We start from the raw sequence: 57,144 nt of genomic DNA on the forward strand, positions 1-57,144 counted from the left end.
ATAATTATCCAGGAATGCAATGGATGGTGGATAATGTAGGCGTAAATATTGCAAATCTATTAGGAATGTTAGCCTTGTTTATTAAACTTTGCTTCTTTATCTTTTTCTACATGTGGGTGCGTTGGACGTTGCCAAGATTTAGATACGATCAACTGATGAATTTAGGTTGGAAAATTTTAATTCCATTATCAATTATCAATATTATTGTTACTGGAATAGTAATTTTAAGAGCAGATATTATTGCATATTTAGGGTTTTAATACAAGAATTAGCCCTAGCCCTGATAGCAGCGAAATCCTTTTTGGCCGCCCTAGCGGATAAAAAGATTGGAGTGAATAGCAGGAATAGCTTCAAATAAATATAATTAAAGTTAGTTTTGGATTGGAATCTGAAATTGAAAATCATACATTAAAATGAGTATAGATACGATATCATTATCGGGTAGAAAAAAGGTAGTCTCTAATAAAGAGATGACTTTTTGGGAAAGCCTTTATTTGGTTGCCATTTTTAAAGGGTTGTGGATTACGATCCAACACCTTTTTACGCGCAAAGTTACCATACATTATCCGGAGCAAATTCGTGAGCGTAGTCCTGTTTATCGTGGACAACACATGTTGAAACGTGACGAATTGGGTCGTGAAAACTGTACGGCTTGTGGACTTTGTGCCTTGTCGTGTCCTGCAGAAGCGATTACGATGAAAGCTGAAGAGCGCAAACCAGATGAAAAACATTTGTACCGCGAAGAAAAATATGCGTCAATCTATGAGATTAATATGTTGCGTTGTATTTTCTGTGGTTTGTGTGAAGAAGCTTGTCCAAAAGATGCCATTTATATGACTATTTCTAAAGAATTGGTTCCTTCGAGTTATGACCGTGAAGATTTTATTTTCGGTAAAGACCGTTTGGTTATGCCTCTAGAAATGGCGATAAAAAATGCTCAACTTAAAAAAGAATAATTAATGTCAACAGAACTTATTATATTTTGTGTTTTAGCGTTCATTACCGTATTGACCGCTTTTTTGACTGTATTTAGTCGAAATCCAATTCACAGTGCCATTTATCTTGTGATCAGTTTCTTTTCGATTGCAGGACATTACTTTTTGCTGAATTCCCAATTTTTGGCTGTGGTTCACATCATCGTATACTCGGGAGCCATTATGATTTTGTTTTTGTTTACCATCATGTTGATGAACTTAAATGAAAGACATGAAGTGCACCGCCCTAGAATTACGCGTTTGGGAGCAATTGTTTCCTTCATTTTGGTATGTGCTGTCTTAATCGCACTCTTCATCAATTCAAAACCAATTGAAGGGGGATATGATTCTACAGGAGAAGATTTTCAATCAATAAAAGTGTTGGGTAAAATATTATTGAACGAATACATGGTTCCGTTTGAGTTTGTTTCTATCTTATTGTTAGTGGCAATGATTGGTACAGTATTATTGTCTAAAAAAGAAAAATTGAAAAAATAATGGAGAATGTTTTAAATCATATTGGTATTGAAAACTACATTTTTTTAAGTGTCGTGCTTTTTTGCGTGGGTATCTTTGGAGTGTTGTACCGTCGTAATGCCATCATCGTTTTTATGTCAATCGAAATTATGTTGAATGCAGTCAACTTATTATTTGTAGCGTTTTCGACCTATCATCAAGATGCGCAAGGACAAGTTTTTGTATTCTTTTCAATGGCAGTAGCTGCCGCGGAAGTAGCAGTTGGATTGGCAATTTTAGTTTCGATCTTTAGAAACTTAGGTTCAATTAGTATCGATAATTTAAAAAATTTAAAAGGATAAATGGAAATGGATACCAACTTAGCTTTAGTCTTAGTTTTAGCTCCCCTTTTGGGATTTTTAATTAATGTTTTCTTCGGAAAAGCATTGGGTAAAACCGTTTCAGGAATTGTAGGAACGCTAGCAGTAGTGGTTTCTTTTGCTGCAACATTAATGTTTTTTTCTCAGATTAGTCAAAATCAACAAGCCATTCAAATTTCATTATTTGACTGGATTCAAATTAGTACTATAAAAATCGACTTAGGATTTTTATTGGATCAACTTTCTATTTTGTGGTTATTATTTGTAACCGGAATTGGCGCACTGATTCACATATACTCGATCAGCTACATGCATGACGATGATAATATGCACAAGTATTTCGCATACTTAAACCTATTTATCTTCTTTATGATTATGTTGGTTGTGGGTAGCAACTTATTAGTGTTATTTATTGGTTGGGAAGGTGTTGGACTTTGTTCGTACTTGTTAATCGGATTTTGGTATAAAAACCAAGAGTTTAATGATGCGGCTAAGAAAGCTTTTATCATGAACCGTATTGGAGATTTAGGCTTGTTAGTCGGAATTTTTATTATTGGTTCGATGTTCTCTACTTTAGATTATGGGACTTTAAAAACGGCAATAGCTACTGCAACAGATTTGGACCTTCCGATGTTGTCGATTGCTGCATTATGTTTGTTTATTGGTGCTTGTGGTAAATCGGCCCAAATTCCGTTATATACGTGGTTGCCAGATGCAATGGCAGGACCAACGCCAGTGTCGGCTTTGATTCACGCTGCTACGATGGTAACAGCGGGTATCTTTATGATCACGCGTTTAAATTTTGTTTTTGACTTAACACCAGAAATTCAAAATATAATTGCCATTGTTGGTGGTGCAACAGCAATTTTTGCTGCAACTATTGGTTTGGTTCAAAATGACATTAAAAAAGTGTTGGCTTATTCAACCGTTTCGCAATTAGGATTTATGTTTATTGCTTTGGGTCTTGGTGCTTATGAAGTTGCAGTTTTTCACGTAATTACACATGCTTTCTTTAAAGCTTGTTTGTTCTTAGGATCAGGTTCTGTAATTCATGCATTGAATGGAGAACAAGACATGCGTAAAATGGGTGGGTTACGTAAAGTGATGCCCATTACATTTTATACGTTCTTAGCTTCTTCATTAGCAATTTCTGGAATGCCATTGTTTTCTGGTTTTTTCTCTAAAGATGAAATTTTATTAACTGCTTTCGAGCACAATAAAGTGCTTTGGGTTGTTGCATCGGTAGCGTCTGTTTTAACTGCGTTTTATATGTTTAGATTGTTATTCTTGACTTTCTTCAATGACTTTAGAGGAACAACAGAGCAAAAAAATCATTTGCACGAAAGTCCGGCTTTAATTACTATTCCACTAGTTGTTTTAGGTTTGTTAGCCACTTTTGGAGGATTAATTAGCTTGCCAGGAAATAGCTGGTTGAATCATTATTTAGCACCGTTGTTTTCAAAGGCAGAACATGCAGCGCACCAATTGGGTTATATTGAATATTCGCTAATGGCTTTAGCAGTAGCAGGTGGATTATTAGGAATTATGATAGCCTTTGTAAAATATATCAAACGCCAAGAAGTACCTGTCGCTGATGAACATCAAGAAGGGGTTGGTAAGGTGTTGTACAATAAATATTATATTGATGAATTGTATGATACGTTGTTTGTTACTTCAACTAATTCTATCTCTAAGTTTTTCAAAAATAAAGTAGAAACTAATTTGTCTGAAGCTTTCTTCGGATTTGGAAGTATAATTGAAGAAATCGCTTTTCAAGGTAAAAAGATACAAAACGGAAGTATTGGTTTGTATTTGTTTGCTTTTGTACTTGGACTTTGTGCCATCGTTTCTTATTTATTTTTAGCTCAATAATTTACTAACTATGAACGTTTCCCTTATATTAATTATTCTTTTAATCGGCGCTTTTGCTACTTTTTTAGTAGGTAACAAACTCGCATCAAAAGTGGCGTTGTTATTCAGTTTAGCTGCTTTATGTGGTTCAATTGTTTTATTAAATCAGTTCAACTTAGGCGAAAATATTAACTACATCAGCCAATGGATTGCGCAACCTCAAATTAGCTTTGCTTTGCAAGGTGACGGTTTAGGTTTGGCGATGGTTTTATTGACGACTGCTTTAACGCCAATTATTGTTTTTTCTTCCTTTGGAAATAATGTAGAAAATGCCAAAAGTTTTTACGCTTTAGTTCTTTTTATGTCTTTTGCAATGGTTGGAACCTTTTTGGCTGCGGATGGTTTATTATACTACATTTTTTGGGAATTGGCATTAATTCCAATTTACTTCATCGCTCTAATTTGGGGTAATGGTGATACCGAAGAACGCAAGCGAGCAGTAGTAAAATTCTTTATTGTTACCTTGGCAGGATCTTTATTTATGTTGGTAGCATTTATCTACTTGTATTCAAAAGCTGGATCATTTATGATCACTGATTTGTATCAATTAGAACTTACAAGCAAAGAGCAAATGTGGATCTTTGGTGCTTTCTTCTTGGCTTACGCAATTAAGATTCCATTAATTCCTTTTCACTCTTGGCAAGCAAGTGTATACCAAAAAGCACCAACTGTTGGAACCATGCTTTTGTCTGGTATTATGTTAAAAATGGGATTGTACAGCATCATTCGTTGGCAATTGCCAATTGCTCCACAAGCAGCTCAAGAGTACATGCCAATTGTTATTGGTTTAGGTATTGCTGGTGTAATTTACGGTTCTATTGTAGCGATGAATCAAAAAGATTTAAAAAGATTATTAGCATACTCTTCATTGGCACACGTTGGATTAATTGCCGCGGGAACGTATAGTTTAACTTTAGATGGTTTTAGAGGAGCTGTAATGCAAATGATTGCTCATGGATTTGTGGTAGTTGGATTGTTCTTGGCTTCTGAAGTTATCTTCAGACGTTACGAAACAAGAACCATTGCAGATTTAGGAGGAATTCGCACACAATCTCCCAAGTTCTCTTCTATGTTTTTAATTTTGGTAATGGCTTCAATTTCACTACCGTCAACTTTTAACTTTGTTGGTGAGTTTACAGTGTTATATAGCTTAGCACAAATCAATATATGGTACGCAGCTTTAGGTGGTACAACAATCATTTTAGGTGCATACTACATGTTAAAAATGTACCAAGGAGTTATGTTGGGTGAAACGAATTCTAAAATGTTTAGAGACGTAACCTTAAATGAAGGAATATCCTTTGGAGTTATAATTGCTGTGTTGTTGTTCTTTGGTTTTTATCCAAAGCCAATTATTGAGTTGATAACGCCCAGTTTAGAAATCATCTTAAAAACGATTCACAATTCATAATTGAACGGTCAATAAGAATTTAAATAAAAATATAGAATAGCAATTAGAAGATACGAATAAACGTAGAGTCTAAATCTCAAGAAAAAAAATGAATACATTAATAGCTATAGTAGGATTAGGGGTTTTATGCCTTGTATTTGAAATTTTCAATTTAAGAAAAGGCATTGTTCCAGTTACAATAATTGGATTGTTGGCAGTCTTAGCTTTAACCATTTCAGAGTTTGGTACTTCTGAAAGTTATTATAATAATATGATTGCGACCTCTCAGTTTTCGTTGGGATTCTCCGCTTTATTTATTGTTTTGACTATCTTTTTAGTAGCCTTAAGTTTTAATTTTTACGAAGATCATCCGACTAAGATCTCCGACTTCGTTGCAATCAAAGTATTTTTATTAGCAGGTGCGGTTGCAATGGTTTCCTTTGGAAATTTAGCTATGTTCTTTCTAGGTATCGAAGTGTTGTCGATCGCGCTTTATATTTTAGCTGCTAGTGACCGTTTGAGTCTTAAAAGTAACGAAGCAGGTATGAAGTATTTCTTGATGGGCTCATTCGCCTCAGGAATTATCCTTTTTGGTATTTGTTTGATCTACGGAGCAATGGGAAGCTTTGATGTTGTTGAAATTAGCGAATTGTCACAATCAGCAGAATTACCTATTTGGTTTCCAATCGGAATTGTGTTGTTGACTGTTGGTATGTTTTTTAAAATTGCGGCTGTACCCTTTCACTTTTGGGCTCCAGATGTATATGAAGGCTCTCCAGCTTTAACAACCACATTAATGTCAACTTTGGCTAAAGTAGTTGCTATTGCGTCTTTATTCAAATTACTAGAAGTATTAAATGCTGATTTATCAGATAATTTTAAAATAGTTATTGTTGTCATTTCAATGGCTTCTATGACTGTAGGTAACGTAATGGCATTGCGTCAAGTAAACGTAAAACGTATGTTGGCTTACTCTGGTATTTCACACGCAGGTTTTATGTTGATGACTTTATTAACGATTCCAGAATCTGCAGGAACATTGTTGTATTATACTGCTGCTTACAGCTTAGCGGGAATTGCTGCTTTTACAGTGCTTTTGTATGTATGTAAAAACACACCGTACAACGAAGACATGACCAACTTTCATGGTTTAGGAAAATCGAATCCTTTACTGGCAGCGATCTTAACAGCAGCAATGTTGTCTATGGCTGGTATACCGATTTTCTCTGGATTCTTTGCTAAGTTGTTTTTGTTCAACCAAACTATTCAAGCAGGTTATATTGCTTTAGTGATCGTAGCGGTAATCAACTCTATTATTAGTGTGGGGTATTACTTTAAATTACTATTGGTTATGTATACAAAAGAACCTAATGAGAAAAGAACAGCCACTCCAATTTTAATTTACGGTGTAGCAATAGTTTCTATTCTTTTAAATATTATTATCGGATTAAATCCATCTTTAGTTTTGGATATTATTAAATAGTAAACAAAGTCAAATTATAAAAAAGCCATCACTTGTTGATGGCTTTTTTTATGCGATGAAAGGCAAAGTGAATGAAGATGTTAAATATAATATAGCAGTTTGAGGACATCAGAGAAATAATATTATATTTGATGAAAAATTAATTAAACTACAATGGAATTTAAATCTAATAACCCTTTTTTAAGTAATAAGCGTTTTTCAAATACAGCGGTACAAGAAAAAGTACACCACGCTGAAATTATTGATTACGGACAAGAAATGTCATTGTCTGGAACAATTAATAAAACAGCATTATTATTTATGATTTTGGTTGCTTCTGCTATGGTAACGTGGTGGATGTCATTTAACGGAATGAATGTAATGTTGCCCGCTATTGGAGGTGCAGTAGTTGGATTGATTTTAGTAGTGATCGCGGCTTTTAAACCACAATATTCGGGTTATTTAGCACCTGGTTACGCTTTATTTGAAGGATTATTTATTGGTGGAATTTCTGCCATCTTCGAAGCAATATATCCTGGAATTGTAATGCAAGCAGTTGGATGTACGTTAGTGACATTTATGGTTTGTTTGGGGTTGTATAAATTTAAGATAGTAAAAGTAACAGAGCGTTTTAAATCGGTGGTAATTGCGGCAACTTTAGCAATTGCGACATATTATTTAATTTCGTGGTTGTTCTCGATGTTTACGAGTTTCGTTCCCGTTCATTACGGAAATTCAATGATGAGTATCGGAATAAGTGTGTTCGTAATTATAATAGCTGCTTTAAACTTATTTTTAGATTTTGATCAAATAGAAAAAGGAGTGCAACAACGCATGCCTAAATTCATGGAATGGTTTGGTGCTATGGGCTTAATGATTACCTTGGTTTGGTTGTATATAGAATTCTTGCGTTTGCTATCTAAATTGGCTAGTAAAGACTAAGTAAAATATAGATATATATAAAAAAAAGCTTTCTGAATTTCAGAAAGCTTTTTTTTATACTGTTTTTTCAAAGGCTACAAAATGAGTTAAATTACCTTTATTGTTAAAGATAGGAACTCCCATAATTTCACATTTATAAGTTGATCCATCTTTTTTGTAGTTCACAACTGTCTGCTCAAAAGGTTCTTGTGCGTTTATAGAAGCTCTAATTTGCTTAGAAATTAAAGGAGAGGTTTCTTTTCCTTGAAACATTTTGGGCGTTTGACCTAAAACCTCAACCTCCGTATAACCATTCATTTGATGCATTCTATTCGAAGCAAAAATTATTTCGAGTTTCGGAGTAGTCACAATGATGACTACTTGTTGTAATTTGTCTAATAAATTATAATTGAAATTTTGCCAAGAGTTTTTTAAAGCTAAATTCTTCAATCGAATGTTATCGATGCAAGAGCGCTTAACACTTACAAATGCATCCGAATAATACTCTACCGAAACGATCGGAAAAGACGAATTTTGTCTGGATTGATGGTGAGCTACAATGGCATCTTCGTAAGCATTCATTAGATTATAACTTTAAGATTTGATCAAAGATAATTCTAAATGACGAAACAACTTACGTTTTAAGATGTTTTAACGCTTGTTTAATAGCTTTAGAAATCAAACTTAAGCTGAACGACAACTGCTTTCTTTTGTTCAGTATTAAGGTTGCTTAAAGAAATGCCTAGTAATCGTACCGAGTCTTTCATACGTTCTTGGTATAATAGGTCTTTGACAGTTTCTACAATCAAATGTTTATCTGCTATAAAATAAGGCAACGTTTTACTTCTTGTTTGGGTTGTAAAATCACTGTATTTAATTTTTAAAGTCACAGTCTTGCCCGAAACTTTATGTTTTAAAATGCGTTTTTCTAAAGATGCAGCTATTTTTTCGAGTTGTTCCAACATGAATATTTCCGAAGACAAATTCACATCAAACGTATGCTCTGCCGCTACCGATTTGGCAATTCGATGCGATTTTACTTCACTATTATGCACGCCGCGAACCACATTGTAATAAAATTTACCTGACTTCCCAAAGTGTTTTTCTAAAAATTCTTCCGATTTTGTTTTTAAATCCGCACCAGTAAAAATACCAAGTTGATACATTTTTTCAGTAGTAACCTTTCCAACTCCATAGAATTTCCGAATGGGCAGTTCTTCTAAAAACGGAATCACTTCATGTGGATTTACAGTTTTTTGGCCGTTGGGCTTATGGTAATCGGAGGCGATTTTGGCAACAAATTTATTTATCGAAATTCCTGCAGAAGCCGTTATTCCCACCTCGTTAAAGATTCGTAATCTTATTTCTTGTGCCAGTAAGCTTGCACTTGGATTTCCTTTTTTGTTTTGAGTCACATCCAAATACGCTTCATCTAATGATAGTGGTTCTACTAAGTCAGTGTAGTCGTAAAATATTTTATGTATTTGCTGAGAAATTTCTTTATACCGATCAAAACGCGGACTAACAAAAATAAGATCAGGGCAATTGCGTTTAGCTTGTGCGCCCGAAAGCGCGCTTCGAACACCAAATTTGCGAGCTTCATAACTTGCTGCCGCTACGACACCTCGGTTTTCCGATCCACCAACGGCAATGGGTTTCCCTAGTAATTCAGGATTGTCCATCTGTTCGACTGACGCATAAAAAGCATCCATATCAATATGAATAATTTTGCGATAAGTTCCTTCTTCAGCCATGATGCAAATTTAGAAAGGAAAGCGGCAATAGAAGTACGAAAAAGATAAAAAAACGATGCTAAAATTTGCTTAAAATACGAATAAGCAAAACAATTTCTCTTATTTTTGTAAAAAGCACCTCAAAAAACACAAGATGAGAACATTTGTTATAGGCGATATTCATGGGGGACTTTTAGCATTGGAACAAGTGCTTGAAAGAGCAGCCGTGACTACCGATGATAAATTAATATTTTTAGGCGATTATGTAGATGGTTGGAGTCAATCGCCGCAGGTGATCGACAAATTAATAGGATTGCAACAGCAACAAAATTGTATTTGCATTCGTGGTAATCATGACGATTTGGTCTTGCAATGGCTTAAAGACGGCAAAGACAATGAGCAATGGTACGATCACGGTGGCGAAGCTACTGTTTTAGCCTACGAAGAATTAACAAGAACGCATAAAGATATTCATGTTTTGTTTTTAGAATCCTTAGAAGATTACCATTTGGATGCTGAAAACAGATTGTTTGTGCACGCCGGATTTAGCAATATGAATGGTGTGGAGTACGAATATTTTTCGAAAACGTTTTATTGGGACAGAACCTTGTGGGAAACAGCGTTAGCTCTTGATCCCTCAATGCACATTAGTGATAAGTTGTATCCAAAGCGCTTAACTTTATATCCAGAAGTGTATATCGGTCACACACCAGTTTCTAGAATTAATGAAACGGTTCCCGTACAAAAAGCAAATGTTTGGAATGTTGATACCGCTGCCGCATTTAAAGGTCCGCTGACCATTATGAATGTAGATACCAAACAAATTTGGCAAAGTGATCCCGTTTACAAATTGTATCCCGAAGAAAGAGGAAGGAATTAGAATAAAAATCTTATTTTTGCAGTACTATTAAAATCTTTAAAATGAAAAAAATCTTTACTTTATTAGTTGTACTAGCAACTACTTTCGCTAGCGCACAAACTGCTTTTTCAGGAAAAGGCGATACCAAACTTAATATTGGAGCCAATATTCAGGATGGTGGTACAGGAGTTCAAGCTTCTGTTGATTTTGGACTAGGAGAGAACTTCTCTTTTGGTGTAGTTACCGGTTACTTATTAGGTGTGGACGAAGTTTTAGGAGATAAACCAAAATTTGGAGATCGTTTTGATGCTAAAGTAAGAGTGAATGCGAATTTGGGTTCAGTTTTAAATATTTCAGAAGCGTTTGACTTGTATCCAGGTTTAAATTTAAGTTTGAAAAATTTTGGAGGACACGTTGGTGCTCGTTATTTCTTCTCAGATGGATTTGGTCTTTTTACTGAAATTGCTTTCCCTATCGCGAAGTATGACAGTAATGTGCAAGGTTTTGAACACTTGAACAATCAATTTACTTTTAATATTGGAGCCGCTTTTAATTTGAACTAATTGCACCACTTATAAAATTTAAAAAATCCCAAACATCAACTTTATGAGGTTTGGGATTTTTTATTATTTGTCTTTAAAATTCGTTATTTCAAATACAAATAATGATTGTAGTAATCTATTATTCCTTTTCCAGTCATTAGCACATCTGCACCAATAATACCGTGAACTGGCTTTGCCTTGTGATCCCGCAAAGCTTCATTTACGTGCGACATATCAAAAACGATTACAGTATATTCTTCTTGTTTCCAACGGCCAATTTGCAGTATGTTGTTTTTGGATACTTGCGTGTCCATGCCTGTGCCTCCTGCGCCAGCGGCTTTATCGTCTGAGTCTACTACGTCGAGCTGGTATCTCTCAATAGCCTCGTAGCCGACACAAGTGTTAGAAGCCCCAGTATCTAATATGAAATTCCCATGAATTCCGTTTAATTTAATTTTAACAACTAAATGATTGGTGGCAATAAACTTAAATTTTATTTTTTGATACTTTGCTTTTTTGAGGACTTTTTGAAGTTCTTCCATTTTTGATAACGATTGAAAATCAAAAATAAACCAATTGCACCCAATATACTAATGATGTAAACGATAAAATTAGCTGACTTTTCGTGTGGAGTAACATTGCCATAATACACAAAAGCGCTCCAATAATACGGTGATTTTTTTGCGTTTGAAATAGTAGCATCCTTTAAGAAATCACGTTTTGCGTTGGCGTTGGCCCTAAAATAAGATTGTTTGTTTTTGATGTTTTTATAAAAATGCTGCATAATAACAGAAGTGGTAAAATCGTTCACTTTCCATAATGAAAACAATAAATTTTGTGCACCAGCCATTTGAAAACCTCTTGCAATACTCATGGCACCTTCTGCTTTATATAGCTTTCCAAGACCAGTTTCACAAGCACTCAAAACAACTAAATCTGGATGTAGACTCAGATCATATAATTCAGAATACAAAACCTCTTCATCAAAAAATTTAATGCTCGCTGGAGTTTCGGTATCACCCGATGAGGCGTGTGTGCTTAAATGTAAGATGGAATAATTGGCAGCATTAGTTTTAAAATTGGAAAATGTTGCAGTATTATTTTCGAAAAATTGCCCCTTAAAATTTTCTTTTATGGATTGCAATTCATTTTTAGAAAACGTTAAAGCATCAGGCGTATTATCGAAGATTGGAAAAATTCCCAACACCGTTTTTTTAGTTTTAGAAAACGGAACTGCATTCAGATAAAATGAAGCAGAATTACTGTACGCTACATTAAATTCATTCAGCAGATACGGCATTTGGGCAAAGTTTGTTGTTTTTGATGCCTGAGTCAGTAAAGATTCAAACGGTAAAAAACTTAAAACACCGTCGGGAATAATAATCAGATTTTGCAACTTTGTATCTGACGGGAGTTTGAGTAATTCGTAAGTAGTATTGCCTAACCTATTGTAGTCTTGAGGATTTTCGGTAATAGTATTGGCGTTGTTAAACAGAGCAATAAAATCGAATAAAGTTTTACGATTGGGATCTTTAAGGACAATTTCGTGAAGTGCTATTTTCTTTTTTGCAACCGTGAAGTTATAGATTGTCTTCTCACCAAAAAAGTACGAAACTAAGGTTGCTTCGTCTTGCTCTAATTTGTTGTAGAATTGCTGTAAATTAAACTCAGTAGTATTATTGTTAGTCGTTTTTGTTGGTTTAGACTTTAGCAAAAGCATCAATTCGTTCTGTTTCTTGATGGCTTCGTTAATTTTAGAAATATTAGCTAATTCTAGTTTTTGCTGCTCTTTTACAATAAGCGTATTCCATTTTTGTAGTTGTTGTCGAATGAGCTTTTCTTCTTGTGTTCTTGTTGCATTTGTCTGAGAATGCGCTTTTAAAACAATAGATTTCGTTTGTTCAGCCAGTAAAAAAGCACTTTCAATATAGGATTGCTTTTTCTCTTTTGCATACAGCGAATAGTAAATCGAAAGACATTTTTCGGTTCGAATTCGGTTTCTAATTTGTGTGACAATCTTAGAATTATCGTAAACCAAAAGTGATTGAAACAATTCTTCGATATGAAAAGAAAGCGCATAGCTTTTTAACGCACTTTTTAGCTGGTTCTGTGACACATATATACTCGCTTGTAAATCTAAAGCATCCAATAAAACAGTCTCTGCATAAAGCGAATTTTTGTCGGGTAATGAATTTTTTAAAGTAGAGTAATTCGGAATCAATGTTTTGAAAATAGCCGTGTTGTTTTGATTAGCGTCTGCTATTTTTCCTTGTTTAAAAGCAAGATAAGCCGCCTGATAATAGAGCTTGGCTATTTTTCGCGGTTCATGATTGGTTGTTTTATAAAATTCAGTCTTGGCTTTTTCAAAATAGTTTGCTGCTTTGCCTAGATCATTGCGCTCGATATTTAGCTTTGCTAAATTTTGATAGGCGTTAGAAAGTGTTTCGTTTTGCGATTTGTCCTTTTTTAAAAACACAATAGCATTTAATAACGTTTTTTCGGCTTCCTCGTAGCTGTTTTGTTTGCTTGAAGATTGAGGTGCTGTTACAATGTAATTGGCGCCTAAGTTATTGAGTAAAATTCCTTTTTGAGTGGCAGTTAATTTTTCGGTTTGAATCGTTTTTTCGATTAAATCAATTGCTTTAATTGCACTTCCTGTGTTTTGATATACGTTGGATAAGTTAAGAATTGCGGCCACTTTTTGAGCTTCATTTTTATCTTGATTGGCAATGAAATAATATTGTTTGATCGTATTTTCTGCATTTTCGTAATCGCCTAAAAGAGTGTATAAGTTTCCTAGCGGTTTCAAGCAATATTCAATAATGTCGTAATTTTTTAGTTTGTTTTTTTGATACGTCTGCCACCCTTTTTCATAACTTTTTATCGCATTTTGAGAGTGTCCAAACTGGTTTTCATAATAGGCTTTGTTGCAAATTAAAATGACGATAGCAAGTAATTCATCTTCGGATTTTAGTTGCGTATTTTTCCAGAAATCAGTTTCAGTTTTGGTCAGTGTTTTTAGATTTTGAGCCGTAGGTTTGGCTACAAAAACATCAATAGCTTCGTATATCTTATTTTCTGAACCAGCCAGCTTCTGACTCCAAACGTTCAGGTTTATAAATAAAAAAATTAAGACATATAAGTAATTTAAGTTCATGTACGATTTATTAGGATGTTGGTAATTATCAAACGAAAGATAACAACTTATAAACTTAGCAAATCTTCTTTTGTTTTGCGATTTTCTGCAAGACAATTAAAACTTCCAAATGCCATAGAACTGAAAGTAATTGAAATTTTGTTCGAAGTTGATGACGTATCTCGCACCTAGACTGGGTCCAATTCGCGCTGCTCCAATGGTTAGGTCAATTAACAACCCTGCTTTTACATCGGCAAAAGAGTTTTTTAAGGTTTGATCAGCGACTTGCGTACTCATAATGTATTTATCCGAATCTCCTTCGAAGGTTTCTATTTTGATGCTTTGATTTTGTTCTTTCAAAATATCTAAGTTGGCTTGCAATCCCGCGCCAATTCCAATGTAATTGTTGATGTTGTATCGAATAAGAACGGGAATTTCCCAATTAACAGTTTTGTTTTCTGAGTTGATCGTCGTGCGTTGTCTCTGTTTGTTTCCTTTTGGATCAACAACAACTTCATCTGTTATCTTGGTCGCGCTTTCGTAATTATTCAAACTATTTATCCATTCGACTTGCCAGTAAAAGCGGTAAGATTTGAACGGAGAAATGGTCGCACCGACAAAATAACTCGTGGCATCGTTAAGGTCTGCATATAAATTATAACCCGCTTTTGCACCAATTGAAATGCCAGGTAAAAATCGGGTGGTGGCATAGTTGGTAATTATGGGATCGTTTTTATCGAAAATAATAGCAGTGCGACTTTTGGTTTTTACTTTATGAAAGTCTTCGTTAAACTTCATCGAATATTTTACAAAGCCTTTGGTGCTGTCTTTTTCTCGTACATTTTTTTGTTCGGTTCCGGGCAAATAAATATTTTTGAACGTAAATATAATTTGTTTTTGTTTAATTATGGTGTCCAGACAACTTACGGTTGGCTCTTCTTCTTTTGGACAAATGGGGCACTCGGGATACATTCCTTCAATTTTAAAGGTTTTTTTATCAAACATATCTGGGATATCGGTTTCTAACCGAATCATTCGTGCTGGGCCTTCGCCATTATTTTGGAAACGGGTTTTAAATTGTACTCTTCTATAACGCACCAATCGGTAATTGATAAAACTTCCGTTGGAACCCATTTTGTTGGGATCATGAGACGTTACAATTTCCATTTCAAGATTTTTTGTCTTGTGATTTTTGTAATTTCGATTCGGAACATAAATACCGCGCATGGTCACAGTTGCGCTGGTATCTTTGATCATTTCAGGCGTTGTTTTAAACGTATAAAAAACATTATGTGTTGCGCCGGGATCCGATTCGTCCATTTCTAAAATAGATACATTATTGTACAATTGATGCGCTTCGGTTAGACTGGCATCCAAATCTTCTTCGGTAGTTGTGTTTTTGTGTTTTTTGGTTTTGAAATTACTGTCGGCTGAAGCCAAATAGTAGTGCGTGTCATCTAAATCACGTACAACAGCGATAGTGTTTTCTTGCACTTCGCGTTCGTTGGCATGTGTTGTATAATCAAGTAATTCGAAGTTGTTGTTTTTGAATTGCTTTTCGTTGTAAAATAAGTATAGCTTTCCGTTTGTTACATAATTTTCCATATTTTCGTAACTAACTACAACGATCATTTCTTGATCAGGAATGGGATCACAATTTTTTAGAATTGCAAATCCGTTTTGATCTGCAATTGATGCAATGTCTTTGTAATTTGGATCTGGGACATCATTGATAACTACTTTTTTAGGTCTAGTAGCGGGTGGTTTTCCGTTGTCGTAATTGTTGGTTACAGAAAGTTTGGTGGTGTATGTTCCTTTATTTTTATAAACGTGTTTTGGTTCAGCTTGCTTGCTGTAGTGGCCATCGCCAAATTCCCATAAATAAGAATAGCTGGGTTTTGGTGCGCCAGAGATAGGAATTAACGGCGGTGTTTCGGGTTTAAAAGAAACCTGATTTCCGCTTTGATCGTAAGTGATTTTTGCTCTTCGGGTTAGCGTGTCTTTTACTTTGGTTTGTGCCAGAACCATCACTGATGATAGAATTAGGAAACAGTATAAAAGTTTTTTCATGGACGAGGAGTTTTTTAGCCCTGATGGAAGCGGCATCCTTTTGTCCCGATTCTTTTTCGGGATAAAAGATACAGTGGACAGCAGGATTAGCTTCTGAAAATCAGTATCATTAAGTTGAAAACCGACTAAATGTAAAAAAAAGTGATGAGCAAATCACCACTTTTCCTTAAAAAAGAGTTTTGTAAGTTATTGTATGCCATTGATTGCAGTTACCATTTGTGCTTCTGAAGCGAGTGCCGTTTCATTTAAAGTAAAAGTATAAACATCTCCAGCGGCAACGGTAACGGCTTTGATCGCATAGCGCCATTGACCTTGATCTTCGGTTGCGAAAATAATGTGACATTTTAACCCAATAGGAATTTGACCGTAGTGTTCGCTAAATAATCCTTGAGCTGTGTACGTATCTAATTTGGCAAGCGCATTAGTTCCTTCTCCATCGTACGACAAATAAATGGCGCTATTGGTATTATTGTAACCTGTTGGAGCGGCTACTAAAAGTGACGTTTTAGGTCTTGGATCGCTGTAAAAACGATCGACGTTTGTCCAGCCGAAATTACCAAAGCTTACATAATAATTATCTGTTTCGCCTTTCACGCCACCTTGGCCGTTGGCACCATCACCATTTGCTTCTCTCCATGCTAATTCGCCATCTTCGTCGATTTCACCATTCCATAAAATCATAGCGGTGTCTAAACCATTGGTCAAAGCAGTCGGAACAATCATGTTGATATTGCAGGTGGTTGCCAATGGTACGCCGCCCTGAGTGGCTTTGATGAAGAATTCACCGCCAGATAAAAGTAGTTTTTTCTTTCCGTCAGGCAAAAAACCCATAGTTGGTTTGTTGGTAATTAGCATGTTTCCTTTGTCAAAAAGCTCAATGTATTCAATGACTACGGCGCCGGTTGCTGGACTTCCGTTTTTGGTCAAGCAGTCTCCATTGATGCTTACTTTTACACCATTCTTAGTAGTAAAGGACACCATTCCTTCGCCTGCATTGATTGTAAAGTTTTGCGTATTTTTTTTAATGCCGTTTTCCTGAATTCCTTTGAATGCTGCTGCAGTTGGCGGAAGAATTAGCGTGTTATCGTCAGTGTCGCTGTTGTCACAGCTAACGAAAGTTGCTACGAGCAAAAATAATAATCCGATTGTTTTAAAGTTGGTTTTCATGATTTCTAATTTTTGTAAATCTGAACTGAAAGTCTTCAGCTGGTTTTCAGATTCTGGTTGTTAATTTATTTTATATCAGTATATCAATTGGGATTTAAAATTGTTACCCCTTTTTTTAATTTACTTTGAAACCTAGTGGAATATACGGTTGGCCAAAATTTACGTTTGGACCACCCGTTCCGTAAAAAGTAGAGCCTAAAAAAACTACATTTCCTTCTGTAATTGGATAAGCAATGTTAGAATAAGTGGCGGTTGTAAACATACGACCTATGGTTTGGTCGCTTGTAAAACCAGGAAGAATGGTTCTTTTTACATTTATAATGTCGCCTGCTTGTACGATTACAGGTGTAATTGATTGGTAATCCAGCGCAGCTTGAGAGAAGGTATGTATGCCAGAATAGCTTGTATTTGCAGTGGTATTAATCACTTCCATAGTGTAGCCGCCGGTGTAGGAGCTAGGATTTTGATAGCCAATAGTGCAAATTTCACCATCCGCATTAATCTGAATCGAATACTCATGTGTTGCCAAATCCATCGTTACTTGATCGACGTAACCATTCGCTGTAGAAAATGCGCTGTTGATTAATGTAGCAGTGTAAGCAGTATCACAAACATTATTGGTTGGGTCGTTGTCATCGTCGCAGCTAATTATCGAAATAGCTGCCAGACATAATAGAAGAGTTTTAAGTGTTTTCATGATTTTTAATTTAAGGTTGTACTAACAGATGGGATGAGTAATGTAATTGTTACCCCATTTTTTAATTTATTTTGAAAAACATTTTTCTTCAAAGACATTTCCGTCTTCGTCGACGGCTACTAAAATGTCTTTTTTTTGATGTGCCGTGATAATTTCGTAAAACCAAACCACAGACCAAAACCCCAAAGTGGATAAAGTCATCAGTATATGAAAGGTGTAATCAATTTGCTTTTTCTTTCGAGATAAAACCACATAAGGTAATTTGTCATTTTGCTCTATGATCACAAATCCGTTTCTAATTTTACTAGAAAGTGCTTGTTGAAATTTGTCAAAACTGCTGATCGAGGTAAATTGGTAGCTTTCCATTTTTTTGTAATTTTAAATTGATAATCAGATGCTTGTGTTATTATATCAATTCGGTTCAGAAATTGTTACCCTTGACGAATGAATTAAGTGTAGATTCTTTTTTTTACATTCGTATATAATTTTTAATATGGCAAATAGCACAATTCATCCCGACCAAATGTATATTGAAGGACTTGCAGAGAATAATTCGGCAATTATTCAATCTATTTATAAAAAGTTTGTTCCTAAAGTGGTGTCATACATCAGGAATAATTCGGGAGATGAAAATCAGGCGCAAGATGTGGTGCAAGAAATTATGATGTTGATGTTTAATCAGGCTAAAGCAAAAACGTTGCAGCTGACTTGCCCCTTTGATGCGTACTTTTTTTTGTTGTGCAAAAGAAAATGGCTTAATGAATTGAAAAAGACAGGGAATAAAGGGGTAACAATTAATGAAGAAGTTGCATCTATAAATGAATCTGCATCCCTATTGGTCGAACAAGCAGAAGCATTTGACGAAAAACAGCAACTTTTTGATGCCATGTTTCAAAAGTTAGGAGATAAATGCCAAGAGTTGTTGAAGTTAAGTTTCACTATGAAATCAATGGAGGAAGTAGCTGAGAAGTTACATGTCACTTACGGCTATGTCCGTAAGAAAAAATCGCTGTGTATCGGTCAATTAACACAATGGATTCGGGAATCTAAAAACTTTAAATCGCTAAAAAACAACTAGTCATGAACGAAGAGAAATACACACAGTTTGATCATTACCTTCAAAATGAAATGACGGTTGAAGAACGCATTCGCTTTGAAGGTGAAGTAGCGACGAATGAAGTTTTAGCATCCGAATTGGAAAGTTTTAAAGAAATGAATGTTCAGTTGAAACATAAATTTGGAATAGCAGAAGAACGCGAAGCGTTTAAAGAAAACGTAAAATGCATAGCTGAAAGTCATTTTAATTCTAAAAAATCAAAAGCGATTAGCATTAAACCTTGGTTGTATGCCGCTGCGGCTTCGGTAGTTGTTGTGTTTGGACTGTTTTTTTTCAATCAAAATGCGAATCCAAATTTTGACGATTTTAATCGGCACGAACAGGCTTCCTTTACAGAAAGAAGTGAGAGCAGTGCCAAATTAAAACAAGCCGAACAAGCTTTTAATACGAAAGATTACAAGAAGGCAATTCCTGTTTTTGAAACAATATTAAAAGAGAAAAGCTCTGCTGAGATTCAATATTTTTATGGCGTTGCATTGTTGCAAGAAAATGAGTTTATCAAAGCCGAAGCTGTTTTTACAGCATTGCAATCGGGAACTTCTGTGTATAAAAATAAAGCAACTTGGCAGTTAGCTTTATCCAAATTAAAACAAAAAGACTATCAAACGTGCAAGGAAATTTTGGTTACAATACCACGCGATTATGAAAACCAAAAGCAAGTTCAGCACTTGCTAAAGGAATTGAACTAAGAAAGTTCGCACAGAATTTAAATTTTTATTTGAATACAGATTCGCAACATTTTAGGATGTTACGAATCTTTTCTGTTTGGAGAACTTTTATAAACTTTTCTTTTTAACAATATTGTGGTAATTTTGCTTTTTTTAAAACAATGCGTTTGAATTCAACTACAATTATTACCGATACACATACACATTTATATTCAGAGGAATTTGCTGAAGATCGAAACGAAATGATTCAGCGCGCTATAAACGCGGGTGTTTCTCGTTTTTTTATACCGGCAATTGACTCTGCAACTACGCAAGCCATGTACAATTTGGAGCAAGATTTTCCAGAAAACATTTTTTTAATGATCGGATTACATCCTACTCATGTAAAAGAAAATTTTGAAGAAGAATTAAATCATGTGACAAAAGAACTTGCAAGACGAAAATTTTACGGTATTGGCGAAATTGGTATCGATTTATACTGGGACAAAACGACTTTAGACATTCAGAAAGCAGCTTTTAAAACGCAAATTCAATTGGCGAAGCACTATAAATTACCAATCGTAATTCATTGTCGTGATGCTTTTGATGAAGTTTTTGAAGTGTTGGAGTCTGAAAAATCGACAGACTTGTTCGGAATTTTTCATTGCTTTTCAGGAACGTACGAACAAGCGTTACAAGCGATTTCGTACAACATGAAACTAGGAATAGGTGGCGTTGTTACCTTTAAAAATGGTAAAATAGATCAGTTTTTAAAGCAAATTGATTTATGTCATATTGTGTTAGAAACAGATTCACCATATTTGGCACCAGTTCCCTTTCGCGGTAAGCGAAATGAGAGTAGTTATATTGTTAATGTCGTTGCGAAATTAGCCGAAATTTATGGCCTTTCAGAAATGGAGATTAGCGCTGCGACCACTCAGAACTCTAAAGACGTTTTTGGGATTTAATACTCAAACATTAGTTTTTTGGTTTTTTTTTTGTTCATTTGTCCACTTTAAATAAAATTTAGTAATGCATAGATTTGACGCCATTCGGCCTTTTCACGATTCAGAAATAAACGAGGTGCTCCAAAAAGCCGCGAATCATCCCATCTTAAAAGCGATGATGAATTTCTCTTTTCCAGAATTGAAAGACGACGAATGGAAAGAGCAATTGAAAAGAACCCATTCGATACGTGATTTTCAATGCAATTTCATATACCAAACCATTCAAAAAATATTAGATAAAAGTTCGGAAGGACTAACGACTTCAGGTTTTGAAAAGTTAGAAAAAGACGAATCATACCTATTTATTTCGAACCATCGTGATATATTATTAGACACGACTTTATTAAACGTATGTTTATATGAGCATAAATTGGTAATGACGGCGTCGGCAATAGGGGATAATTTGGTCAAAAAGCCATTTTTGAACACGTTGGCAAAACTAAATCGTAACTTTTTAGTTTTAAGAGGTTTGTCTCCGAGAGAGATGTTGCAAAGCTCTAAACTACTATCTGAATATATAGGACATTTATTGTTTCATGAAAATCGTTCGGTTTGGATCGCTCAACGCGAAGGGAGAACGAAAGACGGAAATGACGAAACTAATCCAGGTGTTTTAAAAATGATCGGAATGGGTTCTGACGAAGCTAATTTAATGGATTATTTTAAGAAATTAAAAATTGTTCCTGTATCAATTTCATACGAATACGACCCAACCGATGCCATGAAAATGCCGCAATTAATGGCAGAAGCCAATAATGAGGTGTATATAAAAGATAAAAATGAAGACTTCATGAATATCATGAGTGGTATGATGGGGCCTAAAAAGAGAATTCACATGCAAGTGGGTTCGATTCTGGATGCCGAAATTGATAAAATTGGTAAAGCCAACGATAATGTGAACAAGCAAATTCAAGCTTTGGCGCAAGTAATTGATGATTCAATTATTAAGAACTATCAATTGTGGCCAACCAACTTTATTGCCTACGACATTAAATTTAAGACCAATAAGTTTGCTCATAAATATCAAGAAAAGGAACGCTCGCTTTTTGAACGTCGTATGGAAATGAGAATTGATACGGCAAATGAGGTGGCTATACAAGGATTTTTGGCGATGTATGCCAATCCTGTGGTCAATAAATTAAAATACTACGATGAGCTGTAAGTCCAAAATTCTTTTACTATATACTGGTGGAACGATCGGTATGAGCAAAGATTTTGAAACAGGTGCCTTGAAGGCTTTCAACTTCAATAAGTTACTTAAAAGTATTCCTGAACTCAAGCAATTGGATTGCGAAATTGAAACAGTTTCGTTTGACGAACCAATTGACTCGTCGAATATGGATCCCGAAAAATGGATTCGAATTGCAACCAGTATTCAAGATAATTATCAAGACTTTGATGGTTTTGTAGTATTGCACGGTTCAGATACCATGTCTTATTCGGCCTCGGCATTGAGTTTTATGTTAGAAAATTTAAACAAGCCAGTTATTTTTACGGGTTCACAATTGCCTATTGGAGATTTGCGCACCGACGCTAAAGAAAACTTGATAACAGCCATTCAAATTGCCTCTTTGCAAGAAAATGGAGAACCACTTTTGCGTGAAGTATGTTTGTATTTTGAATATAAATTATACCGCGGCAATCGAACTACTAAGACAAACGCAGAACATTTTCAGGCGTTTGCTTCACCAAATTATCCGCATTTGGTCGAGTCTGGAGTAAATCTGACTTTAAACAAAAACTTATTTTTAAAAGGAAGCGGTCAGTCAGAGTTGCTTGTGCACACGGCCTTAGACAATCGTGTTGTGATTATTAAAATGTTTCCAGGAATAAGCGAAACGGTGTTAGCTGCAATTTTGGCTATTCCAGATTTAAAAGGAATTGTTTTAGAAACCTATGGAGCAGGAAATGCACCAACCGAAAATTGGTTTTTAGCTTTAATAAAAAAAGCGATCGACAGCGGCTTGCCTGTTGTCAACGTAACCCAATGTTCGGGCGGAAGTGTTGATATGGGTAAATACGAAACCAGTACGGGTTTAAAGAATTTAGGTGTTATTTCGGGAAAAGACATTACAACAGAAGCTGCAATTACAAAACTAATGTATTTGTTGGGTCATAAAATAGAAGTAGAAAATTTTAAAACTGTCTTTGAAACTGCACTTCGCGGCGAAATTTCTCTTTAGCTCATTTTGTGTAAATTGTTATAAGCACTTAACCTTAAAAGATTTTTGAATGTATTTCAGTATTCAATCTCTTTCGTTTACTTCTGTGTCAAAATCCATAATTTCGTCACTCCGACAAAGGATTGATTTTCATAGATTGTTCGCAATCTAAAAGTAATTTTTATAGGTAATTGGACACATCGTTACTTTTTCTACTTTTTTATGACTCTTGTAATACACATAAAAAGCAACAGAAATTAGACAGATAATCCCTTGCGCAGCTACTGTAGTTCTCGTTCCTATAAAATGTGAAATATAACCAATAACTAGACTTCCCACCGGAATCATTCCTTGATATGCCATCATATAATAACTAATACTTCGGGAACGCATGCGAGGCGAACTGCTGGTTTGCACATAAATATTGATCGAAGACGTTTGCCCCATCATTCCAATTCCGCTTAAAACCATACAGATAAGAGCTAAAACGAGACTGTCGGATAAAGAAAGCACCAAAATACTTATACCAAGTAAAATACTAGCACCAATCATGATTTTATCGATGTTTGCAGATGATTTTAGATTGGCTAGATAAATGGCTGAAACAATGGAGCCAATTCCAGCAGCGCTTTCAAACCAACTAAAAGTTTGCGCATTGCCGTTAAAAATATCCTTCGCAAAAACCGGCATTAAGGTGTTAAAAGAAATTACAAATAAGCTACTGCAGGTCAACATCAGCAGCATTTTTGCCATCTGACTTTCGTTTTTAACGTAGTCGAGACCTTCTATAAAATCATCCATCATATTTAACTTATCCGTTGGCTTGGTAAATGGTTTAATTTTCATTAAAACCAACGAAGTAAGGACCGGAATATAACTCAAGAAATTCCCTATAAAGCAAATATCTTCCCCGTATTGATGCAAAATTATACCCGCCAAAGCGGGACCTGCTATTCGAGCAAAGTTGGTCAATGTTGAGTTTAAGGCTACTGCATTGTGCAAATCTTCGGCATTGTCAACTAAATCTACCATCATGGTTTGGCGACACGTCATGTCAAAGGCATTAATAATTCCTTGTATAAGACTTAATGCTAAAATAAAGGTGATGTTGTAAATTTTGAGATAGATTAAAACGGCTAGAACTCCAGCTTGCAACATGGCTAAGGATTGTAAAATAATCATGCTACGGTGTCTGTTGTAACGACCAATAATGCTTCCGGCTAATGGTGCTAAAAATAGAGAAGGAATCATGCTCAAAAATGTTGCCAGCCCCAACAGAAATACCGAACCCGTAATGCTGTAAACCATCCAACTTACTGCCGTTTTTTGCAGCCATGTACCCACTACTGATACAGATTGTCCATAGAAAAAGAGTTTGAAATTTGGAGAGCGTAGCGCTTTAAACATAGCTATTTTTGTTTGATACAAAGTTCGGAATTATAATATCATTACAAAAATTACTAATTTTACTGATAATGATTAGCTAAACTTATTAATATGGAATTGTTTCAATTGCGCTATTTTGTGGCTTTGGCAGATGTGTTGCATTTTACAAAAGCGGCAGAGTCTTGTTTTGTTACACAATCTGGGCTCTCGCAACAAATAAAAAAACTAGAAGAAGAATTGGCCATGCCTCTATTTTTGAGAATTGGTAAAAAAGTACAGCTGACCGAAGCAGGTTCTGTTTTCTTAAAACATGCCAAACGTATTCTGGAAGATGTAGAATCGGGCAAGCAAGCTATCGATGACTTGAGTAATTTAATTGGTGGTGAATTGCGTATAGGAGTGACCTATATTTTTGGTTTACTAGTACTGCCTGTCGTGGAATTATTTGCAAATAAATATCCCGATTTAAAAATTATTGTGGAGTATGGAGCTACCGAACCGTTGCAAGAGAAATTGCTTAAAAATGAACTCGATTTGGTTTTGGTAATTTCTAATTATGAGATTGAATTGCCCATGCAAAAAATCCCACTATTTACTTCAAAGTTGGTAATGGCCGTTTCTAAAACGAATGATATGGCTAAGATGAAGAGCATTTCGTTTAAAAAATTACAAGACATTCCGTTAATTTTGCCTTCTAAAGGATTTAATTCGAGGGAGTTTTTGGATGTTTTATTTGCAAAGAATAAAATCAGTCCGAAAATTCCGATTGAATTAAATGCCATTCATGCCTTGTTGCAAATTATAGAGAACAGTGATTGGGCGACAATTGTAACCGAAAAAGCATTAAAGGGTTGGCACGGCCTTCAAGCTATTGAATTGACAGGAGTTAAAACCGAACGGAAGTCGTATATCATTACTATTAAAAATGACTATCAAAAAAAAGCCATTGGTCTTTTTATCGATGCTTTTAGGAAATTGGTAGAAGCATAAATATGCACAGAATTTGTTTTTTTAATCGATTTTTTTTGTGTTCTTTGCAGCCCATTAAAGAGAGGTGGCCGAGTGGCTGAAGGCGCACGCTTGGAAAGCGTGTATATGGCAACATATCGAGGGTTCGAATCCCTTTCTCTCTGCGGTCAATTCTATAAAAAACCTGTAAGTCATTTGATTTACAGGTTTTTTTGATTTAGAGAGATTCGCTTTTTTATATTAAACAGCTTGCTTCTTCTCATTAGCAATTGCAATATCATCGGCATCAGGTTGCATTGGTTCCTGTTCCAATTTTGCTTTTTTTTCATATTGCAGACTAATAAACATTGGGAAATGGTCAGAATCAAAATTTTGAAGGCGCTTTATTTTTTTTAGTTTCATGTCTGCCGAGATAAAGGCATGATCTAGAGGGAATCTTAAAAATGGATAATGGGCGTGAAATGTATTAAAAAATCCTCTGCCTCTTCTTGGGTCCAACAAACCGCTCATTTTTAAAAAAAGAGTAGTCGTATAACTCCAAGCAACATCATTTAAATCGCCTATTACGATTACAGGAAGATCTGTTTTTTGGGCACGTTCTGCAACTAATAATAGTTCTTTATCTCTTTCGGCAGAAGTAGGATTTTCGGTAGGAACCGGCGGCGTAGGATGAACGGCAAATAATTGAACTCTTTGTTGGTTTGGAAGTACAACTTTAGTATGAATAGACGGAATGTCTGCTTCGACCAAATGCTTTATTTCTGCTTCTTCCAGAGGTAATTTCGAATAGAGCAGCATGCCATAGGTATTCTCTAGTGGCACTTTTATACTAAAAGGAAAAGCTTCATCGAGCGCTACAGTTCCTAATTCCCATTTATGATCAGTTTCCAAAAGGAGTACGACATCGGGATTTGCTTTTTCTATTTCGCTTAAGCAACCTTTATAATTGGTATTGTACTGAAAGACATTTGCAACCATCAAACTTATTCCATTCTCAGGAATTTCTTTAGTAATGGCTAGCACTTGAATTGGACTCAATTTGGTAAAAGGAAGAATAAGATATAAAAGGTAAGATGCATTAAGAATCATCAAAACTAGAAATACCAAATGCAAAATAAGATTTGATTTAAAAAAGGTAATCCAAAAGAGGATGCACAGACAGTTTAATACAAATTTTTGAAGACGTGGATATTCAAAAACTCTAAATATCCAATACTCATTTTTCACTAAAGGAATTAGAGTTGCTATTAATAATAAAGAAGAAAAACAGATCAGTAGTGTTTGCATGCAAATAAAATAAGTTTAGTAGCGTCGAGACTAGTGCGTAATTAGGTTTACACTTTACCTCAAACGTAGTACAATATAGTATTATATTTTAAATCGTTGGTAGAATTTTTATTTCAGATTTTATTGTAAAAGACAATACTTTCGCTGTTAGATAGTTCCGTAATTAACATAATTTTAATTGGTATTCAATTTTATTGATAAATAAAAATGAATAAAAAAAATTACTTTTACATTTATAAATAAGAAAAATATGGCTTCAGGTATTTTTGCAATTCTAGATGATATTGCTGCGTTAATGGACGATGTCGCTGTCGCAAGTAAAATTGCAACGCAAAAAACAGCGGCAATTTTAGGCGATGATTTGGCCGTTAATGCTGAAAAAGCGACTGGCTTTTTGTCAAGCAGAGAGCTGCCCGTTCTTTGGGCGATTACCAAAGGATCCTTTATCAATAAACTAATAATAATTCCGATTGCCCTGTTGCTGAATGTGTTTTTTCCAGCCGCCATAAACGGCGCACTGGTTATTGGAGGTTTTTACTTGGCTTATGAAGGTGTAGAAAAAATTATTGAATATTTTTTTCACCACGCACCCGAAGTTTTAGAAACGGTAGAGATAACAGAGGAAGATGCCGCTGTCGCTGAGAAATCAAAAATTAAAGCGGCCATAGTAACCGACTTTATTTTGTCGGTCGAAATTGTAATTATCGCTTTAGGAAGCGTTGCAGAAAAAATATTATCCATTCAAATTATGACTGTCTTTGTGGTTGCAATTATCGCTACCATTGGTGTTTATGGCATCGTAGCTCTTATTGTGCGTATGGATGACACTGGCTATAAATTGATTAAACATTCAAATAATAAAGGAATCTTAGCAAAAGTAGGCACTTTATTAGTTATGCTTTTGCCGATGATTATTAAATTTTTATCCGTTGTTGGAACTCTTGCTTTGATTTTAGTTTCAGGAGGAATATTTGTACATAATATTGAATATGTGCATCATCTCATGCCGCAGTTGCCAATTGTTGCGCAGGAAACGTTCTTTGGTCTAGTTGCTGGTTTATTGGTGTTTGCGGTAGTAGCAATTTTTAAAAAATTGTTTACGCTATTCAAATTAAAAATATAGTTAGAGTCATTTTAAAAAGCCCAGTTCAACGACTGGGCTTTTTTGATTTTCAATCTTTTAATTAGCGAAAAAGCGTTGCGATTTTTTAGAGTTATTTACTAGTTTTATGCAGTTAAAAAAGAACTTTAATTTTGCAAATTGTTAAACATGAATTTATTAACTTTAATTATTAATATTAAAAAAAGATAATTATGAAAATTAAATCAATTTTATTGAGTTTAAGTATGGCCATTTTGCTGGTTGCCTGTGCTCCAAAAGATGCAGATATTGAAAAAGAAATTGCAGCAAAAATGACTGATATGCCAGGAATGCAAGTAAGCGTAAAAGATGGAGTTGCCACTATTTCTGGAGTTTGTAAAGATGCAAGTTGTAAAGAAAGCTGTGAGAAAATTGCTAAAGACGTAAAAGGAGTAAAATCGGTAATAAATAACTGCGAAATTGCATCAGAACCAGTTGTGGTTGCACCTGTAGAAATCAGTAGCGATGGTACCTTAAGTTCTTCTGCCAATACTGTCGTGCAATCTTATTCTGGAGTAACGGCTACCGTATTGGATGGAGTAATTACCTTAAAAGGAGATATTAAAAGAGACCAATTGGCTGGATTAATTCAGAGTATGCAAGAATTGCATCCTAAAAAAGTTGAAAATCAATTAACAATTAAATAAAAAGGGCATGAGTGTACAAAATAAATATGCCGATTTAGTGGCAGAAGCACACAGATTAGAAGTTGCAGATTTACAAGTAAGAGAAAAAGACAATGTGTTGTATATCGATGGCACAACCAAATCAACAAGCGATAAAGACAAATTGTGGGAGACCTATGGTAAAATTGATCCTGATTTTCGCTCTGCCGATGTTGTACTGAATCTTGCAGTGGCAGAAGGCGCATCGACTGAGTATACAGTAGCTAGTGGAGATTCTCTATCTAAAATAGGAAAGACACACGGCGTTTCGTGGCAAGCTATTTATGAGGCAAATAAAGATATTATCAAAAATCCAGATCTTATTCAAGCCGGCTGGAAGTTAAAAATACCAGCGAAGTAATGTATTTAGGTTCATTGCCACAAAAAGTCTGTCTGTAATTAGACAGACTTTTTTTTTGCCTTTTACTTTCGATATAAAATCTAGTATCGCTGTTGTGATGCGTTGGCAATAACTATATTTGTATCTTCGTTTTGTACTATGTAAGTACCATTATTTAGAATCTTCTAACCCAAAATAATATGCGATTTGCCGTAAATTTTTGTTTTTTTATACTCACTTTGTCTGCTTTTGCGCAAGAAGAAATCAGCAAGAAAGATTCTACTGTGGTAAAAATTGACTCTTTGTATCGCGAAGATCAATTTTATTTAAGTTTGACTTATAACAGACTTCTTGAAGCGCCTGAAGGATTTAAACAGCAACGATTTTCTGCAGGAATATCAGGCGGATTCGTTCGAGATATGCCAATTAATAAACGCCGTAATATTGCTTTTGCAACTGGTGTAGGATTTACATATAATAATTACTTTCAAAACTTGGGGATCACAGGTGATAAAAAAAATGCTATTTATACGGTACTAGATCCCAAAGATTTTAGTCGAAATAAATTTTCGCAATTTTTAATAGATGTGCCATTGGAATTTCGTTGGAGAACTTCGACACCCGAAACGTATCGTTTTTGGCGTGTTTATGGAGGAGTCAAATTGAGTTATTTGCTCTACGATACGTCTGTATTAAAAAGTGCGACTGGAAAATTAAAAATAACCAATAACGACGACTTTACTAAATTTCAATACGGCGTTTACTTGGCAACAGGTTTTAATACTTGGAATATTTATGGGTATTATGGTTTGAATGATTTGTTTAAATCAGCTAATACGGCCACAGAAAAAGTGAACTTAAACACCTTGAATTTTGGGATAATTTTTTATATTCTTTAAATTAAAATACTGGGAATTTAAAAATCGATGTTTGTACTGATTCCTTTAGTTCCTTTACATCCATAAATATAAAAACAACAACTGCGGAAATACTCCAAAGGCGCAACCTAGCGTGAGTTCAAATGGCGAATGTGCTTTCATTACCAAACGGGATGAGGCTACAATTCCATTCAATAAAATGAGTAGCGCAATTACGATGGGCATTTTAATTTGTAAATGGATGCTTAAGCCCACAATAAAAACGGTTAAAGCACTAATCCCGAGCATGTGTAAACTAATTTTTATTTTAAAGAAAAGTAAGATAGTAGCACCCAACGTTCCAAATAAAGCAGCTAATAAAAAAAAGTGTAGTTCTGGATACCGTGTCACTAAAATGGTTCTCTTGACCAATAAAATAAAAAGCAAACACTGCAAAGCCATCGGTATTTTACGCTGTGCAGTTTCGTTAATCATGACCGAATCAACTTTGCCCGTAGTTCGTAATAGTAGAAAAAATAGCAACGGAATGATCACTGTTATGAGAAAGACTTGTAACAATACGTACATTTTTTCTTGATCAGAAAAAGTCTCTTCCTTCATAAAAAAATAGAACAGCGCCGAAAACATCGAGATGAATATTGGATGAAATAAATACGAAAATAACGGTAGTAACTTTTTCACTATTTTTCTTTTAGATGATGTAACAAATATAAAAATTATGTCCAATATCAACTCGCGATTTCAAGTTAAAACGCGAAAGAGCACGACTTTCTAATTTAGAAACTTTAAATTTGAATGTTTAAATTAGATTAAAATTATAAGGAATGAGTATACTTTTACAAAAAGCAATAACAATTTTACAGGCCGAATTTGTTGGAGTAGGAGCCAATTTAACTTTCGATCACGTTTCTATTGATAGCCGATCGTTGCAAAATGGAGAACAGACCTTGTTCTTTGCTTTGGTTGGTTCTAATCATGATGGCCACGATTATGTTGCTGATTTGGTTGCCAATGGCGTTAAGAATTTTGTAGTCGAAAAAATACCAGAAAACAAACCATCACATTGCAATTTTTTAATTGTACCTGATTCTTTAAAAGCATTTCAAAATTTTGCAGCATATTATCGCGACACTTTTAATTTTCCTGTTATTGGGTTGACTGGTAGCAATGGGAAAACGATTGTAAAAGAATGGCTAAATTTTTTATTAAGTCCCGATTTTAATGTAATACGTAGCCCCAAAAGTTACAATTCGCAAGTGGGAGTTCCGCTGTCGGTTATGGCAATAAATGAAAAACACAATCTAGGTATTTTTGAAGCGGGAATTTCAACTGTTGGAGAAATGGCCAATTTGCAACGAATCATGAAGCCTACAATTGGCGTACTTACAAATATTGGTTCTGCACACGACGAAGGTTTTGCAAATACAAAGCAAAAGATAAATCAGAAATTACTCTTATTTAAAGATGCAACAACAATTATTTATCAAAAATCAGCACTTGTTGATGCGTGTTTAAGTGATTTAGTAAATAACACTGTTTCGTGCACACTTTTATCATGGAGTTTTACGGATGAAACAGCTTCAGTTTTAATTGAAAGAATCGATAAGCAAAGCAACTCGACTATTATTCATTTTCAACATCAAAATACGTCTAGTTTGTTTGCAGTACCGTTCCAAGACGATGCCTCGATAGAAAACGCCATTTCGTGTTTATTGATATTACTGCATTTTCAATATGACATTTCAACCATTCAAAATCGAATGACACTTTTGTACCCAGTACAGATGCGTTTGGAAGTAAAAAACGGAATTCACAATTGCAGTATAATTGATGACAGTTATAGTTCCGATTTTCAGTCGTTAAAAATTGCATTGGATTTTCTAGAAAGTCAAAAGCAAAACCCGATGAAAACGGTTATTTTGTCGGATATTTTTCAAAGTGGTTTTTCTAATGACGAACTATATACAAAGGTTGCTCAATTAATTACAGACAATAAAATTGCGCGTGTTATCGGAATCGGTAAGACTATAGCTTCCTTCAAAAATAAATTCGGAAATTGCATTACTTTTGAATCGACAGCCGATTTTATTGCCGCAATCGAAACGGTTGGTTTTGACAATGAAACCATTTTAATTAAAGGAGCGCGTTCCTTTGAATTTGAAAGGATTGTGGCGCGCTTGGTAGAGAAAACTCACGAAACAGTGTTAGAAATTGATTTGAATGCCATTGGACATAATTTGAACTTTTTTAAATCTAAATTGGATTCGGATGTAAAAATTATGGTCATGGTCAAAGCCTTCGGTTACGGAAATGGAGGACTAGAAATTGCCAAATTGCTCGAGCACCATCAAGTGGATTATTTAGGAGTGGCCTTTGCCGATGAAGGAATTTCGTTAAAAAACGGTGGTGTACAATTGCCCATTATGGTTCTTAATCCAGAATCAACCAGCTATAATGCTATCATTCAGCATGAGTTAGAGCCCGAAATTTATAGTTTAAAAGGACTTACTTCTTTTTTAAAAATTGCGAGAGATCAAAATTTAAACCAGTTTCCAATCCATATAAAAATAGATACGGGAATGCACCGCTTGGGTTTTGAAGAAAACACCTTGCAAGAGTTAATTGGGACTTTAAAAGGAAACACTTCGGTAAAAGTTAAAAGTATATTGTCGCATTTAGCAACTAGTGACGATCCCAAGCATCATGAATTTGCAAAGGCTCAAATTCATTTGTTCGAAAGATTGTCTTCTGAATTAATTCGAGAATTACAAATTAACCCTATTCGACATATTTTAAATACTTCAGGAATCAGTAATTTTCCGAATTCTCAATTTGACATGGTTCGATTAGGAATTGGATTATACGGAGTTTCAAACGACACTTCTGAACAGAAATATTTAGAAAACGTGGGGACTTTAAAATCGCTTATTTCTCAAATAAGAACCATTCCTGCAGGAGATAGCGTCGGTTATGGCCGTCGTTTTATGGCTGACGAAACCACTAAAATTGCGACCATACCAATTGGTTATGCAGACGGTATTTCGAGAACTTGGGGAAATGGAGCAGGTTATGTACGAATTAAAAATAAAAAAGCACGAATTGTCGGAAGCATTTGCATGGACATGCTTATGGTTGACGTTTCAAAAATTGATTGTGAAGAAGGTGACGATGTTATTATTTTTGGAGAAAGCCCAACAGTGGTCGAAATGGCTCAGGTTTTACAAACTATTCCGTATGAAATTTTGACCAGTATTTCTCAACGTGTAAAGAGAGTATTTTTTAGGTAAATGATTTTGTAGTGGTCTTTTTAGTTAAAATTGTCAAAAATTATATACTTTTAAATTTCGAAACATTTTAACTTAAAACAGGAAAATTATGGGATTTTTTGCAGATTTTAAAGCGTCACTTCTTAAAGGAGATGTACTAAGCTTAGCTACTGCGGTAGTGATTGGAGCAGCATTTGGCAAAATCGTTTCATCGGCGGTAGATGATGTGATAATGCCAATTATCGGAGTTATAACTGGAGGGATTGACTTTACAAAGAAGTTTATTTCGCTTGATGGCGTTCATTATGAAACACTAGAAGCTGCAAAAGTAGCCAATGCAGCAGTTATTACCTATGGAAATTTAGTCCAAGCGGCGATCAATTTTGTTATCATTGCGTTTTTTGTATTTATCGTTTTAAGAGCTGCTGAGAAAATGAAAAAGAAGCAAGAAGTTGTAGTTGCTGCTGTTGCAGGACCTACTCAAGAAGAATTATTGATGCAAATTAGAGATTTGTTGAAAAATAAATAAAGGTATAGACCAAATAGTAAACCGCTCCATATCAGGGCGGTTTTTTTAATTGTTGTAATTGTAACAATTTGTTATTTTTTGTGAATACGCTTGTGTGCACTTTTATTATACTTACTTTTGTTGCTTAAAGTTAAAGAATAATCTCAAAAAAATATACAAATGAGAATAGCGGTTGTAGGTGCCACCGGTATGGTTGGTGAAGTAGTATTGCAAGTTCTAGCAGAACGTAATTTTCCTGTTACAGAATTAATTCCAGTAGCATCAGAGCGATCAGTTGGAAAGCAAATTGAATATAAAGGTCAAAAGTATACCGTTGTCGGACTGCAAACTGCAGTAGATATGAAGGCAGATATTGCTGTTTTTTCTGCTGGTGGCGAAACTTCATTAGAGTGGGCTCCAAAATTTGCAGCAGCAGGAACTACTGTTATTGATAATTCTTCGGCTTGGAGAATGGATCCAACCAAAAAATTGATTGTTCCAGAAATCAACGCGAACGAATTAACCAAAGAAGATAAAATTATTGCAAATCCAAATTGCTCCACTATTCAAATGGTTTTGGCTTTGGCACCTTTGCATAAAAAATATAATATTAAGAGAGTGGTTGTTTCAACCTACCAATCAATTACAGGAACAGGAGTAAAAGCGGTTCGTCAGTTAGAAAATGAATACGCAGGAGTTGATGGTGAGTTGGCTTACAAATATCAAATTCACAGAAACGCAATTCCACAATGTGATTCTTTTGAAGAAAATGGATACACAAAAGAAGAGATGAAATTAGTTAATGAAACTAAAAAAATCTTAAGCGACAATACAATTGCAGTTACAGCAACTGCAGTTCGTGTACCTATTGTAGGTGGGCACAGTGAAGCCATCAATGTAGAATTTTCGACTGCGTTTGAGGTAGACGAAGTGCGAACTATTCTTGAAAATACGGAAGGTATCGTTGTGCAAGATAATTTGAAAGAATTTGAATATCCGATGCCGCTTTATGCACACGGTAAAAACGACGTTTTTGTAGGTAGAATTAGAAGAGATGAGTCACAGCCAAACACATTGAATATGTGGGTTGTAGCTGACAACTTGCGAAAAGGAGCTGCCACCAATACCATTCAAATTGCAGAATACTTAGTGGCAAATGCTTTAGTATAGTTTCACTAACAAAATGGTAGGACAACCACTTGAGTTAATAAATCGTTATGATTTACTGGTTCAGGTGGTTTTCGTTTTAATGTTTGTCTATCTTTGGCGGCAATGAAAAGAAGGCAGCTCCTACTAAGTTTTACTTTGGCGATGACCGTATTGTTCTCAATACTGTTTCAATCGATACATAGTTATGAGCATTTGGTAACACAGCTTACCGAAAAAGAATGCCGCCATCAATACAACAATAACAATCATACCGAAGTAACCCATCACCACCATTCTTTAGAGGTGTGTTATGTGTGTCATTTTGCATTTAGTAGTTATATTAATCCTGCAGAATTTGTATTTCAGACACTTTCTTTTCAAAATGTAACTCCTTATTTTTTCACTTCTTCCGAAACTATTTTTTCGTTTTCAGGAAGTATGTATGCGTATCGCGGTCCACCTGCAGTAGTTTAAATTCTTTTTTTTGTTAAATCAGTTGATTTAAATTGTCGTTCTGCGCCGTTTTTTAAAGCTTGGCGAAGGAAACTTTTTTATTCTTATACTTTTTTATCAAAAAAATTGGCACACAAAGATTTAGAAGATTCAAAAGATTACAGATCCGAGAAATCTAAAGATTCTTTGTAAAAATTCTCAATCAAGTATAACCTCGATTTTTACTTGATTGTCATTCACTATTTACACGATACCATTCACAAGATGAAAAAATATATTATAGCCTTATTTCTAGGGTTCTCAGCATTGGTTAATGCGCAAAATTCGGTTTCAGGAACCGTTACCGATAATCATAAACAAGCACTACCGGGAGTCTCGGTTTATATTCCCGAATTGCACAAAGGAACCACGACTGACGGCGACGGAACGTACAGTTTTATAAATTTACCCAATGGAAATTTCAGAATTGCTTTTACGTATGTAGGCTACAAAACCATCAATAAAGTCATCGAAAGATTAGAAAAAGATACGGTTTTAAACATTGAAATGGAAGAAGCTGTGCTAGAAATGGATGAGGTTATTGTGTCGACTCCTTTCAATAAAATGCAATCTCAGAATGTTATGAAAGTGGAACACGAAAGTGTGAAGTCGTTGCAACAAAAGGGAACAGCTACATTAATCGAAGGATTGGCTACAATACCAGGAGTTTCGCAAGTGTCGACCGGAACTTCAATTGGTAAACCGGTAATTCGTGGCTTGAGCGGCAACCGAGTTTTGGTCTATTCGCAAGGTGTTCGAATCGAAAATCAACAATTTGGCGACGAGCATGGTTTGGGTTTAAACGATGCTGGAGTAGAAAGTGTTGAGGTTATTAAAGGACCAGCTTCTTTGTTATACGGATCTGATGCTTTAGGAGGTGTCTTGTATTTTAATCCCGAAAAATTTGCGGATGCTGGTACTTTTGCCAAAAATTTCAGCCAAAAATATTTCAGTAATACCTTAGGAAGTAATTCTTCGTTAGGATTAAAAACATCTACCGATAATTGGAGATTTTTAGCACGAGGAACGTACAACATGCATTCTGATTATAAAATTGGAAATGGCGATCGAGTGACTAACACGCGCTACAATGAAACCGATTTTAAAACAGGAATTGGATACAGCAACACCAAATTTTCTACGGTTCTGCGGTACAATTTCAATACTTTAAATTTAGGAATTCCAGAAGAGGGAGTTACAGAACAATCGCATAGTAAAAGTCCAGAGTTTCCACGTCAAGGAGTTTTTAACCATTTGTTGAGCTTGAACAACGTAATCTATTTTGGAAGTTCAAAACTAGATCTCGATTTGGGATATATTGCAAACGATCGAAGCGAATTTGAAGACAGTAATGAAGCTGCATTGCACATGAAGTTGAATACGTTGAACTATAACGCAAAATATCATGTACCAAAGCTCGGAAATTTTGAAACTATCGTTGGAGTGCAAGGAATGCATCAAACCAATGTTAATTTGGGAGAAGAGTTTTTAATTCCAAATGCCACAACCAATGATTTTGGTGCTTTTGGTACTGTGAACTATGAATGGAATTCACATGTTTTACAAGCGGGATTGCGTTTTGACAATCGAAAATTGACCGCTACAGAACATGGAATAGTTGGGGAGGAAGGTTATTTTGAAGCTTTAGACAAATCTTTTGATAGTTTTAATGCGTCTCTAGGTTACAAAACTAATTTAGCAGACGCATTGACGATGCGACTGAATGTCGCCACTGGATTTAGAGCTCCGAATTTAGCGGAGTTAACATCAAACGGCGTACACGAAGGAACAAATCGGTATGAGGTCGGTAACAGCGCGCTAAAGACTGAACAAAATGTACAAACCGATTTGAATTTGGAGTACAAAAACACGCACATTGAGTTTTTTGTAAACGGATTTTACAATCACATCAATAATTATATATATGCCGCTGCAACTGGAACTGTTAAAGACGCTACCGACGTTTTTGCATACACACAAAATAATGCCCACTTGTATGGAGGTGAAGTAGGCTTGCATTTGCATCCGCATCCGTTAGATTGGTTGCATTTTGAAACTAGTTTTGAAACGGTTACAGCCAAACAGCAAGACGGTGCTTATTTACCTTTAATACCGGCAAACAACTGGAACAATACGATTCGAACTGAATTCGAAATAAAAAATTGGCTGAACGAAGGATTTGCTACTTTTAATGTAAATACGACACTAAAGCAAAATAATGTTTCTGGTTTTGAAACAGCATCAGCAGATTATACCCTAATTAATTTTGGTTTAGGAGGAACGGTACAATTGGGTAAGATGAATTTCGATGTCTTGTTAAACGCCAATAATGTATTCGACAAACAATATGTAGCGCATCTTTCTCGACTTAAAACGGATGGTATTCCTAATATTGGAAGAAATATTGTTTTAGGACTAAATTTTACTTTATAATTTTCTGGAAGGAAAGTTTATAAAAAATAGTGTTCAAAATAATTTAAAACTTCAATTAAGCTGAGGATTTAAGTGTTACTCTGTTCTTCAAAGATGAACTTTGGGGTTTAAAACTTTTATTCTAACATAAATTCTTATTTTTGTTATAACTCATAAAATCAAACTAATGAACAAATTACTAATTGCTATGGCTGTAACAGCAACCACTGCTGCTTTTGGACAGAATCAAAAAGGCGGCTCAATTTCTTATCCTGAAAGTAAAAAAGGAACAACGGTTGATACTTATTTTGACGTAAAAGTTGCCGATCCGTACCGTTGGCTTGAAGACGATCGATCGGTAGAAACAGAAGCTTGGGTAAAAGCACAGAACAAAGTTACATACGATTATTTAGATCAAATTCCGTTTCGTGATGCATTGAAAAAGCGAATGGAGCAATTGTGGAATTACGAAAAAATTGGTGCGCCATCAATCGAGGGCAAAGCAACGTATTATTATAAAAATAACGGTTTACAAAATCAGTCGGTTTTGTATAAGAAAGGAAAAGACGGTAAAGATGTGGTTTTTTTAGATGCCAATACTTTTTCTAAAGATGGAACTACTTCTTTAGGCGGTGTTGATTTCTCTAAAGACGGATCTAAAGTAGCTTACGCAATTTCTGAAGGCGGTAGCGACTGGAGAAAAGTAATTATTATGGATGCCGTTTCTCATAAAATATTAGAAGATACTATTACAGATGTAAAATTTAGTGGTGTTTCGTGGAAAGGGAATGAAGGATTTTACTATTCTAGTTATGATAAGCCAGAGGGAAGTCAGCTGTCTGCTAAAACAGACCAACACAAATTGTATTTTCATAAATTAGGAACCGCTCAGAAAGACGATACCCTTATTTTTGGGTTGAAAGAAAAAAGAAGATATGTCGGCGGCTATGTTACCGAAGACGATCGTTATTTAGTCATTTCTGCAGCAAACGCTACTTATGGTAATGAATTGTATATTCAAGATTTAAAGACACCAAATAGCCCTATTGTAACGATAGTTGATAATTTTAATAGTAGCAGTAGAATTATTGATAACGTAGGAACTAAATTGTTTATTGAAACGGATTTGAACGCTCCTAACCAAAAAATTGTAACAGTTGATGTTCAAAATCCAAAACCAGAAAACTGGAAAGAGTTTATTAAAGAAACCGAAAATGTATTGACTCCAACTACGGGTGGTGGCTATATCTTTGCTAATTACATGAAAGATGCGGTTTCGTTTGTGCAACAATACGATTATAGCGGGAAACTAGTTCGCGAGATTAAGTTGCCAGCACTAGGAACTGCAGGTGGTTTTGGAGGTAAAAAAGAAGAGAAATTATTGTATTACTCTTTCGCAAATTATATAACTCCAGGGACTATTTATTCATTCGATCCAAAATCGGGTAAGTCAAGTATTTATCAACAACCAAAAGTCGATTTCAAGAGTGAAAATTACGAGTCTAAACAAGTTTTTTATACCTCAAAAGACGGAACGAAAGTACCGATGATGATTACTTATAAAAAAGGATTAAAATTAAACAGTCAAAACCCAACTATTTTATACGGTTACGGAGGATTCAACATCAGTTTAACACCGAGTTTTAGTATTGCAAATGCGGTTTGGTTAGAAAATGGAGGTGTATATGCGGTGCCAAATTTACGTGGTGGTGGTGAATATGGTAAAAAATGGCACGATGCTGGAACAAAAATGGAAAAACAAAATGTATTTGATGATTTCATCGCTGCAGGAGAATATTTAATTGCACAAAAATACACGTCAAGTGATTTTTTAGCGGTTAGAGGTGGTTCAAACGGAGGCTTGTTAGTAGGGGCAACCATGACACAGCGTCCTGATTTGATGAAAGTTGCGTTGCCAGCAGTGGGAGTTTTAGACATGTTGCGTTACCATACCTTTACAGCAGGTGCAGGTTGGTCATACGATTATGGAACAGCACAAGACAGTAAAGAAATGTTTGATTATTTAAAAGCCTATTCACCTGTACAAAATGTAAAAGCAGGAGTGCAGTATCCCGCAACAATGGTTACAACGGGAGATCATGATGATAGAGTGGTGCCAGCGCATAGTTTTAAATTTGCCGCAGAATTGCAGGACAAACAAACAGGAACTAATCCAGTTCTTATTCGCATTGATGTGAAAGCAGGACATGGTGCAGGAAAATCTGTTGCGGCTACCATTCAAGAAAATGTAGATGTGCAAGCCTTTACTTTATTTAATATGGGAGTAAAAGAATTGCTTGAAAACTAAAAAAGCGGTTGATCTAAAGGGATTATTGTGATTAAAATTACGATTGTGGAGAAGGATTCGTTATTTCATAAAATTGTATTAATTAAGCTGCTTTAGAACGAAAATTAAGTAACTTTGAGAGACAATCAATTAAAAACTATTTTTATGAAAGTACAAATTAACACAGATAAACATATAGAAGGACACGCGCGTTTAGAAGCTTATTTTTCTACAGAAATTGAAAAATCATTGTCTCGTTTCGAATCTAAAATTACTAGAATAGAAGTGCATTTAGGTGATGTAAACGGAGATAAGGCTGGAGGAAATGATAAACGTTGTCTAATTGAAGCGAGACCCGTAAATATGCAACCAATTGTTGTTACCGATACTGCAGACTCTGTAGAGAAAGCGTTTCATGGAGCAATTGATAAAATGAGAAAAACGTTAACTACAACTTTCGAAAAACAAAAAACACATTAATATCGATTCGATTTATAACAATTGAAATGGCGCTATCTTATAGCGCCATTTTGTTTTAGAGAAAGACCTCAGAAAAGAATATACTTTTTGATTAACTAAAATATTATGCCGATGAAAATTAAAATAATTACAGTTTTTACACTGCTATTTTTTGTCTCGATTACTGCTACGGCTAATAATCAAACAGCTAAGGGGCAAATTAACGAAACCATTGATGCTTGGCATAAAGCGGCTGAAGAAGCTAATTTTGATCTTTATTTTAAAATGATGACTGCTGACGCTATTTTTATTGGGACAGATGCGACCGAATACTGGAGTGTAGCTGCATTTAAAACGTTTGCGAAACCATTTTTTGATCTCGGTAAAACCTGGAATTTTACTTCGCTAGAGCGAAATGTGTATGTTTCGAAATCAGGAGAGACGGCTTGGTTTGATGAATTATTAGATACGCAAATGAAAATTTGTCGAGGTTCTGGTGTTCTTGTAAAAGTGGGTGAGCTATGGAAAATTCAGCATTATGTTTTATCAATGACTATTCCTAACGATAATGTGAAAGCTGTTGTGGCTATAAAAACACCTCTAGAGAATTTAGTTACAGAAAGCATTAAGTCTCAAAAATAAAATAAAACCTCTAATATTAGTGATGATTAAATAGCAGGTTTCAATTTGTTTTCTTTGTTTTTAAGCTCCCTTTTTCTCATTTTTAAATTCGCGTGACGTCGGTTCGTTTATATTGCTTAATTTTGCGCAAATATTTGTAAAAAGTGGGGAGTAAAAATAAATTAAAGCGATTCAGAGAAAACGAGACATTTACTAACGTTTTTCAGCCAAGTAGAGAAGAAGTTGTTAGTAATGAATTTTCACTTCGAGGAAAATGGAATTCAGATTTTTTTAAAAATGACAATCCAATTATAATTGAATTGGGCTGTGGAAAAGGAGAGTATTCGGTAGGATTGGCTGAACGTTATCCAAATAAAAATTTCGTAGGTATTGACATTAAAGGCGCGCGTTTTTGGCGTGGTGCAAAAACTGCTGTTGATACAGGTTTGAATAATGTTGCTTTTGTTCGAACTCAAATCGAACTCATCAATCATATTTTTGCAGAAAATGAAGTGGATGAAATTTGGATTACTTTTCCAGATCCACAAATCAAATACAAACGTACCAAACACCGTATGACCAATTCGGAGTTTTTAAAATTATATACAAAAATCCTTAAAAAAGACGGAGTTGTAAACTTAAAGACGGATAGTGAATTCATGCACGGATACACACTTGGTCTTTTGCACGGCGAAGGTCATGAGGTTTTATACGCCAATCACAATGTATACGTAAACGAAGGAAGTCCAGAGGAAGTTACTGCTTTTCAGACGTTTTACGAAAAACAATATTTAGAAATAAACAAAGCGATTACGTATATTCGTTTTAAAATCAAGATGTAACTCTTTCAATTAATCTGCGAAACGGCTTCTATGACGCTTTTAGTTCCTTTGTTTTTAGGTTTTGTAACTGCTTTTATTGGTATTATTCCGCCGGGATTAATCAATATGACAGCAGCGAAAGTGAATTTAAAAGAAGGTAAAAAAAATGCTGTTTCTTTTGTTTTAGGAGCGGTTTTAGTCATTACTTTTCAAGTGTCGCTTGCTATTTTTTTTGCTAGATCTATTAATGCTAGACCAGATTTGGTAATTTTATTGCGCGAAATCGGATTTGTTATTTTTACTATGTTAACTATTTACTTTCTGGGAATCGCAAAAAAGCCGAAATTAAAAGAATCTAAAAACAATCATCGATCTAAAAAAAGACGTTTCTTCTTAGGAATGCTGCTTTCAGCGCTAAATTTCTTTCCAATACCTTATTATGTGTTTGTTAGTATCACCTTAGCTTCTTACCATCTTATTTCTTTCGAAACCAATTACATTACTATTTTTGTTAGCGGTGCCGTTTTAGGTTCGTTTGTAGCTTTTTATACTTATATTTTTTTGTTTCGCAAAATTGAAAAAAAAACAGATTCTATTTTAGAAAACATGAACATTATCATCGGCACAATAACTGGAGTGGTGGCATTTTTGACCTTAATCAATATTGCGAAATACTATTTCGAATAAGTCTAAAATTGTAGCAATGGAAAGCGAAAGTTTTTTTGAACGTGTGTATACCATCACCAAATTAATTCCGTACGGGAGAGTGAGTTCTTTTGGTGCGATTGCCAAAGCATTAGGAACAGCACGATCTGCACGAATGGTCGGTTGGGCGCTTAATGCATCGCACAACCGCGAAGACGTGCCTGCGCACCGTGTGGTGAATAGAAACGGACTACTCACCGGAAAAATGCACTTTGATGGAACCAATTTAATGCAACAATTATTAGAAAGCGAAGGAGTGAAAGTTACCGATAATCAAGTGGTGGACTTTAAATTACTTTTCTGGCAACCAGAAATAAAATCGGACTATTAAATAATTAGTAATCTGATTTTGTTAAGAACTGGAGTTCTTCTAAATTTCTTCCTCGTTATATAATAATTTGTACAAACGCTGATCGCGGTCGTAAATATCTGAGAAAAAATTAATTTCACCATTGTCGCTTACCCAAGAGGTAAAGTATCCAATATAAATTGGTACTGTTTTTTCCATTATATACGGTACTTCCTCTATACCGCCCATCGCTTCATTTACTTTTTCAACCGACCATTTTGGATCATTTTCCAACATTTTTTCAGCCAATTCTTTTGCTTTTTCAACATTAATGCACCCGTGGCTAAAAGTTCTACTTTCCAAAGCAAACAAGCTCTTTTTAGGGGTGTCGTGCATGTAAATATCATTTGGATTAGGGAATAAGAACTTGACTAATCCTAGAGAATTATCAGGTCCAGGTTTCTGTCTGTAGATTCCTTTTTTTACCTCAATATTTTGTTTTTCTAAATATTCGGGATCTTGTGATGCTTTAAACTTCAGTTCATTTTCTATAATACTTTTCGGAATGTACCAATACGGACTAAAGACAATGCGATCGATGTTTCCACTAAAAATAACAGTTTCATTCATTCTAGTTCCAACAAAAACATTCGATTCGAGCTCGCGTTTTCCATCTTTTATATAACTCAATTTGAATGACGGAATATTGATCATTACATATTGTTCTTGTTTCTCTAAAGTAGGCGGAATCCATCTGCAACGTTCCATGTTGATCATTATGGTCTCAATCAATTTTTCAATTGGAGTATTTAATAATCGAATATGTTCCGGTGTAATTTTGTAATTCAAGGTGAGTCCATTTCTTTTTTTATAATTTAAAACGCCAGCCATCATTTCTTCATCGTACAAATTCTTTTTAGAATCTTCTTTTAAATCGCCAAGAATATACAAGCGGTGGCGAACTTGCGCAAGTGTAGTAGCACTGTCAAAAGGTTTATAGTCTTTGTAAATGCTATCGGTATGTATGGGCTGCCAGTCTTTCTTCTTTTCAATGGCTTTATATTTTTTTAAAGCTTCTTCTAGTTTGTAATATTGACTGAATAAAACATTGTTATTTTCATTAAGTAAGTTAGGCTGAACTAATAACGAATCTAGTATTTTCTCATAAGAAATCTCTTTTTTTGGTAAGTACCAACCCAACTCTTTTACCTTTTTTTCATCAAGACCGTCGTACACTTTGTCGGCATAGTAAATGTACATGCACGTCAACAAAATTTCAGCATTCATTTTGGATGGTTTTTGTGCAGCGGTTTCATTAAAAATTTGATCGATTTCTTCTTTATACGGAATCTTAGATTTTAATCCAAATTCATTCTGCATCGACTGAAATTTGGCATATAGTAAATGGCCCAATTCGTCAATACTTCTATCATCGTACCAAATGGTGCTGTAATTTCTGGCCGTGTACAAATTCTCGGTAATACTTCTGTATTTTTTAAATTTTGGATATTTTCTAAAAAATGTATCAAAACCAGTAACTGTGACATAAAATACAGAATCTCTTTTGATTTTGTTCTCAGTAGAGAATTCATTAAGTAAATAACTCGTATTTCTATTCTCGGCCTTAATGGCTTTAATAGGTGTCAATAAGAATAATGACAGTACAAATGCCATTGCAAAAGTAATATTTTTCATGTTTTTCATTTTAGAGTTAGATTGTAGGTTCTGTGTTAATTTGGGGCTCTAAAAATCTTTCCTGCAATATTTAAATAAAAGTACTACTATATTGCTTTATAAACAATGATTTAAGGTGTTTTAATGACTTAATCTTCAAGTAATTGAATGTTTTTGTTTCGGCATTTTAATTGTGTAAACCAGCGCTGAAATTGTATAAAAAGATTAAAGAATTTTCGTTATTTTATAGTGAGTCATTTTTAACTATGCATTTTTCGTGCCTAAAACGACTTTAAAAGAGGACGATTTGGTCTTTTATTTCTTTTCTAATGTATAAATCCAACTTAAAAGCAATATAAATAACAACGGAAAACCGTATCTTTACAATCTTAAAATAATTGAATTAAATATAATTTGAGTGTTAAAGCTCAATCCAAAAATGTATCTGAAATGAAATTAGATAGAAAAGAAATCCTTAAAGCTTTAGAGCGTATTACAGTTGCAGGCGAAGGTAAAAATATGGTCGAAAGTGGCGCCGTTACTAATGTGGTCACTTTTGGAGATGAGGTTGTTGTAGATTTGCTTTTGCATACTCCAGCGATGCATATTAAAAAACGTGCAGAAGACGACATAAAGAAAACAATTGCTGAATTTATTAACGCTGATGCGAAAGTAAAAGTGAATATTAAAATTGAAGCTTCAGATAAACCAGAAATTAAAGGAAAAGCAATTCCAGGGATAAAAAATATTATTGCTGTTGCTTCTGGTAAAGGTGGAGTAGGAAAATCTACTGTAACAGCAAATTTAGCGGTTACATTGGCTAAAATGGGTTTTGCAGTTGGAGTTTTAGACGCGGATATTTATGGGCCATCCATGCCAATGATGTTCGACGTGGAGAATGAAAAACCGATTTCTATTCAAATAGACGGCAGATCAAAAATGAAGCCTATTGAGAGCTTTGAAGTTAAAATACTTTCTATTGGATTCTTTACGTCGCCAAGTCAAGCGGTAATCTGGAGAGGACCGATGGCTTCTAAAGCACTAAATCAAATGATATTTGATGCAGATTGGGGAGAATTAGATTTCATGCTAATCGATTTACCTCCAGGTACGGGAGACATTCATCTGTCAATCATGCAATCTTTACCTATTACTGGTGCGGTAGTGGTTAGTACACCTCAAGCTGTTGCCTTGGCAGATGCTAAAAAAGGAGTAGCAATGTTTATGCAAGATACCATCAATGTTCCTGTTTTAGGAATCATCGAAAATATGGCTTACTTTACACCTGAAGAATTACCAGAAAATAAATATTATATTTTTGGAAAAGAAGGAGCTAGAAATTTAGCTGCAGATTTAGAGGTTCCGTTTTTGGGTGAAGTTCCTATTGTACAATCTATTCGTGAAGCGGGAGATTACGGTCGACCAGCAGCTTTACAAACGGGTTCAGTAATCGAAAAGGTGTTTGAAAATATTACGCGTAATGTGGTACAAGAGGTGGTGAGCAGAAACGAAAGTCTTCCTGCAACCGAGGCGATTAAAATAACTACAATGGCAGGTTGTTCTGCAGTGAAAAAATAATAGGTTGATGCGCAACTCGTATTAAAATCTTTTTAAGAGTTGCGTTTAATAGAAATGATAAATTATGACAACAGAAGAAATAACTGCTAATGTTTTAAAGGCACTCGAAGAAATTAGACCATTTCTGAATTCAGATGGAGGTGATATTTCGTTTGTTTCAATTGAAGATGATAAGCACGTAAAAGTGCGTTTGGAAGGCGCTTGCATTAGTTGCAGTGTCAACCAAATGACTTTGAAAGCAGGTGTGGAAACTACCATTAAAAAATATGCACCGCAGGTAGAAACCGTGGTTAATGTTTTTTAAATTGAATTAAATTAGAATAGAGGTATATTGTTTTTCTTCAAAAGAATATGCTATCATCCTGCTTTTTAGTATTTTTTTTGCCTTTCTGTTCTTTTTTTTATTAAAATCGAATAAAAGTCATTAAATAATTGTGAAAATAGATTGGGGTTCTTGTTATCAAATCGTTAAATTTGGCCACTAACCCCAAAACCTATTTCATTATGAATAATTTTTACAAAATAATAGTCGCAGTACTTTTTACGACTATATGTTATGGCCAAAGGACAGCCGAAAACCTATATGTTGATAAAGCATGGGTTACTACTGGCGAAGAGTGGTCAAGCTTTCGATATCAAGGTCAAATTGTTGTTTCTACAACAGCAGAAGAAGGAAATGCAAGAATAACCAACTACGATTTTCTTAGAGACTTATGTGACAGCAGAGCTAATTTCTCAGACAAAGCTACTTATACCAGTGCTACATTCGAAAATAAACGAAAAGTTAGTTCACAAACTGATAAAAAAGGAATCGTAAGCAATACTTACGAGGGTGTTTTGATTTTTCAATCAGGTAGCGATTATTATTCGACTTTTATAGTCCTTACTTTCTTAGAAAAAGGATACGTTGTAGGGCTAAAGGTGAAAGAGAAAAACAATAATAAAGAATATGCTTTTAGTTTCAAACCAAATAATAGCTAGTTTTTAAAAGTTAGCGTATTTTTGCATCCATAGAATTTTACAGAATATTTAAAATAATTATTTGGAATGGACGTACTTATAAAGATTAAAGACCGTGAAGGTGTTGTGCATGAATTGCAAGCGCCGACAGATATGGCTATGAATATAATGGAATTGTGTAAAGCTTATGAGCTTCCTGTTGAAGGAACTTGTGGCGGAATGGCCATGTGTGCATCTTGTCAATGTTATGTCTTGAATGATGTGGCTTTACCAGAAAAAGGAGATGATGAAGAAGCGATGTTGTCTGAGGCATTTTATGTAAAATCAAATAGCCGATTGGGGTGTCAAATACCAATCACCGAATACTTAGAAGGTTTAGAGTTAGAACTAGCTCCAGAATATTAGTAAAAAGCGAGATTTAATCTCGCTTTTTTAATTTTGTAACGCTTTGATAATTTCTGGATACATGCGATCTATAAATAAGCTATAGGCCTGTTGAGAAGGATGCAGTCCGTCTGTAGCGACTAGATTAGGTTCATTTAATCCATTTCTAGTAATGTCAGTTATGTTTACAAAGGCAATCTTGTTTGCGTCGCAATATTGCTTCGCAAAAGTGTTGTATTGATCAATTTCTTTCGAAATCTTATTTTGATTTTGTGAAATTTCACCTTGTTTGGTGTAAGAGTAATCCGGTATGGAAATAACCACAACATGTGACTTTACACCTTTGGCTAATGCAATTGACCTGCTGACCAACTTTGGGAATTCCTCTTGGTATATAGCAAAGTCTTGTCCTTGATATTGGTTATTAACTCCGATTAGTAAAGTAACTAAATCGAAATTATTTTCTAAATTTTCAGCTTGTATTGCTTGTAATAAATTAGTAGTTGTCCAGCCTGTTTTTGCAATTATTTGTAGGGGAAAGTTAGCGCCAATAAAAGAATTCGATAAATTACTCTTTAGTTGCTCTGGAAATCGGCACGCTTCGCATACGCTTTGGCCAATAGTATAGCTGTCTCCCAAGGCCAAGTATGAAATGGTTTTGCCAGTTAAATTAGTTGGTGGTTGTATTGTTTGCACTGGAGTCGTGACTTCTGTGTCATTTGAACTGCAGCCAAAAGAAAGTGTGCTTAGCGAAAAAACAAGTAAAGTAAGTAGGCGTAGTTTCATAGTTTAGTGATTTATACTAATAATTACGTAGAAAAGTTAATGATGGTTTTAAACCAGTTCGCTTTTCATTAAAATGTGTTCTTCAATCGCTGCCAATAATTCCAGTTGTTTTTCTACAGCGAGAACGGCAATTTCTTGTACCTCATTCCACTTGACCACATCGTTGCCACACAAGTCAATTAGTATTTGAGTCAGATCTGCCTCCAATTGAGTATTGTCTATTATATTATTTCTTTCGAAATGGGAAACCAATGGAGCTAATTTAGTTACAGGATTGTTAAGCTGAAATCGTTTTGTTGTTGCTATTAATCCAGTCGGATATAGATTAATTCTTCCAAAAAGTAAAGCTGCTGCAATCTCGTGTGTTTTTCCTTCTTCAATAACTCTGAAAGTAAAATCTAATAGAGATTTAATGCTGGGATGCAAGTTACTTCGTTTAATTGCAACAAAGATATTGTGTAGCGATTGTACTTCAGATAAGAAATGATTGATTCCAGTAGTGTCCGCATTGCAACAGTCCATGGCTTTAACATAGCTTTCGTAATGACTCATGCCTAGTTCGTTGTCGCCATAATTGCTTTCTTCGGCTAATACCATTTTGTTTATTAGATAGCGAACTTGGGCATTTTCTGTGGGAAACCAAGGTGTTGTTGCGCACGTAAGTTTTGTTTGTAAGGCCTTTAGTAATGACATGAAGTCCCACGCCGCATAGATATGATGTTCTACAAAGCACTGTAAATCTTCCAGCTGTTGTATTTTGCCAAATGCGCTGTGGCTTTCTAAAAGTGCTTTTTGAGTCTGAATGCTGTTGTTTATGGCTTCAATATTCATAGGTTGGGTTTTTTGTAAATATAAAAAAGCTTCTCATTTTGGAGAAGCTTTTAGTATCGAATTTTTATATGATGGTATAGTTGCTACTTAAAGGCTGGAATTCCGGTAATATCCATCCCTGTAATTAGTAAATGAATGTCATGTGTTCCTTCATACGTAATTACGCTTTCTAAATTCATCATGTGTCGCATGATGGAGTAGTCTCCAATAATTCCCATCGCACCTAAAATCTGTCGCGCTTCTCTTGCAATTTGAATTGCCATGTTAACATTGTTCCTTTTTGCCATTGAAATTTGTGCTGTTGTTGCTCGATTTTCGTTTTTTAATACGCCTAATCTCCAAGTAAGCAGTTGTGCTTTGGTGATTTCAGTAATCATTTCGGCCAACTTTTTCTGCTGCAATTGGGTACCCGCAATTGGTTTGTCAAATTGAATTCGCTCTTTGGCATAGCGCAAAGCCGTATCGTAGCAATCCATTGCTGCTCCAATCGCTCCCCAAGCAATTCCGTATCTTGCTGAATCCAAGCAGCCGAGCGGTGCGCCAAGTCCCGATTTATTCGGCAATATATTTTCTTTTGGAATTTTTACATTATCAAAAATCAACTCTCCTGTGGATGACGCACGAAGCGACCATTTGTTGTGCGTTTCTGGCGTGGTGAAACCTTCCATTCCACGTTCGACAATTAAACCATGAATTCTACCCGATTCATCTTTTGCCCAAACTACAGCAATATCAGCAAATGGAGCGTTAGAAATCCACATTTTTGCACCATTTAAAACAAAATGTGTTCCCGCATCTTTAAAATTAGTAAGCATGCTGCCAGGATCAGAACCATAATTAGGTTCGGTCAATCCAAAACAGCCGATTAGTTCACCGGTTGCCAATTTAGGTAAATATTTTTTTCGTTGCTCTTCGTTGCCGTACTTCCAAATTGGATACATTACTAAAGAAGACTGTACAGATGCAGTAGAGCGAATACCAGAATCTCCGCGTTCGATTTCTTGCATAATTAAACCATAGGAAATTTGATCCAGTCCAGCGCCTCCGTATTCTTGCGGAATATAAGGGCCAAATCCACCAATTTCACCTAAACCTTTAATAATTTGTTTAGGAAATTCTGCTTTTTGAGCAAATTCTTCGATAATGGGAGAAACTTCTCTCTTTACCCAAGAACGTGTGGAGTCGCGAACCAATTTATTTTCTTCGGTAAGTAAATCGTCAAGGTTATAATAATCGGGAGCTTGAAATAGGTCTGGTTTCATGATTGTTAGTTTTCTAAAAGTAAATTTAGAGAATTAATACAACAAAAGACAGTTTGATTGTTATAAAATAACATTATTAGATTTGAATTTTATACCTAAAGACGATTTACATCTTTAAATAAAAATCTTTAGTCAATTCAATATATTCAGGAGTGTAATTGTGCCTTGTGATTTCTATAACCAATTCATCTAGAGGATAATTTGATTTTTCTATGCGGCTAAATGCCAATAAACTTCGTTTAATTTCAGATTTGGAAGTTCCTCTTACTCTAGTGATTTTTGTGGGATATAATTCAAACTGAAATGCAAGAGCTATAAAACGTTGTTCTTCTTTAAAAGGAATGATAACTGCAAATATTCCGTTTTCGGATAATAATAAATCGGCAGCTTCAATTAAATCTTCAAAAGGTAATGCGTCTTCGAAACGAGCTAAATCCCGCTTCTCATCAGTAGTTTTAAAATCTTCAGAATAAAAAGGTGGATTGGAAACAATTAAATCATATTCGTCTTCTGGTTCTTCCATGAACTCATCTAAACCAGCATGAAAGCAAAATAGACGATCTGCCCAAGGAGAATTTTCAAAATTATCGACACATTGTTCATAAGCTTCTTCGTCAATTTCTAAGGCATCGATTTGTTGCGCGTTGCAACGTTGTGCGAGCATCAAGGCAATTAAACCGGTTCCTGTTCCAATGTCTAAAACAGAAAAAGTAACGTTATTAGTTGGCGCCCAAGAGCCCAGTAAAACGCCATCAGTCCCTACCTTCATGGCAGTTTTATCTTGCTGAATGCTAAATTGTTTGAATTGAAACATGTGGAAGATAATTTATAATTAACAATTATAAATTGATAATAGTTATAAGTACATCTCAACCAATCCTTCCGGAAGGTTCATGATTACTTTTTTGTTTTCACGATCAATTTTTACTAAGAACTGGTCAATCATCGGAATTAAAATTTCAACTTCACCATTCAAAACCTCAAATAAAGGTTGTGCAGAAGTATCATTAACGCCCACAATTTTACCAAAAACACCAAGACGTTGATCTTCGATTTCAAAGTCAATAACTTCGTGAAAATAAAATTTGTTACCAGTAAGTTTGGGTAACGTAGTTAATGGAAGATAAACAGCGTTGTTCAGTAAGCCATCGGCTTCTTCTTCGGTAGTTAGATCTTCAAAGCGAACGCGTAAAAAATCGTTTTTATGTAATGAGCTATTTTCAATAAAAAAAGGAACCAAGTGTTTGTTGCATTCAACAAACACTGATTCCAAGTTTTCGTATAACTCTGGTTCGTCTGTGTCTAAATAGATTAGAACTTCCCCTTTGAAACTAAATTTTTTAGCGATTTTACCTAAATAGAAACAATCTTCTTTACGCATAGCCGCTTTTAAAATTATGCTTCTTTTTCTTCGTTATTTTCTTCAGCAGCTGGAGCTTCTTCAGCTTCAACTTCAGCAACTTCCTCTGCAGGAGTTGCAGCAGCAATAGCATCTGCGTCAGCTTGAGCAGCAGCAGCGATACGTTTTGCATTTACATCTTGTTCTGCTTTAAAAGCTTTAGCTTTAGCATCAGCTTGCGCTTTTGTTAAACCGTCTTTCTTAGCATCTACTTTACCAGTTTTAGATTCTAACCAAGTAGCTAATTTTGCTTCAGCTTGTTCTTGAGTTAAAGCACCTTTACGAACTCCTCCATCAAGGTGGTGTTTCAATAAAGCACCTTTGTAAGAAAGAATAGCCTTAGCTGTATCAGTAGGTTGTGCACCATTGTGCAACCATTTTACTGCGCTATCAAGATCTAAATCGATAGTTGCAGGATTTGTGTTTGGATTGTAAGTACCGATTTTCTCTAAGTATTTACCATCTCTTTTTGAGCGAGCATCAGCTGCTACAACCCAGTAAAAAGGTTTTCCTTTTTTACCGTGTCTTTGTAATCTAATTTTTACTGACATAATCTTATGATTAAATTTTGAGGTACTCGACCTCTGTTAATTAAGGGTGCAAAGATATAATTTAATTCTGAATTGATAGTTAGTTTGCTCTTTTAAAATATTTGAGTTTTATTTAAGACTATCTATTCTTTCGTTTTTCAGTAAAAGTTCTAGTTTTGCTGAGGGAATACGTAGTAATTTATAAAGCATAACTTCCTTAAAATTGTGAAAGCAGCTTGCAATAAAGGAGGATATTTATAGTTCGTTAATGAATAGAATAAAAATACAAGCATGAAAAAATATTTGTTAACCGTTACGCTTCTCTTCTTGCTTGCCTCCTGCGAACAAAATATTAAATTTAATAATCCCGCTTTTCAAGGTTTAAAAGACAAGCAGTTTTGGCGCGCCACCAATTTTAATGCAACTTTAAATGACAGTGAAGAACTTGTAATAGAGGGATCTTTAGGATATGAAAAAATGCAATTGAATTTAAACTCAATTGAATTGGGGACTTATGTTTTAGGAGAAGGTGCTGCCGTTTTTGCGGAGTTTAGTACTTCTGAAAAAGAAAAAGAGATGTTTTACACCACTGCAGCGGCTTTGGCAAGTGGTAAAATTGTGATTACTAATTATGACTTGGTGCAGCAAACGATTTCGGGAACTTTTATATTCTACGCTTTAGCGCAGAATATTGACGTACCAGAAGAAGCAAAAGCGGTTTATTTACAGTTCACAGAAGGTGTTTTCTATAAAGTTCCAATATCCAAAGCTGCTGATAATCAGAATTGAGGGTTTGATTTTTAACTTTGGACGCTACACAAGTGCTTTTGGTTTTAAAGTGATAATAAAAACATAAATAATCTAATATATAGTAGATTACAGAAAAAATAAGATTACATTTGTTCTATTATTATAAATAAGTACATATGAACATTTTTGTTGGAAGCCTTCCATTCAGTATTGAGGAAGCAGATTTAAGAGAGTCTTTCGAGGCTTACGGAGCAGTTGATTCAGTTAAGATTATTACTGATAAATTTACTGGAAGAAGTAAAGGATTTGGTTTTGTTGAAATGTCTAATGATGACGAAGCTCAAAAAGCAATCGACGAATTGAACGGTGCTACTGTTCAAGGACGTGCAATTGTGGTTAATAAATCTGAACCGAAACCAGAAGGCGAAAGAAGAAGCTTTAACAATAACAGTCGTGGTGGAGATTCACGCGGTGGTTATGGTGGAGGAAACAGCCGTGGTGGAAATGACCGTGGTGGTAACAGAGGAGGATATTAATATTTTTTTCTAAAATATATAAAAGGCGTCAATGTAAATTGACGCCTTTTTTGTTTCATCACTTTTCGTCCTCTCCAAAGGAGAGGTTCAAAGTAAGTTTTCTTTTTTTTTTATAGGTTGGCAACTAACCAATCTCCAACTTCGCTAGTTTTGTAAGCAGTAGCTCCTTTTGTAGCTAGATCTTCAGTAACGAAACCAGCTTCTAAAGATTTATTTACTACAGCACGAATTGCGGCAGCTTCTTCAGTTAAACCGAAAGCATCCTCAAACATCATGGCTGCTGATAAAATTGTGGCTAACGGATTAGCAATATTTAAACCAGTTGCTTGTGGGTAAGAACCGTGAATTGGCTCGTATAATGAAGTGTGTTCTCCAACAGAAGCTGACGGCATTAATCCCATTGATCCTGAAATTACCGAAGCTTCATCCGTTAAAATATCTCCAAATAAGTTTTCTGTAATTAAAACATCGTACGTATTTGGCCATTGAACCAATCGCATTGCTACGGCGTCAACAAATTCATAAGAAACTGTAACTTCAGGATAATCTTTTTCCATTGCCTGAACCGTTTCTCTCCACAAACGTGATGTTTCTAGCACGTTTGCTTTGTCAACACAACATAGTTTTTTAGAACGCGTCATTGCTAATTCAAAACCTTTTTTGGCAAGTCTTTGTACTTCAGCTCTTGTATATACGCAATTGTCGAAAGCAGTTTCTCCACCATCTCTTCTTCCTTTTTCTCCAAAGTAGATTCCACCAGTTAATTCTCTTAAGAAAACCAAGTCAGTTCCTTCAATGCGTTCTCTTTTTAAAGGAGAGTTGTCAATTAGCGACGGGAAAGTGAAAGTTGGTCTTACATTGGCAAAAAGACCTAATTTTTTACGCATTAATAATAGTCCTTGCTCTGGGCGAACAGGTGCAGAAGGATCGTTATCGTACTTTGGGTGACCAATTGCTCCAAACAAAACAGCGTCGGCAGCCATACAGATTTCATGGGTTTCGTCTGGATAAGGCACTCCAACAGCATCAATAGCACATGCTCCAGTAAGCGCAGGTGTCCAAGTAATTTCATGGTTGAATTTTTTTGCAATAGCATCTGAAACTTTAACAGCTTCATTGATAACTTCTGGTCCGATTCCGTCTCCGGCTAAAAGAGCAATATTTAGTTTCATTATTTTATATATAAAGTTATTTATAGTTTCTAATATTCTAAGTTTTTACTTAGCAACCCAGTAATCTTTTCTAATTAATTACATTTAACATTTTCTGTGTCGCAACAATTGCTGCAACGGTTTGGTCTGAATCTAATCCGCGGGTTTTGAATTCTTTCTCATTGTGCGTCCATGTAATAATAGTTTCACACAAAGCATCCGAACTACTTCCTGGCGGAATGCGCACAGCATAATCTATTAATTTGGGTAAAGTTAAGCCTTTGCTTTTGTAGATTTTGGTAAGTGCATTCATAAACGCATCAAATTGGCCGTCGCCTTGGGCGTGTTCTTCGATGCTCTCTCCGTCCATTTTTAAACATAAAGTAGTCGAAGGACGCATTCCTTTTGAGTGAGACAACATGTAAGACTCCACAATAATTCTTTCCTGGTAAGTTTGGCTGTCCAAAACATCCGAAATAATATAAGGTAAATCTTCTTTGGTTACCGTTTCTTTTTTGTCTCCCAATTCGATAATACGTTGGGTCACTAATTTTAAATCTTCAGGATTCAATTGCAAGCCTAATTCTTGTAAATTTTTCTCGATATTGGCTTTTCCAGAGGTTTTTCCGAGTGCATATTTGCGCTTTCTTCCAAAACGTTCGGGTAGCAAATCGCTAAAATACAAGTTGTTTTTATTGTCACCGTCGGCATGAATTCCGGCAGTTTGCGTAAAAACATTGTCTCCTACAATTGGCTTGTTGGCTGGAATTCGATAACCAGTAAATGTTTCTACCAGCTTACTAACCGAATACAAAGCTGTTTCTTTGATATTGATGCTAACCTCTGGTAAGTAATCGTTAATTACCGCCACTGTACTTTCTAACGGTGCATTCCCGGCGCGTTCGCCCATTCCGTTTACCGTAACGTGCAAACCACTAATCCCGGCTTTTACTGCTTCCATAACGTTGGCAATGCTTAAATCATAGTCGTTATGTGCGTGGAAATCAAAATGAATAGTAGGGTATTTCGATGTAATTTGAGAAATAAACTCAAAAGTTTGCGACGGAACTAAGATACCAAGCGTGTCGGGAAGTAAAATTCGTTTAACGGGTTGTTTCGTTAAAAAATCCAAGTATTGAAAAACGTACTCGGGAGAATTTCGCATACCATTGCTCCAATCTTCTAGGTATACATTCGTTTCAATGTTGTTTTCTTTCGCTAATGCAATTGTTTGTGCAATTTCAGAAAAATGTTGTTCGGGTGTTTTTTTGAGCTGATGCGTTAAGTGATTTAGTGAACCTTTGGTGAGCAAATTTTGAACTTTAGCTCCTGTTTTTTTCATCCATTCAATCGAAAGTCCGTTGTCTACAAAAGTCAACACTTCAATTCGGTTGCTGTATCCTTTTTCTTCGGCCCAAGACATGATGCCTTTTACGCCTTGAAATTCGCCTTCACTTACACGCGCCGATGCGATTTCGATGCGGTCAATATTGAGTTCTTCTAATAATAATTGGGCAATAGTTAGTTTTTCTGTAGCAGAAAAAGAGACTCCTGATGTTTGTTCTCCATCTCGAAGTGTAGTGTCCATTATTTCAATTTTTCTCATCTTTTTAGCTTTAAGCTCTTTTTAAGTCAGTCAATTAGTAGGAGCTAATCCCGCTATCCGCTGTATCTTTTGTCCCGAAAAAAGTCGGAACAAAAGGATGCCGCTGCTATCGGGGCTAGATCGTGCACTTTAGTTTGTTTTGTGCTCCAAAATGGAATTCCGTGCACTGTTTTGCGTGAGGGATAGAGCCAGGCTACCTTGTAGCGGTGAAAGCCCGACGCCGTTGACAAAGTAGGCAAATAGCACCAACAATTGATAGCCTACTTTGCCAACTGGGTCACGCCCAAATACTTAATTTTGGTAATTAGTGATTGACTTTTACGGTTTTAAAAAATCTATTTTAAAACCATAAAAGTCGGTTTAGTGTGTTGTTTACTGCAATTATATCAATTGCTTTTCCGCAAATTCGATGATGTCAGACTTTATATTTTGCAAATAGTCGATATCGTCAAAGCCGTTTAGCATGTTATTCTTTTTATAGCCATTGATGTCAAAGGATTCATTTTGACCCGTTGCCAATAAAGTAATCGTTTGCTCAGAAAGATTAATTTCTAGTTCCGTTTTTGGATCTGCTTCGATAGCTTTAAAGATTACGTCAGCAAATTCTGGGCTAATTTGAACGGGTAAAACACCAATATTCAAACAGTTTCCTTTAAAAATATCAGCAAAGAAGCTTGAAACGACTGCTCTAAATCCGTAATCGTAAACTGCCCAAGCAGCATGCTCACGAGAAGAACCAGAGCCGAAGTTTTTTCCTCCAACCAAGATTTTGCCCGAATAAGTTGGGTCGTTTAAAACGAAATCTGCTTTTGGAGTATTGTCACCATTGTAGCGCCAGTCTCTAAATAAATTGTCACCAAATCCTTCGCGGGTAGTAGCTTTTAAGAAACGAGCAGGAATAATTTGATCGGTATCTACGTTTTCTATTGGTAACGGCACTGCGCTACTAGTAAGAATATTAAATTTATCGTATGCCATTTTTTTTGTTTTACCGCAAGGGCGCAAGGGCGCAAATGCTTTATTATTTTATTTTTTTGAATTGAAGACCACAAAAGCGCAATTTTTAATTTATTTCTGCGTCATAGCGACTTTTGCGGTCAATCTTTAATAATTATTTACAAATCTTCTGAATCCACTTTTGATCACTGGAACATTAAAATTAATCAGCAATCCTATTTTTTTGTTTGCTAGTTTTAGGTAAGAAATAATTTGAGCTTCGTGGACTGGTAATAAAACTTCGACCGCTTTTAATTCAATTATTATTTCGTTTTCAACAAGAATATCAATTTTGTAATCTTTAAAAAGGTCAAAGCCTTTAAACTTTAGGGGAACACAAACTTGATTTACTACAACTATATTTCTTAATTGTAGTTCTTTTAAAAGACACACCT

Annotated in this window: 59 protein-coding genes and 1 tRNA gene (2 of these 60 cut by a window edge); 38 read left to right on the top strand and 22 right to left on the bottom strand. The window is 35.2% G+C overall.

From position 1 onward, the window contains the following. The 8 genes from nuoH to ACRASX_RS05800 form a co-directional block, all read left to right on the top strand. Positions 1-260: the final stretch of an NADH-quinone oxidoreductase subunit NuoH gene (gene nuoH, locus ACRASX_RS05765; RefSeq protein ID WP_066312526.1), read on the top strand. It extends 793 nt beyond the left edge of the window; only the last 260 of its 1,053 coding nucleotides appear in the window; its start codon lies beyond the left edge, outside the window; its stop codon occupies positions 258-260. A gap of 153 nt (positions 261-413) precedes the next feature. Continuing rightward, entirely contained in the window at positions 414-956 is a 543-nt protein-coding gene (locus ACRASX_RS05770) for a NuoI/complex I 23 kDa subunit family protein (RefSeq protein ID WP_066312527.1), read from the top strand. Between the two features lie 3 nt (positions 957-959). Continuing rightward, entirely contained in the window at positions 960-1,472 is a 513-nt protein-coding gene (locus ACRASX_RS05775) for an NADH-quinone oxidoreductase subunit J family protein (RefSeq protein WP_066312529.1), read from the top strand. Then, positions 1,472-1,792, top strand: a complete 321-nt coding sequence (gene nuoK / locus ACRASX_RS05780) for an NADH-quinone oxidoreductase subunit NuoK (RefSeq protein ID WP_066312537.1) — start codon at positions 1,472-1,474, stop codon at positions 1,790-1,792. Before ACRASX_RS05775 ends, nuoK begins: the two co-directional genes overlap by 1 nt. 6 nt (positions 1,793-1,798) lie before the next feature. Continuing rightward, on the top strand, positions 1,799-3,682 hold the full coding sequence (nuoL, locus tag ACRASX_RS05785) for an NADH-quinone oxidoreductase subunit L (protein ID WP_432222723.1): 1,884 nt from the start codon (positions 1,799-1,801) through the stop codon (positions 3,680-3,682). 10 nt (positions 3,683-3,692) lie between these two features. Continuing rightward, entirely contained in the window at positions 3,693-5,132 is a 1,440-nt protein-coding gene (locus tag ACRASX_RS05790; RefSeq protein ID WP_432222724.1) for a complex I subunit 4 family protein, read from the top strand. Positions 5,133-5,220: 88 nt separating this feature from the next. Further along, entirely contained in the window at positions 5,221-6,594 is a 1,374-nt protein-coding gene (locus ACRASX_RS05795) for an NADH-quinone oxidoreductase subunit N (RefSeq protein WP_066312543.1), read from the top strand. A gap of 153 nt (positions 6,595-6,747) precedes the next feature. Then, positions 6,748-7,515: a Bax inhibitor-1/YccA family protein gene (locus tag ACRASX_RS05800; protein WP_432222725.1), complete on the top strand. Its 768-nt coding sequence runs from the start codon at positions 6,748-6,750 to the stop codon at positions 7,513-7,515. A gap of 54 nt (positions 7,516-7,569) precedes the next feature. Here ACRASX_RS05800 and ACRASX_RS05805 read toward each other — a convergent pair whose 3' ends face one another. Both ACRASX_RS05805 and dinB read right to left on the bottom strand, forming a co-directional pair. Then, a complete protein-coding gene (locus ACRASX_RS05805; RefSeq protein WP_066312545.1) occupies positions 7,570-8,076 on the bottom strand; it encodes a PAS domain-containing protein in 507 nt (168 codons plus the stop codon). 89 nt (positions 8,077-8,165) lie between these two features. Continuing rightward, complete coding sequence (dinB, locus tag ACRASX_RS05810) at positions 8,166-9,248, bottom strand: DNA polymerase IV (RefSeq protein ID WP_432222726.1); 1,083 nt, start codon at positions 9,246-9,248, stop codon at positions 8,166-8,168. Positions 9,249-9,381: 133 nt separating this feature from the next. Here dinB and ACRASX_RS05815 point away from each other — a divergent pair, with 133 nt between their 5' ends. After that, positions 9,382-10,107 (top strand): metallophosphoesterase family protein, encoded by a 726-nt coding sequence (locus ACRASX_RS05815; RefSeq protein ID WP_066312547.1) that lies wholly within the window; start codon positions 9,382-9,384, stop codon positions 10,105-10,107. Between the two features lie 41 nt (positions 10,108-10,148). Beyond that, positions 10,149-10,649, top strand: a complete 501-nt coding sequence (locus tag ACRASX_RS05820) for a DUF6646 family protein (RefSeq protein WP_066312552.1) — start codon at positions 10,149-10,151, stop codon at positions 10,647-10,649. Positions 10,650-10,732: 83 nt separating this feature from the next. On the opposite strand, the gene ACRASX_RS05825 is transcribed toward ACRASX_RS05820, so the two are convergent. The 6 genes from ACRASX_RS05825 to ACRASX_RS05850 form a co-directional block, all read right to left on the bottom strand. Beyond that, entirely contained in the window at positions 10,733-11,170 is a 438-nt protein-coding gene (locus tag ACRASX_RS05825; protein WP_432222728.1) for a retropepsin-like aspartic protease, read from the bottom strand. Beyond that, the gene (locus ACRASX_RS05830; protein WP_432222729.1) at positions 11,122-13,785 is read right to left on the bottom strand and encodes a CHAT domain-containing protein; all 2,664 of its coding nucleotides are present in this window, start codon (positions 13,783-13,785) and stop codon (positions 11,122-11,124) included. The genes ACRASX_RS05825 and ACRASX_RS05830 overlap by 49 nt, the downstream gene beginning before the upstream one ends. Positions 13,786-13,881: 96 nt before the next feature. Continuing rightward, entirely contained in the window at positions 13,882-15,834 is a 1,953-nt protein-coding gene (locus tag ACRASX_RS05835; RefSeq protein WP_432222730.1) for a PKD domain-containing protein, read from the bottom strand. A 186-nt stretch (positions 15,835-16,020) separates the two neighbouring features. Next, positions 16,021-17,001, bottom strand: coding sequence for a hypothetical protein (locus tag ACRASX_RS05840; RefSeq protein ID WP_066312559.1), 981 nt, complete (start codon positions 16,999-17,001; stop codon positions 16,021-16,023). A gap of 115 nt (positions 17,002-17,116) precedes the next feature. Then, entirely contained in the window at positions 17,117-17,698 is a 582-nt protein-coding gene (locus ACRASX_RS05845) for a hypothetical protein (RefSeq protein WP_432222731.1), read from the bottom strand. Between the two features lie 66 nt (positions 17,699-17,764). Continuing rightward, entirely contained in the window at positions 17,765-18,064 is a 300-nt protein-coding gene (locus ACRASX_RS05850) for a hypothetical protein (RefSeq protein ID WP_066312567.1), read from the bottom strand. Positions 18,065-18,191: 127 nt separating this feature from the next. Here ACRASX_RS05850 and ACRASX_RS05855 point away from each other — a divergent pair, with 127 nt between their 5' ends. The 5 genes from ACRASX_RS05855 to ACRASX_RS05875 all read left to right on the top strand — a co-directional run bounded on the left by ACRASX_RS05855 (position 18,192) and on the right by ACRASX_RS05875 (position 22,652). Next, positions 18,192-18,776, top strand: a complete 585-nt coding sequence (locus ACRASX_RS05855) for an RNA polymerase sigma factor (protein ID WP_066312576.1) — start codon at positions 18,192-18,194, stop codon at positions 18,774-18,776. 2 nt (positions 18,777-18,778) lie between these two features. Next, entirely contained in the window at positions 18,779-19,504 is a 726-nt protein-coding gene (locus tag ACRASX_RS05860; protein ID WP_432222732.1) for a tetratricopeptide repeat protein, read from the top strand. A gap of 140 nt (positions 19,505-19,644) precedes the next feature. Continuing rightward, on the top strand, positions 19,645-20,430 hold the full coding sequence (locus tag ACRASX_RS05865) for a TatD family hydrolase (protein WP_432222733.1): 786 nt from the start codon (positions 19,645-19,647) through the stop codon (positions 20,428-20,430). A gap of 64 nt (positions 20,431-20,494) precedes the next feature. Continuing rightward, a complete protein-coding gene (locus ACRASX_RS05870) occupies positions 20,495-21,631 on the top strand; it encodes a 1-acyl-sn-glycerol-3-phosphate acyltransferase (RefSeq protein WP_066312586.1) in 1,137 nt (378 codons plus the stop codon). Beyond that, on the top strand, positions 21,621-22,652 hold the full coding sequence (locus tag ACRASX_RS05875) for an asparaginase (RefSeq protein ID WP_066312588.1): 1,032 nt from the start codon (positions 21,621-21,623) through the stop codon (positions 22,650-22,652). The genes ACRASX_RS05870 and ACRASX_RS05875 overlap by 11 nt, the downstream gene beginning before the upstream one ends. 147 nt (positions 22,653-22,799) lie before the next feature. On the opposite strand, the gene ACRASX_RS05880 is transcribed toward ACRASX_RS05875, so the two are convergent. Continuing rightward, the gene (locus ACRASX_RS05880; RefSeq protein ID WP_432222734.1) at positions 22,800-24,038 is read right to left on the bottom strand and encodes an MFS transporter; all 1,239 of its coding nucleotides are present in this window, start codon (positions 24,036-24,038) and stop codon (positions 22,800-22,802) included. A 90-nt stretch (positions 24,039-24,128) separates the two neighbouring features. On the opposite strand from ACRASX_RS05880, the gene ACRASX_RS05885 reads away from it, so the two are divergent. Further along, positions 24,129-25,007 carry a LysR substrate-binding domain-containing protein gene (locus tag ACRASX_RS05885; protein WP_432222735.1) on the top strand — a complete coding sequence of 293 codons (879 nt, stop codon included), beginning with the start codon at positions 24,129-24,131 and terminating at the stop codon, positions 25,005-25,007. A gap of 58 nt (positions 25,008-25,065) precedes the next feature. Further along, positions 25,066-25,150, top strand: a tRNA-Ser gene (locus tag ACRASX_RS05890). 76 nt (positions 25,151-25,226) lie between these two features. On the opposite strand, the gene ACRASX_RS05895 is transcribed toward ACRASX_RS05890, so the two are convergent. Beyond that, positions 25,227-26,093, bottom strand: coding sequence for an endonuclease/exonuclease/phosphatase family protein (locus tag ACRASX_RS05895; protein ID WP_432222736.1), 867 nt, complete (start codon positions 26,091-26,093; stop codon positions 25,227-25,229). 430 nt (positions 26,094-26,523) lie between these two features. Here ACRASX_RS05895 and ACRASX_RS05900 point away from each other — a divergent pair, with 430 nt between their 5' ends. The 4 genes from ACRASX_RS05900 (at position 26,524) to ACRASX_RS05915 (ending at position 29,318) form a co-directional block, all read left to right on the top strand. After that, on the top strand, positions 26,524-27,396 hold the full coding sequence (locus ACRASX_RS05900; RefSeq protein WP_432222737.1) for a DUF808 family protein: 873 nt from the start codon (positions 26,524-26,526) through the stop codon (positions 27,394-27,396). A 191-nt stretch (positions 27,397-27,587) separates the two neighbouring features. Then, complete coding sequence (locus tag ACRASX_RS05905) at positions 27,588-28,061, top strand: BON domain-containing protein (protein WP_432222738.1); 474 nt, start codon at positions 27,588-27,590, stop codon at positions 28,059-28,061. Between the two features lie 7 nt (positions 28,062-28,068). Beyond that, positions 28,069-28,440 carry a LysM peptidoglycan-binding domain-containing protein gene (locus ACRASX_RS05910; RefSeq protein ID WP_432222739.1) on the top strand — a complete coding sequence of 124 codons (372 nt, stop codon included), beginning with the start codon at positions 28,069-28,071 and terminating at the stop codon, positions 28,438-28,440. A 179-nt stretch (positions 28,441-28,619) separates the two neighbouring features. After that, positions 28,620-29,318 (top strand): porin family protein, encoded by a 699-nt coding sequence (locus tag ACRASX_RS05915; RefSeq protein WP_432222740.1) that lies wholly within the window; start codon positions 28,620-28,622, stop codon positions 29,316-29,318. Positions 29,319-29,372: 54 nt separating this feature from the next. Here ACRASX_RS05915 and ACRASX_RS05920 read toward each other — a convergent pair whose 3' ends face one another. After that, positions 29,373-29,978, bottom strand: coding sequence for a hypothetical protein (locus ACRASX_RS05920; protein ID WP_066312601.1), 606 nt, complete (start codon positions 29,976-29,978; stop codon positions 29,373-29,375). A gap of 143 nt (positions 29,979-30,121) precedes the next feature. On the opposite strand from ACRASX_RS05920, the gene ACRASX_RS05925 reads away from it, so the two are divergent. The 11 genes from ACRASX_RS05925 to ACRASX_RS05975 all read left to right on the top strand — a co-directional run bounded on the left by ACRASX_RS05925 (position 30,122) and on the right by ACRASX_RS05975 (position 42,348). Beyond that, positions 30,122-32,584, top strand: a complete 2,463-nt coding sequence (locus tag ACRASX_RS05925; RefSeq protein WP_432222741.1) for a bifunctional UDP-N-acetylmuramoyl-tripeptide:D-alanyl-D-alanine ligase/alanine racemase — start codon at positions 30,122-30,124, stop codon at positions 32,582-32,584. 88 nt (positions 32,585-32,672) lie between these two features. Next, positions 32,673-33,092: a large conductance mechanosensitive channel protein MscL gene (gene mscL, locus ACRASX_RS05930; protein ID WP_066312610.1), complete on the top strand. Its 420-nt coding sequence runs from the start codon at positions 32,673-32,675 to the stop codon at positions 33,090-33,092. A gap of 159 nt (positions 33,093-33,251) precedes the next feature. Beyond that, positions 33,252-34,241, top strand: a complete 990-nt coding sequence (locus ACRASX_RS05935) for an aspartate-semialdehyde dehydrogenase (RefSeq protein WP_066312612.1) — start codon at positions 33,252-33,254, stop codon at positions 34,239-34,241. 102 nt (positions 34,242-34,343) lie between these two features. Continuing rightward, the gene (locus ACRASX_RS05940) at positions 34,344-34,694 is read left to right on the top strand and encodes a hypothetical protein (protein WP_066312614.1); all 351 of its coding nucleotides are present in this window, start codon (positions 34,344-34,346) and stop codon (positions 34,692-34,694) included. A 243-nt stretch (positions 34,695-34,937) separates the two neighbouring features. Then, positions 34,938-37,145, top strand: coding sequence for a TonB-dependent receptor (locus ACRASX_RS05945; protein WP_432222742.1), 2,208 nt, complete (start codon positions 34,938-34,940; stop codon positions 37,143-37,145). A gap of 187 nt (positions 37,146-37,332) precedes the next feature. Beyond that, on the top strand, positions 37,333-39,432 hold the full coding sequence (locus tag ACRASX_RS05950) for a prolyl oligopeptidase family serine peptidase (RefSeq protein WP_432223071.1): 2,100 nt from the start codon (positions 37,333-37,335) through the stop codon (positions 39,430-39,432). Positions 39,433-39,576: 144 nt separating this feature from the next. After that, complete coding sequence (locus tag ACRASX_RS05955) at positions 39,577-39,891, top strand: HPF/RaiA family ribosome-associated protein (RefSeq protein ID WP_432222743.1); 315 nt, start codon at positions 39,577-39,579, stop codon at positions 39,889-39,891. Positions 39,892-40,002: 111 nt separating this feature from the next. Further along, positions 40,003-40,512, top strand: coding sequence for a nuclear transport factor 2 family protein (locus ACRASX_RS05960; RefSeq protein ID WP_432222744.1), 510 nt, complete (start codon positions 40,003-40,005; stop codon positions 40,510-40,512). Between the two features lie 143 nt (positions 40,513-40,655). Further along, positions 40,656-41,333, top strand: a complete 678-nt coding sequence (trmB, locus tag ACRASX_RS05965) for a tRNA (guanosine(46)-N7)-methyltransferase TrmB (RefSeq protein ID WP_432222745.1) — start codon at positions 40,656-40,658, stop codon at positions 41,331-41,333. A gap of 30 nt (positions 41,334-41,363) precedes the next feature. Beyond that, positions 41,364-41,999 (top strand): LysE family transporter, encoded by a 636-nt coding sequence (locus ACRASX_RS05970; protein ID WP_432222746.1) that lies wholly within the window; start codon positions 41,364-41,366, stop codon positions 41,997-41,999. A 16-nt stretch (positions 42,000-42,015) separates the two neighbouring features. Next, positions 42,016-42,348 carry an MGMT family protein gene (locus ACRASX_RS05975; RefSeq protein ID WP_432222747.1) on the top strand — a complete coding sequence of 111 codons (333 nt, stop codon included), beginning with the start codon at positions 42,016-42,018 and terminating at the stop codon, positions 42,346-42,348. A 39-nt stretch (positions 42,349-42,387) separates the two neighbouring features. Here ACRASX_RS05975 and ACRASX_RS05980 read toward each other — a convergent pair whose 3' ends face one another. Then, entirely contained in the window at positions 42,388-44,001 is a 1,614-nt protein-coding gene (locus tag ACRASX_RS05980; RefSeq protein ID WP_432222748.1) for a L,D-transpeptidase family protein, read from the bottom strand. A 429-nt stretch (positions 44,002-44,430) separates the two neighbouring features. On the opposite strand from ACRASX_RS05980, the gene ACRASX_RS05985 reads away from it, so the two are divergent. The 4 genes from ACRASX_RS05985 (at position 44,431) to ACRASX_RS06000 (ending at position 46,923) form a co-directional block, all read left to right on the top strand. Then, positions 44,431-45,558 (top strand): P-loop NTPase, encoded by a 1,128-nt coding sequence (locus tag ACRASX_RS05985; RefSeq protein ID WP_432222749.1) that lies wholly within the window; start codon positions 44,431-44,433, stop codon positions 45,556-45,558. A 64-nt stretch (positions 45,559-45,622) separates the two neighbouring features. Beyond that, positions 45,623-45,862: a NifU family protein gene (locus tag ACRASX_RS05990; RefSeq protein ID WP_066312635.1), complete on the top strand. Its 240-nt coding sequence runs from the start codon at positions 45,623-45,625 to the stop codon at positions 45,860-45,862. Between the two features lie 200 nt (positions 45,863-46,062). Further along, positions 46,063-46,539, top strand: coding sequence for a hypothetical protein (locus tag ACRASX_RS05995; RefSeq protein WP_432222750.1), 477 nt, complete (start codon positions 46,063-46,065; stop codon positions 46,537-46,539). A gap of 66 nt (positions 46,540-46,605) precedes the next feature. Further along, on the top strand, positions 46,606-46,923 hold the full coding sequence (locus tag ACRASX_RS06000; protein WP_066312641.1) for a 2Fe-2S iron-sulfur cluster-binding protein: 318 nt from the start codon (positions 46,606-46,608) through the stop codon (positions 46,921-46,923). Positions 46,924-46,950: 27 nt separating this feature from the next. Here the strand turns inward: ACRASX_RS06000 and ACRASX_RS06005 are convergent, their stop codons facing one another. The 6 genes from ACRASX_RS06005 to ACRASX_RS06030 form a co-directional block, all read right to left on the bottom strand. After that, positions 46,951-47,688 carry an SGNH/GDSL hydrolase family protein gene (locus ACRASX_RS06005; protein WP_432222751.1) on the bottom strand — a complete coding sequence of 246 codons (738 nt, stop codon included), beginning with the start codon at positions 47,686-47,688 and terminating at the stop codon, positions 46,951-46,953. Between the two features lie 48 nt (positions 47,689-47,736). Next, positions 47,737-48,519, bottom strand: coding sequence for a DUF3050 domain-containing protein (locus ACRASX_RS06010; protein ID WP_432222752.1), 783 nt, complete (start codon positions 48,517-48,519; stop codon positions 47,737-47,739). An 83-nt stretch (positions 48,520-48,602) separates the two neighbouring features. After that, on the bottom strand, positions 48,603-49,781 hold the full coding sequence (locus ACRASX_RS06015; RefSeq protein ID WP_432222753.1) for an acyl-CoA dehydrogenase family protein: 1,179 nt from the start codon (positions 49,779-49,781) through the stop codon (positions 48,603-48,605). 106 nt (positions 49,782-49,887) lie between these two features. After that, the gene (locus ACRASX_RS06020) at positions 49,888-50,595 is read right to left on the bottom strand and encodes a tRNA1(Val) (adenine(37)-N6)-methyltransferase (protein WP_432222754.1); all 708 of its coding nucleotides are present in this window, start codon (positions 50,593-50,595) and stop codon (positions 49,888-49,890) included. A gap of 42 nt (positions 50,596-50,637) precedes the next feature. Then, positions 50,638-51,162, bottom strand: a complete 525-nt coding sequence (gene rimM / locus ACRASX_RS06025; protein ID WP_066312655.1) for a ribosome maturation factor RimM — start codon at positions 51,160-51,162, stop codon at positions 50,638-50,640. A 14-nt stretch (positions 51,163-51,176) separates the two neighbouring features. Then, on the bottom strand, positions 51,177-51,731 hold the full coding sequence (locus ACRASX_RS06030) for a 30S ribosomal protein S16 (protein WP_066312658.1): 555 nt from the start codon (positions 51,729-51,731) through the stop codon (positions 51,177-51,179). Between the two features lie 270 nt (positions 51,732-52,001). Between ACRASX_RS06030 and ACRASX_RS06035 the strand changes: the two genes are divergently transcribed. Together ACRASX_RS06035 and ACRASX_RS06040 are read left to right on the top strand one after the other, a co-directional pair. After that, a complete protein-coding gene (locus tag ACRASX_RS06035; protein WP_432222755.1) occupies positions 52,002-52,499 on the top strand; it encodes a DUF6252 family protein in 498 nt (165 codons plus the stop codon). A gap of 137 nt (positions 52,500-52,636) precedes the next feature. Further along, entirely contained in the window at positions 52,637-52,996 is a 360-nt protein-coding gene (locus ACRASX_RS06040) for an RNA recognition motif domain-containing protein (RefSeq protein ID WP_066312664.1), read from the top strand. 110 nt (positions 52,997-53,106) lie between these two features. Here ACRASX_RS06040 and leuB read toward each other — a convergent pair whose 3' ends face one another. The 4 genes from leuB to ACRASX_RS06060 form a co-directional block, all read right to left on the bottom strand. Continuing rightward, positions 53,107-54,168, bottom strand: coding sequence for a 3-isopropylmalate dehydrogenase (gene leuB, locus ACRASX_RS06045; RefSeq protein WP_432222756.1), 1,062 nt, complete (start codon positions 54,166-54,168; stop codon positions 53,107-53,109). A 70-nt stretch (positions 54,169-54,238) separates the two neighbouring features. Beyond that, positions 54,239-55,753, bottom strand: coding sequence for an alpha-isopropylmalate synthase regulatory domain-containing protein (locus ACRASX_RS06050; protein ID WP_432222757.1), 1,515 nt, complete (start codon positions 55,751-55,753; stop codon positions 54,239-54,241). Between the two features lie 381 nt (positions 55,754-56,134). Continuing rightward, the gene (gene leuD / locus ACRASX_RS06055; RefSeq protein WP_066312675.1) at positions 56,135-56,731 is read right to left on the bottom strand and encodes a 3-isopropylmalate dehydratase small subunit; all 597 of its coding nucleotides are present in this window, start codon (positions 56,729-56,731) and stop codon (positions 56,135-56,137) included. Positions 56,732-56,857: 126 nt separating this feature from the next. After that, on the bottom strand, positions 56,858-57,144 hold the 3' portion of the coding sequence (locus ACRASX_RS06060) for a GxxExxY protein (RefSeq protein WP_066312677.1). Its footprint extends 100 nt past the window's final position; only the last 287 of its 387 coding nucleotides appear in the window; its start codon lies off the right edge, out of view — the gene reads right to left on this strand; its stop codon occupies positions 56,858-56,860.

It is taken from the genome of Flavobacterium sp. TMP13 (genome assembly GCF_050847115.1).
In the GTDB taxonomy this organism is placed as follows: domain Bacteria; phylum Bacteroidota; class Bacteroidia; order Flavobacteriales; family Flavobacteriaceae; genus Flavobacterium.

Excerpts from the sequence above, each read along its gene's own strand:
- ACRASX_RS05770 (WP_066312527.1), top strand. The coding sequence starts at position 414 with ATGAGTATAGATACGATATCATTATCGGGTAGAAAAAAGGTAGTCTCT.
- ACRASX_RS05775 (WP_066312529.1), top strand. The coding sequence starts at position 960 with ATGTCAACAGAACTTATTATATTTTGTGTTTTAGCGTTCATTACCGTA.
- nuoK (WP_066312537.1), top strand. The coding sequence starts at position 1,472 with ATGGAGAATGTTTTAAATCATATTGGTATTGAAAACTACATTTTTTTA.
- nuoL (WP_432222723.1), top strand. The coding sequence starts at position 1,799 with ATGGATACCAACTTAGCTTTAGTCTTAGTTTTAGCTCCCCTTTTGGGA.
- ACRASX_RS05790 (WP_432222724.1), top strand. The coding sequence starts at position 3,693 with ATGAACGTTTCCCTTATATTAATTATTCTTTTAATCGGCGCTTTTGCT.
- ACRASX_RS05795 (WP_066312543.1), top strand. The coding sequence starts at position 5,221 with ATGAATACATTAATAGCTATAGTAGGATTAGGGGTTTTATGCCTTGTA.
- ACRASX_RS05800 (WP_432222725.1), top strand. The coding sequence starts at position 6,748 with ATGGAATTTAAATCTAATAACCCTTTTTTAAGTAATAAGCGTTTTTCA.
- ACRASX_RS05805 (WP_066312545.1), bottom strand. The coding sequence starts at position 8,076 with ATGAATGCTTACGAAGATGCCATTGTAGCTCACCATCAATCCAGACAA.
- dinB (WP_432222726.1), bottom strand. The coding sequence starts at position 9,248 with ATGGCTGAAGAAGGAACTTATCGCAAAATTATTCATATTGATATGGAT.
- ACRASX_RS05815 (WP_066312547.1), top strand. The coding sequence starts at position 9,382 with ATGAGAACATTTGTTATAGGCGATATTCATGGGGGACTTTTAGCATTG.
- ACRASX_RS05820 (WP_066312552.1), top strand. The coding sequence starts at position 10,149 with ATGAAAAAAATCTTTACTTTATTAGTTGTACTAGCAACTACTTTCGCT.
- ACRASX_RS05825 (WP_432222728.1), bottom strand. The coding sequence starts at position 11,170 with ATGGAAGAACTTCAAAAAGTCCTCAAAAAAGCAAAGTATCAAAAAATA.
- ACRASX_RS05830 (WP_432222729.1), bottom strand. The coding sequence starts at position 13,785 with ATGAACTTAAATTACTTATATGTCTTAATTTTTTTATTTATAAACCTG.
- ACRASX_RS05835 (WP_432222730.1), bottom strand. The coding sequence starts at position 15,834 with ATGAAAAAACTTTTATACTGTTTCCTAATTCTATCATCAGTGATGGTT.
- ACRASX_RS05840 (WP_066312559.1), bottom strand. The coding sequence starts at position 17,001 with ATGAAAACCAACTTTAAAACAATCGGATTATTATTTTTGCTCGTAGCA.
- ACRASX_RS05845 (WP_432222731.1), bottom strand. The coding sequence starts at position 17,698 with ATGAAAACACTTAAAACTCTTCTATTATGTCTGGCAGCTATTTCGATA.
- ACRASX_RS05850 (WP_066312567.1), bottom strand. The coding sequence starts at position 18,064 with ATGGAAAGCTACCAATTTACCTCGATCAGCAGTTTTGACAAATTTCAA.
- ACRASX_RS05855 (WP_066312576.1), top strand. The coding sequence starts at position 18,192 with ATGGCAAATAGCACAATTCATCCCGACCAAATGTATATTGAAGGACTT.
- ACRASX_RS05860 (WP_432222732.1), top strand. The coding sequence starts at position 18,779 with ATGAACGAAGAGAAATACACACAGTTTGATCATTACCTTCAAAATGAA.
- ACRASX_RS05865 (WP_432222733.1), top strand. The coding sequence starts at position 19,645 with ATGCGTTTGAATTCAACTACAATTATTACCGATACACATACACATTTA.
- ACRASX_RS05870 (WP_066312586.1), top strand. The coding sequence starts at position 20,495 with ATGCATAGATTTGACGCCATTCGGCCTTTTCACGATTCAGAAATAAAC.
- ACRASX_RS05875 (WP_066312588.1), top strand. The coding sequence starts at position 21,621 with ATGAGCTGTAAGTCCAAAATTCTTTTACTATATACTGGTGGAACGATC.
- ACRASX_RS05880 (WP_432222734.1), bottom strand. The coding sequence starts at position 24,038 with ATGTTTAAAGCGCTACGCTCTCCAAATTTCAAACTCTTTTTCTATGGA.
- ACRASX_RS05885 (WP_432222735.1), top strand. The coding sequence starts at position 24,129 with ATGGAATTGTTTCAATTGCGCTATTTTGTGGCTTTGGCAGATGTGTTG.
- ACRASX_RS05900 (WP_432222737.1), top strand. The coding sequence starts at position 26,524 with ATGGCTTCAGGTATTTTTGCAATTCTAGATGATATTGCTGCGTTAATG.
- ACRASX_RS05905 (WP_432222738.1), top strand. The coding sequence starts at position 27,588 with ATGAAAATTAAATCAATTTTATTGAGTTTAAGTATGGCCATTTTGCTG.
- ACRASX_RS05910 (WP_432222739.1), top strand. The coding sequence starts at position 28,069 with ATGAGTGTACAAAATAAATATGCCGATTTAGTGGCAGAAGCACACAGA.
- ACRASX_RS05915 (WP_432222740.1), top strand. The coding sequence starts at position 28,620 with ATGCGATTTGCCGTAAATTTTTGTTTTTTTATACTCACTTTGTCTGCT.
- ACRASX_RS05925 (WP_432222741.1), top strand. The coding sequence starts at position 30,122 with ATGAGTATACTTTTACAAAAAGCAATAACAATTTTACAGGCCGAATTT.
- mscL (WP_066312610.1), top strand. The coding sequence starts at position 32,673 with ATGGGATTTTTTGCAGATTTTAAAGCGTCACTTCTTAAAGGAGATGTA.
- ACRASX_RS05935 (WP_066312612.1), top strand. The coding sequence starts at position 33,252 with ATGAGAATAGCGGTTGTAGGTGCCACCGGTATGGTTGGTGAAGTAGTA.
- ACRASX_RS05940 (WP_066312614.1), top strand. The coding sequence starts at position 34,344 with ATGAAAAGAAGGCAGCTCCTACTAAGTTTTACTTTGGCGATGACCGTA.
- ACRASX_RS05945 (WP_432222742.1), top strand. The coding sequence starts at position 34,938 with ATGAAAAAATATATTATAGCCTTATTTCTAGGGTTCTCAGCATTGGTT.
- ACRASX_RS05950 (WP_432223071.1), top strand. The coding sequence starts at position 37,333 with ATGGCTGTAACAGCAACCACTGCTGCTTTTGGACAGAATCAAAAAGGC.
- ACRASX_RS05955 (WP_432222743.1), top strand. The coding sequence starts at position 39,577 with ATGAAAGTACAAATTAACACAGATAAACATATAGAAGGACACGCGCGT.
- ACRASX_RS05960 (WP_432222744.1), top strand. The coding sequence starts at position 40,003 with ATGAAAATTAAAATAATTACAGTTTTTACACTGCTATTTTTTGTCTCG.
- ACRASX_RS05970 (WP_432222746.1), top strand. The coding sequence starts at position 41,364 with ATGACGCTTTTAGTTCCTTTGTTTTTAGGTTTTGTAACTGCTTTTATT.
- ACRASX_RS05975 (WP_432222747.1), top strand. The coding sequence starts at position 42,016 with ATGGAAAGCGAAAGTTTTTTTGAACGTGTGTATACCATCACCAAATTA.
- ACRASX_RS05980 (WP_432222748.1), bottom strand. The coding sequence starts at position 44,001 with ATGAAAAATATTACTTTTGCAATGGCATTTGTACTGTCATTATTCTTA.
- ACRASX_RS05985 (WP_432222749.1), top strand. The coding sequence starts at position 44,431 with ATGAAATTAGATAGAAAAGAAATCCTTAAAGCTTTAGAGCGTATTACA.
- ACRASX_RS05990 (WP_066312635.1), top strand. The coding sequence starts at position 45,623 with ATGACAACAGAAGAAATAACTGCTAATGTTTTAAAGGCACTCGAAGAA.
- ACRASX_RS05995 (WP_432222750.1), top strand. The coding sequence starts at position 46,063 with ATGAATAATTTTTACAAAATAATAGTCGCAGTACTTTTTACGACTATA.
- ACRASX_RS06000 (WP_066312641.1), top strand. The coding sequence starts at position 46,606 with ATGGACGTACTTATAAAGATTAAAGACCGTGAAGGTGTTGTGCATGAA.
- ACRASX_RS06005 (WP_432222751.1), bottom strand. The coding sequence starts at position 47,688 with ATGAAACTACGCCTACTTACTTTACTTGTTTTTTCGCTAAGCACACTT.
- ACRASX_RS06010 (WP_432222752.1), bottom strand. The coding sequence starts at position 48,519 with ATGAATATTGAAGCCATAAACAACAGCATTCAGACTCAAAAAGCACTT.
- ACRASX_RS06015 (WP_432222753.1), bottom strand. The coding sequence starts at position 49,781 with ATGAAACCAGACCTATTTCAAGCTCCCGATTATTATAACCTTGACGAT.
- ACRASX_RS06020 (WP_432222754.1), bottom strand. The coding sequence starts at position 50,595 with ATGTTTCAATTCAAACAATTTAGCATTCAGCAAGATAAAACTGCCATG.
- rimM (WP_066312655.1), bottom strand. The coding sequence starts at position 51,162 with ATGCGTAAAGAAGATTGTTTCTATTTAGGTAAAATCGCTAAAAAATTT.
- ACRASX_RS06030 (WP_066312658.1), bottom strand. The coding sequence starts at position 51,731 with ATGTCAGTAAAAATTAGATTACAAAGACACGGTAAAAAAGGAAAACCT.
- ACRASX_RS06035 (WP_432222755.1), top strand. The coding sequence starts at position 52,002 with ATGAAAAAATATTTGTTAACCGTTACGCTTCTCTTCTTGCTTGCCTCC.
- ACRASX_RS06040 (WP_066312664.1), top strand. The coding sequence starts at position 52,637 with ATGAACATTTTTGTTGGAAGCCTTCCATTCAGTATTGAGGAAGCAGAT.
- leuB (WP_432222756.1), bottom strand. The coding sequence starts at position 54,168 with ATGAAACTAAATATTGCTCTTTTAGCCGGAGACGGAATCGGACCAGAA.
- ACRASX_RS06050 (WP_432222757.1), bottom strand. The coding sequence starts at position 55,753 with ATGAGAAAAATTGAAATAATGGACACTACACTTCGAGATGGAGAACAA.
- leuD (WP_066312675.1), bottom strand. The coding sequence starts at position 56,731 with ATGGCATACGATAAATTTAATATTCTTACTAGTAGCGCAGTGCCGTTA.